The 57465-nt window shown below is 61.9% G+C and carries 53 protein-coding genes (2 of these 53 only partly in view); 12 read left to right on the top strand and 41 right to left on the bottom strand.

What is annotated here, in order from left to right:
* Positions 1–546 carry the 5' portion of a LexA family transcriptional regulator gene (locus AAZU54_RS04345; protein WP_186555405.1) on the bottom strand. 201 nt of this gene lie to the left of the window's left edge, so 546 of the gene's 747 nt are visible here — the first part of the coding sequence; the start codon lies at positions 544–546; its stop codon lies beyond the left edge, outside the window.
* A gap of 187 nt (positions 547–733) precedes the next feature.
* Here AAZU54_RS04345 and AAZU54_RS04350 point away from each other — a divergent pair, with 187 nt between their 5' ends.
* From AAZU54_RS04350 to fdxA, 3 genes are all read left to right on the top strand, one after another.
* Complete coding sequence (locus tag AAZU54_RS04350) at positions 734–874, top strand: hypothetical protein (RefSeq protein ID WP_186555406.1); 141 nt, start codon at positions 734–736, stop codon at positions 872–874.
* A 111-nt stretch (positions 875–985) separates the two neighbouring features.
* Positions 986–3559, top strand: a complete 2574-nt coding sequence (gene mutS, locus AAZU54_RS04355) for a DNA mismatch repair protein MutS (protein WP_434726649.1) — start codon at positions 986–988, stop codon at positions 3557–3559.
* Between the two features lie 141 nt (positions 3560–3700).
* Positions 3701–4024 carry a ferredoxin FdxA gene (gene fdxA, locus AAZU54_RS04360; protein WP_186555408.1) on the top strand — a complete coding sequence of 108 codons (324 nt, stop codon included), beginning with the start codon at positions 3701–3703 and terminating at the stop codon, positions 4022–4024.
* A gap of 1442 nt (positions 4025–5466) precedes the next feature.
* Here fdxA and rpoS read toward each other — a convergent pair.
* The 8 genes from rpoS to AAZU54_RS04400 form a co-directional block, all read right to left on the bottom strand.
* Positions 5467–6474, bottom strand: a complete 1008-nt coding sequence (gene rpoS, locus AAZU54_RS04365) for an RNA polymerase sigma factor RpoS (RefSeq protein ID WP_186555409.1) — start codon at positions 6472–6474, stop codon at positions 5467–5469.
* Positions 6475–6582: 108 nt separating this feature from the next.
* Positions 6583–7440: a peptidoglycan DD-metalloendopeptidase family protein gene (locus tag AAZU54_RS04370; RefSeq protein ID WP_186555410.1), complete on the bottom strand. Its 858-nt coding sequence runs from the start codon at positions 7438–7440 to the stop codon at positions 6583–6585.
* 193 nt (positions 7441–7633) lie between these two features.
* Positions 7634–8272 (bottom strand): protein-L-isoaspartate(D-aspartate) O-methyltransferase, encoded by a 639-nt coding sequence (locus AAZU54_RS04375; RefSeq protein ID WP_186555484.1) that lies wholly within the window; start codon positions 8270–8272, stop codon positions 7634–7636.
* Positions 8273–8310: 38 nt separating this feature from the next.
* On the bottom strand, positions 8311–9060 hold the full coding sequence (gene surE, locus AAZU54_RS04380) for a 5'/3'-nucleotidase SurE (protein WP_186555411.1): 750 nt from the start codon (positions 9058–9060) through the stop codon (positions 8311–8313).
* On the bottom strand, positions 9048–10106 hold the full coding sequence (gene truD, locus AAZU54_RS04385) for a tRNA pseudouridine(13) synthase TruD (RefSeq protein WP_392465878.1): 1059 nt from the start codon (positions 10104–10106) through the stop codon (positions 9048–9050). The genes surE and truD overlap by 13 nt, the downstream gene beginning before the upstream one ends.
* Positions 10103–10576, bottom strand: coding sequence for a 2-C-methyl-D-erythritol 2,4-cyclodiphosphate synthase (ispF, locus tag AAZU54_RS04390; RefSeq protein WP_186555413.1), 474 nt, complete (start codon positions 10574–10576; stop codon positions 10103–10105). Before ispF ends, truD begins: the two co-directional genes overlap by 4 nt.
* A gap of 95 nt (positions 10577–10671) precedes the next feature.
* Complete coding sequence (fghA, locus tag AAZU54_RS04395) at positions 10672–11526, bottom strand: S-formylglutathione hydrolase (RefSeq protein WP_434726650.1); 855 nt, start codon at positions 11524–11526, stop codon at positions 10672–10674.
* Between the two features lie 8 nt (positions 11527–11534).
* Positions 11535–12647, bottom strand: a complete 1113-nt coding sequence (locus tag AAZU54_RS04400) for an S-(hydroxymethyl)glutathione dehydrogenase/class III alcohol dehydrogenase (RefSeq protein WP_186555415.1) — start codon at positions 12645–12647, stop codon at positions 11535–11537.
* 107 nt (positions 12648–12754) lie between these two features.
* Between AAZU54_RS04400 and AAZU54_RS04405 the strand changes: the two genes are divergently transcribed.
* The gene (locus AAZU54_RS04405; protein WP_186555416.1) at positions 12755–13651 is read left to right on the top strand and encodes a LysR substrate-binding domain-containing protein; all 897 of its coding nucleotides are present in this window, start codon (positions 12755–12757) and stop codon (positions 13649–13651) included.
* A 52-nt stretch (positions 13652–13703) separates the two neighbouring features.
* Here the strand turns inward: AAZU54_RS04405 and ispD are convergent, their stop codons facing one another.
* The 23 genes from ispD to rpsB form a co-directional block, all read right to left on the bottom strand.
* Positions 13704–14411 carry a 2-C-methyl-D-erythritol 4-phosphate cytidylyltransferase gene (gene ispD, locus AAZU54_RS04410; RefSeq protein ID WP_434726651.1) on the bottom strand — a complete coding sequence of 236 codons (708 nt, stop codon included), beginning with the start codon at positions 14409–14411 and terminating at the stop codon, positions 13704–13706.
* Positions 14408–14689, bottom strand: a complete 282-nt coding sequence (ftsB, locus tag AAZU54_RS04415; protein ID WP_186555418.1) for a cell division protein FtsB — start codon at positions 14687–14689, stop codon at positions 14408–14410. Before ftsB ends, ispD begins: the two co-directional genes overlap by 4 nt.
* Positions 14690–14848: 159 nt before the next feature.
* Complete coding sequence (eno, locus tag AAZU54_RS04420) at positions 14849–16138, bottom strand: phosphopyruvate hydratase (RefSeq protein WP_186555419.1); 1290 nt, start codon at positions 16136–16138, stop codon at positions 14849–14851.
* Between the two features lie 155 nt (positions 16139–16293).
* Positions 16294–17139, bottom strand: a complete 846-nt coding sequence (kdsA, locus tag AAZU54_RS04425) for a 3-deoxy-8-phosphooctulonate synthase (protein ID WP_186555420.1) — start codon at positions 17137–17139, stop codon at positions 16294–16296.
* Between the two features lie 3 nt (positions 17140–17142).
* Positions 17143–18771 carry a CTP synthase gene (locus AAZU54_RS04430; RefSeq protein ID WP_186555421.1) on the bottom strand — a complete coding sequence of 543 codons (1629 nt, stop codon included), beginning with the start codon at positions 18769–18771 and terminating at the stop codon, positions 17143–17145.
* Between the two features lie 270 nt (positions 18772–19041).
* A complete protein-coding gene (gene tilS / locus AAZU54_RS04435; RefSeq protein WP_434726652.1) occupies positions 19042–20337 on the bottom strand; it encodes a tRNA lysidine(34) synthetase TilS in 1296 nt (431 codons plus the stop codon).
* A gap of 126 nt (positions 20338–20463) precedes the next feature.
* Complete coding sequence (locus AAZU54_RS04440) at positions 20464–21411, bottom strand: acetyl-CoA carboxylase carboxyl transferase subunit alpha (RefSeq protein ID WP_186555423.1); 948 nt, start codon at positions 21409–21411, stop codon at positions 20464–20466.
* A gap of 105 nt (positions 21412–21516) precedes the next feature.
* Positions 21517–25041 carry a DNA polymerase III subunit alpha gene (gene dnaE, locus AAZU54_RS04445; RefSeq protein ID WP_405130226.1) on the bottom strand — a complete coding sequence of 1175 codons (3525 nt, stop codon included), beginning with the start codon at positions 25039–25041 and terminating at the stop codon, positions 21517–21519.
* Between the two features lie 111 nt (positions 25042–25152).
* Positions 25153–25776 carry a ribonuclease HII gene (rnhB, locus tag AAZU54_RS04450; RefSeq protein ID WP_186555425.1) on the bottom strand — a complete coding sequence of 208 codons (624 nt, stop codon included), beginning with the start codon at positions 25774–25776 and terminating at the stop codon, positions 25153–25155.
* Positions 25777–26904, bottom strand: a complete 1128-nt coding sequence (lpxB, locus tag AAZU54_RS04455; protein WP_186555426.1) for a lipid-A-disaccharide synthase — start codon at positions 26902–26904, stop codon at positions 25777–25779. It abuts the gene before it with no gap.
* 1 nt (position 26905) lies between these two features.
* A complete protein-coding gene (gene lpxA, locus AAZU54_RS04460) occupies positions 26906–27682 on the bottom strand; it encodes an acyl-ACP--UDP-N-acetylglucosamine O-acyltransferase (protein WP_186555427.1) in 777 nt (258 codons plus the stop codon).
* Entirely contained in the window at positions 27679–28119 is a 441-nt protein-coding gene (gene fabZ, locus AAZU54_RS04465) for a 3-hydroxyacyl-ACP dehydratase FabZ (protein WP_011535269.1), read from the bottom strand. Before fabZ ends, lpxA begins: the two co-directional genes overlap by 4 nt.
* Positions 28120–28232: 113 nt before the next feature.
* Positions 28233–29288, bottom strand: coding sequence for a UDP-3-O-(3-hydroxymyristoyl)glucosamine N-acyltransferase (gene lpxD, locus AAZU54_RS04470; RefSeq protein WP_186555428.1), 1056 nt, complete (start codon positions 29286–29288; stop codon positions 28233–28235).
* A gap of 1 nt (position 29289) precedes the next feature.
* Positions 29290–29793, bottom strand: coding sequence for an OmpH family outer membrane protein (locus AAZU54_RS04475; RefSeq protein ID WP_186555429.1), 504 nt, complete (start codon positions 29791–29793; stop codon positions 29290–29292).
* Positions 29794–29837: 44 nt separating this feature from the next.
* Entirely contained in the window at positions 29838–32198 is a 2361-nt protein-coding gene (bamA, locus tag AAZU54_RS04480) for an outer membrane protein assembly factor BamA (RefSeq protein WP_186555430.1), read from the bottom strand.
* 71 nt (positions 32199–32269) lie between these two features.
* Positions 32270–33622 (bottom strand): RIP metalloprotease RseP, encoded by a 1353-nt coding sequence (gene rseP, locus AAZU54_RS04485; RefSeq protein WP_312151574.1) that lies wholly within the window; start codon positions 33620–33622, stop codon positions 32270–32272.
* Positions 33623–33668: 46 nt separating this feature from the next.
* Positions 33669–34859 carry a 1-deoxy-D-xylulose-5-phosphate reductoisomerase gene (gene ispC, locus AAZU54_RS04490; RefSeq protein ID WP_186555432.1) on the bottom strand — a complete coding sequence of 397 codons (1191 nt, stop codon included), beginning with the start codon at positions 34857–34859 and terminating at the stop codon, positions 33669–33671.
* A complete protein-coding gene (locus tag AAZU54_RS04495; RefSeq protein WP_186555433.1) occupies positions 34856–35671 on the bottom strand; it encodes a phosphatidate cytidylyltransferase in 816 nt (271 codons plus the stop codon). Before AAZU54_RS04495 ends, ispC begins: the two co-directional genes overlap by 4 nt.
* Positions 35671–36426, bottom strand: coding sequence for a polyprenyl diphosphate synthase (gene uppS, locus AAZU54_RS04500; protein ID WP_186555434.1), 756 nt, complete (start codon positions 36424–36426; stop codon positions 35671–35673). The genes AAZU54_RS04495 and uppS overlap by 1 nt, the downstream gene beginning before the upstream one ends.
* A gap of 16 nt (positions 36427–36442) precedes the next feature.
* Positions 36443–37000 (bottom strand): ribosome recycling factor, encoded by a 558-nt coding sequence (gene frr, locus AAZU54_RS04505; RefSeq protein ID WP_186555435.1) that lies wholly within the window; start codon positions 36998–37000, stop codon positions 36443–36445.
* The gene (pyrH, locus tag AAZU54_RS04510) at positions 36997–37740 is read right to left on the bottom strand and encodes a UMP kinase (protein ID WP_084854362.1); all 744 of its coding nucleotides are present in this window, start codon (positions 37738–37740) and stop codon (positions 36997–36999) included. The genes frr and pyrH overlap by 4 nt, the downstream gene beginning before the upstream one ends.
* Before the next feature lie 181 nt (positions 37741–37921).
* A complete protein-coding gene (tsf, locus tag AAZU54_RS04515; RefSeq protein ID WP_186555436.1) occupies positions 37922–38785 on the bottom strand; it encodes a translation elongation factor Ts in 864 nt (287 codons plus the stop codon).
* Between the two features lie 186 nt (positions 38786–38971).
* Entirely contained in the window at positions 38972–39709 is a 738-nt protein-coding gene (gene rpsB / locus AAZU54_RS04520; RefSeq protein ID WP_186555437.1) for a 30S ribosomal protein S2, read from the bottom strand.
* Between the two features lie 346 nt (positions 39710–40055).
* Here rpsB and map point away from each other — a divergent pair, with 346 nt between their 5' ends.
* Genes map through dapC form a run of 3 tightly spaced genes read left to right on the top strand, consistent with a single transcriptional unit; the run spans position 40056 to position 44781 of the window.
* Entirely contained in the window at positions 40056–40838 is a 783-nt protein-coding gene (map, locus tag AAZU54_RS04525; protein ID WP_186555438.1) for a type I methionyl aminopeptidase, read from the top strand.
* 21 nt (positions 40839–40859) lie between these two features.
* Positions 40860–43562, top strand: a complete 2703-nt coding sequence (locus AAZU54_RS04530; protein WP_186555439.1) for a [protein-PII] uridylyltransferase — start codon at positions 40860–40862, stop codon at positions 43560–43562.
* Positions 43563–43584: 22 nt separating this feature from the next.
* Positions 43585–44781 (top strand): succinyldiaminopimelate transaminase, encoded by a 1197-nt coding sequence (gene dapC, locus AAZU54_RS04535; RefSeq protein ID WP_434726653.1) that lies wholly within the window; start codon positions 43585–43587, stop codon positions 44779–44781.
* 42 nt (positions 44782–44823) lie between these two features.
* Here the strand turns inward: dapC and AAZU54_RS04540 are convergent, their stop codons facing one another.
* Positions 44824–46470 (bottom strand): Na+/H+ antiporter, encoded by a 1647-nt coding sequence (locus AAZU54_RS04540; protein WP_186555441.1) that lies wholly within the window; start codon positions 46468–46470, stop codon positions 44824–44826.
* Between the two features lie 277 nt (positions 46471–46747).
* Between AAZU54_RS04540 and AAZU54_RS04545 the strand changes: the two genes are divergently transcribed.
* From AAZU54_RS04545 to AAZU54_RS04560, 4 genes are all read left to right on the top strand, one after another.
* Positions 46748–47095, top strand: coding sequence for an ArsC family reductase (locus tag AAZU54_RS04545; protein WP_186555442.1), 348 nt, complete (start codon positions 46748–46750; stop codon positions 47093–47095).
* 40 nt (positions 47096–47135) lie between these two features.
* Positions 47136–48170, top strand: coding sequence for a 2,3,4,5-tetrahydropyridine-2,6-dicarboxylate N-succinyltransferase (dapD, locus tag AAZU54_RS04550; protein ID WP_186555443.1), 1035 nt, complete (start codon positions 47136–47138; stop codon positions 48168–48170).
* A gap of 79 nt (positions 48171–48249) precedes the next feature.
* A complete protein-coding gene (locus AAZU54_RS04555) occupies positions 48250–49455 on the top strand; it encodes a cysteine desulfurase (RefSeq protein WP_186555444.1) in 1206 nt (401 codons plus the stop codon).
* Complete coding sequence (locus AAZU54_RS04560; protein WP_434726654.1) at positions 49452–49862, top strand: SufE family protein; 411 nt, start codon at positions 49452–49454, stop codon at positions 49860–49862. The genes AAZU54_RS04555 and AAZU54_RS04560 overlap by 4 nt, the downstream gene beginning before the upstream one ends.
* A 67-nt stretch (positions 49863–49929) precedes the next feature.
* Here AAZU54_RS04560 and AAZU54_RS04565 read toward each other — a convergent pair whose 3' ends face one another.
* Entirely contained in the window at positions 49930–50712 is a 783-nt protein-coding gene (locus AAZU54_RS04565; RefSeq protein ID WP_405130217.1) for a class I SAM-dependent methyltransferase, read from the bottom strand.
* Positions 50713–50806: 94 nt separating this feature from the next.
* Here AAZU54_RS04565 and AAZU54_RS04570 point away from each other — a divergent pair, with 94 nt between their 5' ends.
* Complete coding sequence (locus AAZU54_RS04570) at positions 50807–51427, top strand: energy transducer TonB (RefSeq protein ID WP_405130216.1); 621 nt, start codon at positions 50807–50809, stop codon at positions 51425–51427.
* 2 nt (positions 51428–51429) lie between these two features.
* Here AAZU54_RS04570 and AAZU54_RS04575 read toward each other — a convergent pair whose 3' ends face one another.
* From AAZU54_RS04575 to ppc, 7 genes are all read right to left on the bottom strand, one after another.
* Positions 51430–52119 (bottom strand): extensin-like domain-containing protein, encoded by a 690-nt coding sequence (locus AAZU54_RS04575; RefSeq protein ID WP_434726655.1) that lies wholly within the window; start codon positions 52117–52119, stop codon positions 51430–51432.
* Between the two features lie 6 nt (positions 52120–52125).
* Positions 52126–52956, bottom strand: coding sequence for an isocitrate lyase/PEP mutase family protein (locus AAZU54_RS04580; RefSeq protein WP_434726656.1), 831 nt, complete (start codon positions 52954–52956; stop codon positions 52126–52128).
* 29 nt (positions 52957–52985) lie between these two features.
* Positions 52986–53855, bottom strand: a complete 870-nt coding sequence (locus tag AAZU54_RS04585; protein WP_434726657.1) for a DUF72 domain-containing protein — start codon at positions 53853–53855, stop codon at positions 52986–52988.
* A gap of 3 nt (positions 53856–53858) precedes the next feature.
* Entirely contained in the window at positions 53859–54146 is a 288-nt protein-coding gene (locus tag AAZU54_RS04590; protein ID WP_186555451.1) for a hypothetical protein, read from the bottom strand.
* Between the two features lie 130 nt (positions 54147–54276).
* Positions 54277–54951: a tRNA (adenosine(37)-N6)-threonylcarbamoyltransferase complex dimerization subunit type 1 TsaB gene (gene tsaB / locus AAZU54_RS04595; protein WP_312152885.1), complete on the bottom strand. Its 675-nt coding sequence runs from the start codon at positions 54949–54951 to the stop codon at positions 54277–54279.
* Positions 54952–55039: 88 nt separating this feature from the next.
* Positions 55040–55690 carry an adenylate kinase gene (gene adk, locus AAZU54_RS04600; RefSeq protein WP_186555453.1) on the bottom strand — a complete coding sequence of 217 codons (651 nt, stop codon included), beginning with the start codon at positions 55688–55690 and terminating at the stop codon, positions 55040–55042.
* A 258-nt stretch (positions 55691–55948) separates the two neighbouring features.
* A protein-coding gene (gene ppc, locus AAZU54_RS04605; RefSeq protein WP_434726658.1) for a phosphoenolpyruvate carboxylase crosses the window boundary here: on the bottom strand, positions 55949–57465 show its 3' portion. The gene runs 1111 nt beyond the window's last position; the window shows 1517 of its 2628 coding nt (coding positions 1112–2628); its start codon lies beyond the right edge, outside the window; the stop codon is at positions 55949–55951.

Genomic DNA, 57465 nt, shown 5'->3' on the forward strand with positions numbered 1-57465 from the left:
GTCACCGATCGAGCACTTGCCAGTATTGACCCCCACCGTGGCGCCATCGCGAAGCACTGGCAGCATGCTGTTGCCGCGCACTGTCACGCACTTGGCATTGTCGAACTGCACGCCATTGTGGCGCAGGCTGCGCTTGCCGAAACGCAGGCGCGCGCGCTCGCTCTCCTCGATGACGAATCTTCCTGATCCTGCTGCCAATTCGACCTCACGAAGAAAAGGTACCGACACCTCGTCATCCTCGACGGGGGTTTCATCGTCCCACAGGCTGATGTCACTGAGCTCGGCATGCCCATGGGCCGGTTGCGCCGCTTCACGCGACTCGCCCAGCTCGACACGGCCACGCAACTGATCGGTGCTCACGCCAAAATACTCGGCGATCCTCGACACGTGCTTGTCCGAAGGATCGACGATCTTCTCGCTGAGGATCCGCGACAGGGTGGATTGGGGAACGCCCGTGCGCCGGTACAGCTCCGTCGGGGACAGGCCGTGGCGGTCGAGCAAGGTTCTGAGTACGGAGGCTACGTTGCGTTTTTGCATAACATGCATAATGCAGCCAGCGCAATTGAAATGCAATCGATGCTGATGGGCAAAAAACTTGCATCCCTCCCTCGCCACTCGCTAACGTCGCGTCCGAGCTGAAACGCAGACAGGGGCGCCCGCGTTGAACATGCATAAAGTGCATAGATGGCTAGGAACCGCCATCAAATTGATTCTGGTTACTCTGGTGTGCTGGATGATCAGCCCACAAGTTTTCGATGACTACTCATCGAACCATCCACGTCGGGTATTCAGCCCGGGATTCATCATGCTGTGCACGCTAGTGGTGGTGTTCGAACTGCTCCTGCTCCAGCACCTCTATGGCCATCGCAGCTAATCATTGCCTGCGCAGATTTGCCCTACCCCAACCTCCTGCAGCGCTGGAAAAAAGCCTGTACCATTGCCGGTTTGAAAATCGCCAACCGAATCACCCGCTGTAAGGCCCCGAATGTCTGATCTCTCCGCACACACCCCGATGATGCAGCAGTACTGGAAGCTGAAGAATCAGCATCCGGACCAGCTGATGTTCTACCGCATGGGCGATTTCTACGAGATCTTCTACGAAGACGCGAAGAAAGCCGCCAAACTGCTGGACATCACCCTGACCGCACGCGGTCAGTCGGCCGGCCAGTCGATTCCGATGTGCGGGATCCCATTCCATTCGGCGGAAGGTTACCTGGCCAAGCTGGTCAAGCTCGGCGAGTCGGTGGTGATCTGCGAGCAGATCGGCGATCCGGCTACCAGCAAAGGCCCAGTCGAGCGTCAGGTAGTGCGCATCATCACCCCGGGTACGGTGAGTGACGAAGCACTGCTCGACGAGCGCCGCGACAACCTGATCGCTGCCTTGCTCGGTGACGAGCGACTGTTCGGCCTGGCGGTGCTGGACATCACCAGCGGCAACTTCACCGTGCAGGAGATCAAAGGCTGGGAAAACCTGCTGGCCGAACTTGAGCGGATCAACCCGGTCGAGCTGCTGATCCCCGATGACTGGCCGCGCGATCTGCCGGCCGAGAAGCGCCCAGGCTGCCGCCGTCGTGCACCGTGGGACTTCGACCGTGATTCGGCACGCAAAAGCCTCTGCCAGCAGTTCGCGACCAAGGACCTCAAAGGCTTTGGCTGCGACAAGCTGACCCTGGCCATTGGCGCGGCTGGCTGCCTGCTGACCTACGCCAAGGAAACCCAGCGCACCACCCTGCCCCATCTGCGCAGCCTGCGCCACGAGCGCATGGACGACACGGTCGTGCTCGACGGTGCCAGCCGGCGTAACCTGGAACTGGACATCAACCTGGCCGGTGGTCGCGACAACACCCTGCAGTCGGTCATCGACCGCTGCCAGACCGCCATGGCCAGCCGTTTGCTGAGCCGCTGGCTGAACCGCCCGCTACGCGACCTGAAAGTGCTGCAGGCGCGTCAGGATTCGATCCGTTGCCTGCTCGATGGCTACCGCTACGAGAAACTGCAGCCGCAGCTCAAGGAAATCGGTGACCTGGAACGGATCCTCGCCCGGATCGGCCTGCGCAACGCGCGTCCTCGTGACCTTGCCCGCCTGCGCGATGCCCTTGGCGCCTTGCCCGAGCTGCAAAACGCCATGGCAGAGTTGGAGGCGCCGCACCTGGCCCGCCTGGCCGCGATTACTGGCACCTACCCGGAACTTGCCAGCCTGCTGGAACGAGCGATCGTCGACAATCCGCCAGCGGTGATCCGTGACGGTGGCGTGCTCAAGACCGGCTATGACAGCGAACTTGATGAGCTGTTGGCCATGAGCGAGAACGCCGGCCAGTTCCTGATCGACCTGGAAGCACGTGAGAAAGCCCGCACGGGCCTGGCCAACCTCAAGGTCGGCTACAACCGCGTGCACGGCTACTTCATCGAACTGCCGACCAAGCAGGCCGAGCAAGCCCCTGGGGACTACATTCGCCGCCAGACCCTCAAGGGCGCCGAGCGCTTCATCACCCCAGAGCTCAAAGCGTTTGAAGACAAGGCACTGTCGGCCAAGAGCCGTGCCCTGGCGCGCGAGAAGATGCTCTACGATGCGCTGATGGAAACCCTGATCGGCCACCTGGCGCCGTTGCAGGACAGCGCCGCGGCACTGGCCGAGCTGGACGTCTTGAGCAACCTGGCCGAGCGCGCCCTGACGCTGGACCTGAACTGCCCAAGCTTCGTCGACGAGCCATGCCTGCGCATCGAGCAAGGCCGCCACCCAGTGGTCGAGCAAGTCTTGACCACCCCGTTCGTGGCCAACGACCTGGGCCTGGACAATGGCACGCGGATGCTGATCATCACCGGCCCGAACATGGGCGGTAAATCGACCTACATGCGTCAGACCGCGCTGATCGTGCTGATGGCGCACATCGGCAGCTTCGTCCCGGCGGCGCGCTGCGAGCTGTCGCTGGTCGATCGCATCTTCACCCGTATCGGCTCCAGCGACGACCTGGCCGGCGGGCGCTCGACGTTCATGGTCGAAATGAGCGAAACCGCCAACATTCTGCATAACGCCACCGACCGCAGCCTGGTGCTGATGGATGAAGTCGGTCGCGGCACCAGTACCTTCGATGGCCTGTCGCTGGCCTGGGCCGCTGCCGAGCGCCTGGCGCAGCTGCGTGCCTATACGCTGTTCGCCACGCACTACTTCGAGCTGACCGTACTGCCGGAGAATGAGCCGCTGGTGGCCAACGTGCACCTGAACGCCACTGAGCACAATGAGCGCATCGTGTTCCTGCACCATGTGCTGCCTGGCCCTGCCAGCCAGAGCTACGGCCTGGCCGTGGCGCAGCTGGCCGGTGTCCCGGCGCCAGTGATCCAGCGTGCCCGCGAGCACCTGGGCCGCCTGGAAACGACCAGCCTGCCGCATGAGGCGCCGGTGACCAAGGCCGCCAAGGGCGAGCCGCAAGCGCCGCACCAAAGCGATCTGTTCGCCAGCCTGCCTCACCCAGTCATCGAGAAGCTGGGCAAGCTGGACTTGGACGACATGACGCCGCGCCAAGCTATCGAAATGCTATATCAACTGAAGAACCTGTTATAACGGCCGCCTGCGCAAGCTGGTAGAATCCCGCGCGGTTTGCTGGTGCTGCAGGTTATTAGCCTGGCCTGCAGCCACATACCTGTGAACCGCGCTGCCCTGCAAGGAAGGGCACGCTGCCGTTGCCTGAGGAGAAAATTAGAAATGACCTTCGTCGTCACCGACAACTGCATCAAGTGCAAGTACACCGACTGTGTTGAAGTCTGTCCGGTGGACTGCTTCTATGAAGGCCCGAACTTCCTGGTCATCCACCCGGACGAGTGCATCGACTGTGCACTGTGCGAGCCAGAGTGCCCGGCTCAAGCCATTTTCTCGGAAGACGAAGTGCCTGCGGGCATGGAGAACTTCATCGAGATCAACGCCGAACTGGCGGAGATCTGGCCGAACATCACCGAGAAGAAAGACGCGCTGCCGGATGCTGAAGAGTGGGATGGCAAGACCGGTAAGATTGCTGATCTGGAACGCTGATACGCTTGGCGTTTCGGTTCAAGGAAGGTGGCCTTAGGGCCGCCTTTTTTATTGCCTGGGATTTGATCAGCAACGAAAACGCCCAAGGCTGAGCTTGGGCGTTTTCTGGAAGCTGGGTGAGGATTGCTCTGGCACTGAACGGCAGGCAAAAAAAAGGGGCGGTTTGACCCGCCCACATTTTTTCCGTAGTCCCTGTTTGTCCCAAACATCGTCCTGATGAATCGCTTTCCTGCGATGTCCTTGGCCTTCTTCCTGAGGGCCTGTGCCTGTCCGTCGGCACAGTTCGAATACTAGCGATTTCATTTTGGGAGACAAGCGTGGCAGCTTTCAAAACGTTACTACGGAAACACTTCTTCATATTTAATAAATCATTAACTTTCAATTGGTTAGGAAACGGATAGGTTTGAAAAGGACAATGATTTACTGACCCGTAGGTCGATGACTTACAGCATGTGTGAGCAATTTCTTACACGGGATGCAACTGGGGTAGCAGTCGACACATTCCTTTACTTGCAAATGGGGATGCTTTGGGGGCTTTGGGCTTTGGTATTGCGGGCTTATCCATTGTTTGTGGCGATGCCACTGGCCCCTTCCGCCTTTACGGCGGCTTACTTTTCTCTTGGGAAAAGTAAGCAAAACCGCTCGCTCCTGCATCCGGCCCTACGCTGCGCTTCGGGTTCCCTCGCTGCGGGCTTGCTCCCGTGAGGACCGCGCTGTACGGCCCCTCCTGGGCCGCAGCGCTTGACGGCCATCCATGGCCGTCACCTCACTCCGCAAACCCTCCGCTCGGCCTCCTGACGTCGCGAATCTGTAGCGTCTGAACCTGCGCGCACTAAGATCAAAAGCAGGCGCATCGCTACGCTCTCGCAGAAACCAAAGCCAAAGCCAAAGCCAAAGCCAAGTATCGAATTTTTATTTTGTGTTGTTTGTTCAGGCCTCTTCGCGGGCAAGCCCGCTTCCACAGGCTCACCGCCAGCCGGGAGAACAGTGCGCTACCTGTGGGAGCGGGCTTGCCCGCGAAGAGGCCGGAGTATCCAGCGCAGATGCCACTATCGCCAGATAACGCCAGCCCAGGCGCCGCCACTAACATCGCGACGTCAGTAGGCCGAGCGGAGGGCTTGCGAAGGGAGGTGACGGCCATGGATGGCCGTCAAGCGCTGCGGCCCAGGAGGGGCCGTACAGCGCGGCCCTCCCGGGAGCAAGCCCGGAGTGAGGGGACCCGAAGCGCAGCGTAGGGCCGGATGCAGGAGCAGGCGGTTTTGCTTACTTTTCCCAAGAGAAAAGTAAGCCGCCGTAAAGGCGGAAGGGGCCAGTGGCGTCGCCACAAAGAATGGATAAGCTCCCGATTCAAGAACTCAAGAAACTCAAACTCCCCGCAAAACAAAACGCCCCGAGATTATCGGGGCGCTTAGCGAACAAACCGTAAAACCAAAAAACACTACTTACTGAAACAACGACTCACTAGACAGCCCATTCTTCTCAAGAATCTCACGCAGCCGCTTCAGGCCTTCGACCTGAATCTGCCGCACTCGCTCCCGAGTCAGGCCAATCTCCAAGCCCACATCCTCCAGCGTACTGCTCTCATGCCCCCGCAGCCCAAACCGACGTACCACAACCTCACGCTGCTTGTCGGTCAACTCTCCCAGCCACTGGTCAATGCTCTGCGACAGGTCATCATCCTGCAGCAACTCACACGGGTCGGTAGGTCGATCATCCGTCAGGGTATCGAGCAGCGTCTTATCCGAATCCGGCCCCAGTGAAACGTCCACCGACGACACCCGCTCGTTAAGCCCAAGCATACGCTTGACCTCAGCGACCGGCTTCTCCAGCAGGGTGGCGATTTCTTCCGGGGACGGCTCGTGATCGAGCTTTTGCGTCAGCTCCCGCGCAGCACGCAGGTAAACGTTGAGCTCCTTGACCACGTGGATTGGCAGGCGAATGGTGCGGGTCTGGTTCATGATCGCCCGTTCGATGGTCTGGCGGATCCACCAGGTCGCGTAGGTGGAGAAACGGAAACCACGTTCCGGATCGAATTTCTCCACGGCGCGAATCAAGCCCAGGTTGCCTTCCTCGATCAGGTCGAGCAACGACAAGCCACGATTCACATAACGGCGGGCGATTTTCACGACCAAGCGCAGGTTGCTCTCGATCATGCGTTTGCGACCGGCAGGGTCGCCTTTTTGCGAGAGGCGTGCGAAGTGCACTTCCTCTTCGGGGGAGAGCAGCGGCGAGAAGCCGATCTCGTTCAGGTACAGCTGGGTAGCATCAAGCGCCCGGCTGTAATCGATGTACTTGTGTTGCTTGAGCGACGAGGCCTGTTTGGCCTTGGTCCGAACCGAAGGTACAGCAGGTTCGTCTGACACCACATCCGTTTCCAAAACGATGCCCGTCTCCATCAGGAGGAGGTCATCGTCGATGTCAAACTCCGGCACTTCTTTACTGAGAGCCATTGTTATAGTCCTTTGCTGAGTTCGAACTCAGACTCTAGCGACACCTGATTCCCTGGCAGCGCTGGAGCCTGTCCCCTCTACATCCAAGGAACAGGCCGGGTACAACGATCAACGACGTGGCAAGAACTGGAGCGGATCGACGGGTTTGCCCTGGCGGCGAATTTCAAAATGCAGCTTAACCCGATCAGTGCCCGTAGACCCCATTTCAGCGATAGCCTGCCCTGCCTTGACCTGCTGCCCCTCCCGAACCAAAAGCCTGCGGTTATGACCGTAGGCACTGACGTAGGTATCGCTGTGCTTGATGATGATCAGTTCGCCGTAGCCCCTCAAGCCACTCCCGGCGTAGACCACTGCACCACCAGACGCAGCAAAAACAGGCTGTCCCAAATCACCGGCGATATCAATGCCTTTATTCAAACTACCGTTTGAAGCGAATTTTCCAATCAGCACGCCGTTGGCCGGCCAGGTCCAACCACCGGCTGTACGCTCTGCGGCAGGCACTGTGGTGACCACTGGTGTGGTGGTTGCCGGGGTTGTTACAACGGGTTTACCGCTGCTCGCGGGTGGCGTTGTGGTGGTCCCAACCGGGCGCCGGATGACCGTGGTCTTGCTCGACGAAGAAGGGCTGGAGACCACTGTGGTACTACCGGTCGAACCACTGCTGAAACGAATCGGTTGCCCCGGGCGGATGGTATACGGCGCACTGATATTGTTGCGTGCGGCCAGCTCCTTGTAGTCCCAACCGTAGCGGAAGGCGATCGAGAACAGCGTGTCGCCCGGTTTGACGATGTACTGCCCCGACGTCACGGTCGGGCGCTTGGGCGCCGCGTTGTTGCGGTCGACCACCCGCGCGCCGCTCGAGCCGGTGCTGGAACAGCCCGCCAGCAGGGTGCCCATGGCCAGTGCAACCAGCAGGAGCTTGAAACCCGACCGATCCTTGCGCTGCAGACTGATTGTGTGACCCACCCGCGCTCCCCTCATGGTGCCGAAAACCGATATGACGAAACGAAATGCAATATTGTTTCAATTATAACCGAGCCCACGGCCATTGGGTGGGCTGGAGAAAGATCCGACGCCGCTTCAGGACTTACGGACACCCCGCCAGATAGACACAGCCACGCGGCAAGAATTCGTCAGCGCGGTAAATATTCGTTGTGGATCAAGCAAGCGGGCCATTGAGCAGGGGCACGAAGCGCACCGCACCGAGCACCCGTCGGGAGAAGCCATGCTCCTCGCGCACGATCAGCATCAGTTGCTGGGTCTCCCCTGCCGGCCCCACCGGGATCACCAAGCGTCCACCGGGCGCCAGCTGATCGAGCAACGCCTGGGGTACCTCAGGTGCAACCGCGGTGACGATGATGCCGTTATACGGCGCCAGCGCCTGCCAGCCGTCGCAACCGTCGCCCCAGCGGAACACCACGTTGCGCAGGTTGAGCTCAAGCAGGCGCTCCTTGGCCCGGTCTTGCAGAACCTTGATCCGCTCCACCGAGAACACGCGCTCCACCAGCTGCGCCAGGATCGCGGTCTGGTAGCCCGAGCCAGTTCCGATCTCCAGCACCTTGTCCAGAGGCCCCGCCTCCAGCAGCAGCTCACTCATGTGCGCAACCATGAAGGGTTGGGAGATGGTCTGGTTATGCCCGATCGGCAGCGCGGTGTCCTCGTAGGCCCGATGGGCGAGCGCTTCATCGACGAACAAGTGACGCGGCGTACGGCGAATGGCCTCGAGCACCTTGGGGTTCGAGACGCCCTCCTCGCACAAGCGCTGGATCAACCGCTCCCGGGTACGCTGGGAGGTCATGCCGATACCGCGGCGCAGCAGATCGTCTTGTTCGCGCATCAGAGCACGCCCTCCAGCCAGCCATCGAGCTGCTCGAAGGCATCGTTGAAGGTGCGGTCAAGCTGCAATGGGGTGATCGACACATAGCCTTGCATCACCGCATGGAAGTCTGTCCCCGGCCCGCCGTCTTCGGCGTCACCGGCCACGGCTATCCAGTAGCCTTCCTTGCCGCGCGGATTGACCACCTTGGTCGGTGCCGCCGCCCGCGCTCGATGCCCGAGGCGGGTGAGCTGGATGCCACGGATGTGCTCCAGCGGCAAATTCGGGATATTGATATTGAGAACGGTGCGTGCTGGCAGTTGCAGACGCGACTGCGCCTCGACCAGGCGCCGGGCGATGTAGGCCGCAGTCGGCAGATTGTCTGGCGCGCGCGACAGCAGCGAGAACGCCAGCGAAGTGCCCCCCAGGAAGCGCCCCTCAAGGGCCGCAGCAACTGTACCTGAGTACAACACGTCATCGCCCAGGTTCGCGCCCAGGTTGATACCCGAGACGACCATGTCAGGCGTCTGCGGCAGCAGGCCGTTGAGCCCCAAGTGCACACAATCGGTCGGCGTGCCATTAAGGCTGATAAAACCGTTGGCCAGCACCTGTGGGTGCAGCGGGCGGTCCAGCGTCAGCGAACTGCTGGCGCCGCTTTTGTCTTGATCCGGGGCGATCACCACGCACTCGGCATAATCGGCCAGCGCAGCATGCAGCGCGGCAAGGCCGGGTGCGGTAACACCATCATCATTGGAAATCAGAATACGCATGGGCTGTCCGTCTGCCCTACCGGCACCAGATCGACAAGCTCGCGCACCACCACGGTGGCGAAGCATCCGGCCGGCAGGACGAATTCCAGTTGCAGGATATCAGGCTCGGGATAATGCCACGTCAGGCCGCCAATAGGGAGCCGCAGGATGCGCCGTTCGTGACTCATGCCCGCTCGTGCCAGCCAATTGCACAGATCGGCATGCCGTTCAGCGATGCTCGACTCCAGCTCGGCGGTCGCACCGCCGGCGGGCGAGGCGCCTTCGCCCCACATCGGGCCGGTCGGATGCAGGTCGAGAATGGCCAAGCGCGGATCGGAACATTCAGCCTCACCCGCAGGAAAGAAGCTACGACTGTCGGTGAAGGCCAGCAGATCGCCAACCTGTGCCTGCTGCCAGCTGCCATCGGCGACCCGCGCGGCCAGCACTTGGTTGAACAGGTAGCTACGCCCAGCTGAAAGCAGACGTGAGCGGACATTGCGCTGCTCAGGCAGGGCAGCACGCGCAGCCCACTGCTGCGCATCATGCACGTTGCCGCCCGCATGGCCGAAGCGTTGGCTGCCGAAGTAGTTGGGCACCCCTTGAGCCTTGAGCTGCTGCAGACGCACATCCAGCGCCGCGTGATCAGCTGCCAGGGCAGTCAGGCGCAGGGTAAAACCGTTGGCCGAGTGGGCGCCGCGTTGCAGTTTGCGCTGGTGGCGCACCTGCTTGAGGATACGCAGGGTGTCGTCTTCGGCGCGCGTCAGGTCGGGGTCGGCCTTGCCCGGCAGATGCAGGCTGAACCACTGGCGTGTCAGGGCCTGGCGATCCTTGAGACCGGCATAACTGATCGAACGTACTGGCACGCCAGCGGCGCGCGCCAGACGGCGAGCGGCTTCCTCGGTGTTCAGGTCACGCTTCTCGACCCACAGCCACAAGTGCTCACCCTGGCCAGACAACGGAATGTCGAGCACTTCGTCGACCTGGAAGTCTTCGGCCACGGCCTTGAGCACTGCGCTACCCAGCGCCGCACCAGAGGCCCGGGGGCCGAGCAGTTCGAGTTCGGTCATGCTGGCAGCAACAGGGCGACCGCGTGCACGGCGATACCCTCCTCACGGCCGGTGAAACCGAGCTTCTCGGTGGTCGTGGCCTTGACGTTGACCTGGTCGAGTTCAACCTGCAGGTCTTGGGCAATGAATTGGCGCATGGTTTCGATATGCGGGGCCATCTTCGGCGCCTGGGCGACGATGGTGGCATCGATGTTGCCGACCTTCCAACCCTTGGCCTGGACGATGCCAACGACATGGCGCAGCAGCACCCGGCTGTCGGCGCCCTTGAACTGCGGATCGGTATCGGGGAAGTGCTTGCCGATGTCGCCTAACGCTGCGGCACCGAGCAGTGCATCGCTCAAGGCGTGCAACACCACGTCGCCGTCGGAATGGGCCAACAGGCCGTATTTGTGAGGGATACGCACCCCACCCAAGGTAATGAAATCACCGTCGGTGAAACGGTGCACATCGTAGCCATGGCCAATACGCATAGAAAAACGCCCTGATTAAGTCAGGGCGCGATTCTACCTGCTTTGAACCACCTTGGGCGTATGCTTTTGGGACCGCAGCACAGCCCCAATTATTTTCAGACTTGGCCTAAAGCCACGGCATGATGGCGCAGATGCTCATCGATAAAGCTGGCGATGAAGTAGTAGCTATGGTCATACCCCGGCTGCAAGCGCAACACCAGCTCATGACCAGCCTTGCGCGCCGCCTGCTCCAAGGCCTCAGGCTTGAGCTGCTTCTCAAGAAAATCATCGCGATCGCCCTGGTCCACCAACAGCGGCGGACACTGTCCGGCCGGCGTTTCGGCCAGCAGCACACTGGCATCCCACTCCCGCCAGCGCGCACGATCTTCACCCAGATAACGCGAGAACGCCTTCTCGCCCCACGGGCAATCCATCGGATTGCTGATCGGCGAAAACGCCGATACCGAACGGTACCGCCCAGGGTTACGCAAGGCGCACACCAATGCACCATGACCGCCCATCGAATGGCCACTGATGCTGCGCTGATCGGAGGCAGGGAAATACGCCTCGACCAGGGCCGGCAGTTCCTCTACCACGTAGTCATGCATGCGGTAGTGCTGGGCCCAGGGCTGCTGGGTAGCATTGAGGTAAAAACCTGCCCCCAGGCCGAAGTCCCAGGCGCCGTCCGGGTCACCCGGCACCTGTTCGCCACGCGGGCTGGTATCGGGGGCGACGATGATCAAGCCCAGCTCAGCGGCCAGGCGCTGGGCGCCGGCCTTTTGCATGAAGTTCTCGTCGGTGCAGGTCAAGCCGCTGAGCCAGTACAGCACCGGCAGCTTGGCGCCCTGCTCTGCCTGCGGTGGCAGGTAGACAGCGAACACCATGTCGCAGCCCAGGACCTTGGAGTGATGCCGGTAACGCTTGTGCCAGCCGCCGAAGCTCTTCTGGCAAGAGATGTTTTCCAGGCTCATGGCTGACCTCAGAAGTGGATCACGCTACGGATGCTCTTACCTTCATGCATCAGGTCGAAGGCTTTGTTGATGTCCTCCAGGCCCATGGTGTGGGTGATGAAAGTATCCAGCGGGATCTCGCCCTTCTCGGACATTTCCACGTAGCTGGGCAGCTCGCTGCGTCCGCGCACGCCGCCGAACGCCGAACCACGCCAGACGCGACCGGTCACCAGTTGGAACGGACGGGTAGCGATTTCCTGGCCGGCTCCGGCGACACCAATGATCACCGATTCGCCCCAGCCCTTGTGGCAGCATTCAAGCGCCGCACGCATCAGCTGGACATTGCCCACGCATTCGAACGAGTAATCGACGCCGCCGTCGGTGAGGTCGACGATGACTTCCTGGATGGGACGGTCGTAGTCCTTGGGGTTGACGCAGTCGGTGGCGCCGAGCTGACGGGCGATCTCGAACTTGCTTGGGTTGATATCGACGGCAATGATCCGCGAAGCCTTGGCCTTCACCGCACCGATGATCGCCGACAGGCCGATACCGCCCAGGCCGAACACTGCCACCGTGTCACCGGGCTGGACCTTGGCGGTATTGAGCACGGCGCCAATGCCGGTGGTGACGCCACAGCCGAGCAAGCAGACCTTCTCCAGCGGTGCTTCTTTCTGGATCTTGGCCACGGAAATTTCCGGCAGCACGGTGTACTCGGAGAAGGTCGAGGTGCCCATGTAATGGAACAACTGCTGGCCTTTGTATGAGAAGCGGGTAGTGCCGTCCGGCATCAGGCCCTTGCCTTGGGTAGCGCGGATGGCCTGGCACAGGTTGGTCTTGCCGGAAAGGCAGAATTTGCACTTGCCGCACTCGGGGGTGTACAGCGGGATGACATGATCGCCGACTGCCAGCGAGGTGACGCCCTCGCCCACTGCCTCGACGATTGCCCCGCCCTCGTGGCCGAGAATCGACGGGAAGATGCCTTCCGGGTCGGCGCCAGACAAGGTGTAGGCATCGGTATGGCAGACACCGCTGGCGACCACGCGCAGCAGCACTTCACCGGCCTTGGGCATGGCCACGTCGACTTCGACGATTTCCAGGGGTTTCTTGGCCTCGAAGGCTACGGCAGCACGGGACTTGATCATCAGGGTCTCCAGACAGAGGGTCGATTCGATTCATCCAGTGTAATTCACCACTGTTTGATGAATAATCCAGGCAAAGACAAAACATTATTGCCATACAGGGATAATCGATGAGTAATCGCTGGGAAGGCATCGACGAATTCGTCGCGGTGGCCGAGTCGGGCCAGTTCACCGCAGCCGCCGAACGCCTGGGGATTTCCTCCTCTCATATCAGCCGGCAGATCGCCCGCCTGGAAGAACGCTTGCAGACCCGCCTGCTGTATCGCAGTACCCGCCGGGTCACCCTGAGCGAAGCCGGGCAGACGTTCCTGCAGCATTGCCAGCGCTTGCAAGATGGCCGTGAAGAAGCGCTGCGGGCCATGGGCGACCTGGCCAGCGAGCCCAAGGGCCTGCTGCGCATGACCTGCGCGGTGGCCTATGGCGAACGCTTCATCGTGCCACTGGTGACGCGCTTCATGGCGCTGTATCCGCAGCTACGGGTGGAAGTGGAACTGAGCAACCGCACCTTGGACTTGCTGCATGAGGGCATGGACCTGGCGATCCGCCTGGGCCGCTTGCAGGACTCAAGGTTGGTTGCCACCCGCTTGGCGCCGCGGCGGATGTTCCTGTGCGCCTCGCCGGGCTACCTGGAGCGGTATGGTCGACCGCACAGTTTGTCTGAGCTGGCGCGACACAATTGCCTGATCGGCAGTTCGGATATCTGGGCGCTGAAGCAGGACGGGCGCGAATTCAGCCAGCGAGTGCAAGGCAACTGGCGTTGCAACAGTGGCCAGGCGGTGCTGGATGCGGCGCTGCAGGGGATGGGCTTGTGTCAGCTGCCCGACTACTACGTGCTCGAGCACTTGAACAGTGGTGCGCTGGTGTCGTTGCTTGAGGCGCATCAGCCGCCCAACACGGCAGTGTGGGCGCTGTATCCGCAGCAGCGGCATCTGTCGCCGAAAGTGCGGCGGTTGGTGGATTATCTGAAGCAAGGGTTGGGGCAATTGCCGGAGTACGCCAGCCACTAAGCAAGCAGATGAAGCTCCCACGTTGCCAGGCGATGCCTCGCTCTGGGGGCAATCAGCGGCGAGAAGCCCAACGCTGGCGCAACCACTCCAGATCTTCCGGGCGGGTAACCTTGATGTTGTCACTGCGCCCCTCGATCAGGCGCGGTGCCAGCCCCGCCCATTCCATGGCCGAGGCCTCGTCAGTCACCGCCACATCAGACACCAGGCACTCGGCCAACGCCCGATGCAACGCGCCGAGCCGGAACATCTGCGGGGTAAATGCCTGCCAGATGGTGCTGCGATCAACCGTAGCGCTGACCCGGCCATCGCCATCGGCTCGCTTGAGCGTGTCGCGCGCCGGCACTGCCAGCAAGCCACCCACCGGATCATCCGCCAGCTCCGCCAGCAGCCGGTCCAGATCGCTACGGGCCAGGTTTGGCCGCGCAGCATCATGCACCAACACCCAGTCACCGTCCGCCGCCCCTTGGGCATGCAACAGCAACAAGGCATTGAGCACCGAGTCAGCCCTTTCGCGCCCGCCGCCAGCGCGCTGGATGCGCGCATCGCTGGCGCAAGGCAGGCCCGGCCAGTAAGGATCATCTTCAGCAATACTGACCACCACGCCCTTGAGCGCAGGATGGCCGAGGAAACAGTCGAGACTATGCTCGAGAATGGTCTGCCCACCCAATTGCAGATACTGCTTGGGCCGATCGGCAGCCATGCGGGCACCGACGCCCGCCGCGGGAATCACGGCCCAGAAAGCCGGTAGTAATGGGGTCATTTTTGCGGCAGCTGGTAGAGGGTTTCGCCCTCCTTGACCATCCCCAATTCATGACGGGCCCGTTCCTCCACGGTCTCCATACCTTTCTTCAACTCCAGGACTTCTGCATCGAGCACGCGATTACGCTCCAGCAGCCGCTCGTTCTCGGCATGCTGTTCGTCAATCTGCTGCTTGAGCTCGGTCACTTGCGCAAGGCTGCCGCTGCCGACCCAAAGGCGGTACTGCAGGCCACCGAGCAACAGGAGCAAGATGAGAAACAACCAATAAGGACTGCGCATCAAAGTATCCAGGGTTAAAAGGCCGCAGCCACGAGGCTCCCGATAGCACGAAGCCTGGCCAAGGCCAGGCTTCGTCGACAGAAACCCCGTAGGAGGTGTCTGAGGGTTCAGTACGAACGTTCAGACATCCTCGGCTGCTGCCTTTTTACCATCTCTTGCTTAGCCGCGAAACTCGGCACGACCACGGTATACCGCCTTGGCGCCCAGTTGCTCTTCGATGCGCAGCAGCTGGTTGTACTTGGAGACGCGGTCGGAACGGCACAGCGAACCGGTCTTGATCTGGCCAGCAGCGGTACCCACGGCCAGGTCAGCGATGGTCGAATCTTCGGTTTCGCCCGAACGGTGCGAGATGACCGCAGTGTAGCCAGCGGCCTTGGCCATCTGGATAGCTTCCAGGGTCTCGGTCAGCGAGCCGATCTGGTTGAACTTGATCAGGATCGAGTTACCGATGCCCTTCTCGATACCTTCCTTGAGGATCTTGGTGTTGGTCACGAACAGGTCGTCACCGACCAGCTGCACCTTCTCGCCGATCTTGTCGGTGAGGATCTTCCAGCCAGCCCAGTCGGACTCGTCCAGGCCATCTTCGATCGAGATGATCGGGAAACGCTCGGTCAGGCCTTTGAGGTAGTCAGCGAAACCTTCGGCGTCGAACGACTTGCCTTCGCCGGACAGGTTGTACTTGCCGTCTTCATAGAACTCAGAGGCGGCGCAGTCCAGGGCCAGGGTCACGTCGGTACCCAGCTTGTAGCCAGCGTTGGCGACAGCTTCGGCGATAGCGGCCAGGGCATCTTCGTTGGAGGTCAGGTTCGGCGCGAAACCGCCTTCGTCACCGACGGCAGTGTTCAGGCCACGGGCCTTGAGCACAGCTTTGAGGTGGTGGAAGATTTCGGTGCCCATGCGCAGGCCATCGGAGAAGGTCTTGGCGCCAACGGGCTGAACCATGAACTCTTGGATGTCGACGTTGTTATCGGCGTGCTCACCACCGTTGATGATGTTCATCATCGGAACAGGCATGGAGTACTGGCCAGGGGTGCCGTTGAGGTTGGCAATGTGCGCGTACAGCGGCAGGTCCTGGTCCTGGGCGGCGGCTTTGGCGGCAGCCAGGGACACAGCCAGGATAGCGTTGGCGCCCAGCTTGGCCTTGTTCTCGGTACCGTCCAGCTCGATCATGGCGCGGTCGAGGGCTTTCTGGTCGAGTGGATCCTTGCCCAGCAGCAGGTCGCGGATCGGGCCGTTGATGTTGGCAACGGCTTTCAGCACGCCCTTGCCCATGTAACGGCTCTTGTCGCCATCACGCAGCTCCAGCGCTTCGCGCGAGCCGGTGGAAGCACCGGACGGCGCGCAAGCGCTGCCGATGATGCCGTTGTCGAGCAGTACATCGGCTTCCACGGTGGGGTTGCCACGCGAATCGAGAACTTCACGACCTTTGATGTCGACGATCTTTGCCATTGTTGTAAGCACTCCAGAATTGACGAAAACAACGCAGCTTAGGGAATTCGAGCCTTTCACCAGGCGAATATGCAGAGGGCAGGCCTGGCGAAGGGGGAGCCCCTGACCGGAAGGTCAGGGGTAGAACGGGCGGTACTTTACCCGAGAAATGAGCTTTACGCGGTTTCTACCGTCGGAAAACTTTTCACCAGGTCGTCCAGCTGCTTGAGCTGAGCCAGGAACGGCTCCAGCTTGTCCAGACGCAGGGCACACGGGCCATCGCACTTGGCGTTGTCCGGATCCGGATGGGCTTCCAGGAACAAGCCCGCCAGGCCTTGGCTCATACCCGCCTTGGCCAGGTCGGTAACCTGCGCACGGCGACCACCGGCGGAGTCGGCGCGACCACCCGGGGTTTGCAGGGCGTGGGTCACGTCGAAGAACACCGGGTACTCGAACTGCTTCATGATGCCGAAGCCGAGCATGTCGACCACCAGGTTGTTGTAGCCGAAGCTCGAACCACGCTCGCAGAGGATCAGCTGGTCGTTACCCGCTTCGACGCACTTGTTGAGAATATGTTTCATCTCTTGCGGTGCGAGGAACTGGGCCTTCTTGATGTTGATCACCGCGCCGGTCTTGGCCATGGCCACCACCAGATCGGTCTGCCGCGAGAGGAAGGCAGGCAACTGGATGATGTCGCACACCTTGGCTACCGGCTCGCACTGGTACGGTTCGTGGACATCGGTGATCACCGGCACATTGAAGGTCTGCTTGATCTCTTCGAAGATCTTCAGCCCTTCTTCCATGCCAGGACCACGGTACGAGGTGACCGAGGAACGGTTAGCCTTGTCGAAGCTCGCCTTGAACACGTAGGGGATACCGAGCTTCTCGGTAACCCGCACGTACTCTTCGCAGACCTTCATGGCCAGGTCACGCGATTCCAGCACGTTCATGCCGCCGAACAGGACGAACGGCTTGTCGTTGGCGATCTCGATGTTACCGACGCGAATGATCTTCTGGGTCATGGATCAGGCCTTGTTCTTCTGCGCCAGGGCTGCCTTGACGAAACCACTGAACAGCGGGTGGCCGTCACGCGGGGTCGAGGTGAACTCTGGGTGGAACTGGCAAGCGACGAACCATGGATGATCCTTGGACTCGACCACTTCGACCAGCGCACCGTCGCCGGAACGACCGGAGATCACCAGACCAGCATCGACCAGCTGTGGCAGCAGGTTGTTGTTGACTTCGTAGCGGTGGCGGTGACGCTCGACGATCACATCCTTGCCGTAGCAGTCATGGACTTTCGAGTTGCCGCTGAGCTGGCATTCCTGTGCACCCAGACGCATGGTGCCGCCCAGGTCGGAGGCCTCGGTACGGGTTTCGACGGTACCGGTGTTGTCGGCCCACTCGGTGATCAGGCCAACCACCGGATGACCGCTGTTGCGATCGAACTCGGTGGAGTTGGCGTCGGTCCAGCCCATGACGTTACGGGCGAACTCGATCACGGCGACCTGCATGCCCAGGCAGATGCCCAGGTATGGCACTTTGTTTTCACGGGCGAACTGCACAGCCTTGATCTTGCCTTCGACGCCGCGCAGACCGAAACCACCCGGAACCAGGATGGCGTCAGCGCCTTCGAGCAGGCTGGTGCCTTGGTTCTCGATGTCTTCGGAGTCGATGTAGCGCAGGTTGACCTTGGTACGGTTCTGGATACCGGCGTGGCTCATCGCTTCGATCAGCGACTTGTAGGCATCGAGCAGTTCCATGTACTTGCCGACCATGGCGATGGTGACTTCCTGCTCTGGGTTGAGCTTGGCGTCTACCACCTTGTCCCACTCGGACAGGTCGGCACCGTTGCACTGCAGGCCGAAGCGCTCGACGACGAAGTCGTCCAGGCCCTGGGCATGCAGTACGCCTGGGATCTTGTAGATGGTGTCTACGTCTTCCAGGGAGATCACCGCACGCTCTTCAACGTTGGTGAACAGTGCAATCTTGCGGCGCGAGGAAGCGTCGACCGGGTGGTCGGAGCGGCAGATCAGCACGTCAGGCTGCAGGCCGATGGAGCGCAGCTCCTTGACCGAGTGCTGGGTCGGCTTGGTCTTGGTCTCGCCAGCGGTGGCGATGTACGGGACCAGGGTCAGGTGCATCAGCATGGCGCGCTTGGAGCCCACTTCGACGCGCAGCTGGCGGATGGCCTCGAGGAACGGCTGCGACTCGATGTCACCCACGGTACCGCCGATTTCCACCAGGGCCACGTCGGCATCGCCGGCGCCCTTGATGATGCGACGCTTGATCTCGTCGGTGATGTGCGGGATGACCTGGATGGTCGCGCCCAGGTAATCACCACGGCGCTCTTTGCGCAGCACGTGCTCGTAGATACGGCCGGTGGTGAAGTTGTTGTTCTGGGTCATCGTGGTGCGGATGAACCGCTCGTAGTGGCCCAGGTCAAGGTCGGTCTCGGCGCCGTCGTGGGTGACGAACACCTCACCGTGCTGGAACGGGCTCATGGTGCCCGGATCGACGTTGATGTACGGATCCAGCTTGAGCATGGTGACCTTCAGGCCCCGCGCTTCCAGGATGGCCGCCAGGGAAGCCGAGGCAATGCCTTTCCCCAATGAAGAAACAACACCGCCCGTGACGAATATGTAGCGCGTCATGAAAAACCCTAGAAGTCTGCGTTAAAGCGGCCAGCGCCGCCGGAGAAAGCGAAGGAAGGCCGAAGCCCCCGATCACCTGCGTCAATCACAGTGCATCTCGAAAAACTGCCGCGTCTGTACAGACCAGGGGTTTCCCCGGCATGGAGCTCGCTCGTCATTTTAAGAAATCAGCCCAGCAAAAAACTGCTTGGTAATCGGCAACTGCTGTGTTTTCGATGAAGCCACAGAAGTTGTATCAAGAAGGGAGGGTAGTCTACCGGAATGTACCCTTCAGCTCAAACCTTGCGCGTTCGTCGGCATCTGCCAATGCAACTGGCAGTCGCCCTGCCCCAGTGCAGGCAAATTGGCCACTGCCAGCAAACGCTCGCCCTGATACAGCAAAGGCAAGCGTGAACGCAGGAAATGCGGGACCTGCTGCTCGTTGAGCAGGCGCTTGAGATCGCGCCGGCCTCGCCCGGCCAGCTCCAGCACTTCACCGCCCTGGCGATAGGCGATATGCAGGTTTTGCAGGGGTGGAGCGCTGCACAGGCGCACGCTGCCATTGCCTGGCAGGTGCAGCGGTTTGCTGGGATCAGCCCATGGCTGGGTACCCTCAGGGGTTTGGAGCCAGTCGCCGCTCAGCCACCAGATGCGGCCATGGCTGCGCTGCAGCACACCGTCGGTCAGACGCCACACTGGTTGGGCATCGACAGCGGCATCACGCAGGGCCTCCCAGCCTACCCAGTGCCGTGCGTCGGGTAACCGCGTGCGCGCACTGAGCCAATACTGCAAAGCGTTGCGCTGACGAGTGACTGACAACGCCTGCAAGGCATCCAGGGCCAGTGAATCCAAGCCCTGCCATGGCGCCGAGGCACTTTGCTCGGCGCCAGCAAGGTCATCGCGAGCGAGCTCGTCGAGCAAGCCTAGCGCTTCGCTCAGGTGTTCGGCACTGCGCGCCAGGTTCTGCTCAGCCTGCGGCCAACGCTGATGTAGCAGTGGCAATACTTCCCTGCGCAGGTAGTTGCGCGCGAACGTGGTATCGCCATTACTGGGATCTTCGATCCAGGCCAGCCGGGCGTGTTCGGCATACGCTTGAAGCTGCCTGCGCGACAGGTTCAGCAGCGGCCTGACCAGCCGACCCTGCCCTACCGGCCGGGATGCGGGCATGCCGGCCAGACCGCGCAGCCCTGCCCCGCGCAACAAGCGAAACAGCAAGGTTTCAGCCTGGTCGTCGCGGTGCTGCCCGGTGAACAGCACATCGCCTGGGCCGAGGGTATCGATGAAGGCCTTGTAGCGCGCATTACGGGCTGCCTGTTCGAGGCTGGCGCCGGGAGCGACCTGGACGTGGATAACCTGCAGCTCGATAGCCAGGCTGTCGCAGATGGATTGGCAATGGGCGGGCCAGCCGTCGGCAGCAGGCTGCAGGCCGTGGTGGACATGGATGGCGCGCAAGGGCGGTGTGACGTGGGTGCTGGCGTAGTCAGCCAGAAGGTGCAGGAGGACGGTGGAGTCCAGGCCGCCGGAGAAGGCGACGTGCCAGGCGGGGGCTTTTAGCCACGGAGTCAGCGAGGAAGTGAGGTCGATCATCTAAAGCCCCACTTAAGACATCTCGTGGGAGCGGGCTTGCCCCGCGATGGCGTCCGATCAGGCCAGCATGATGGGCCGATTGACGCTATCGCGGGGCAAGCCCGCTCCCACGAAGAGTGCAGTACGTTAGAGACCGTAGCTCATCAGGCGATCATAACGGCGCTTGAGCAGGGCTTCGTTATCGAGCTTGCCGAGCATATCCAGCTGCTCGACCAGGTCGGCACGGATGCTTTCGGACATTTTCGCAGGGTCGCGGTGCGCGCCGCCCAGCGGCTCCTGGATGACCTTGTCGACGATGTTCAGGCTCTTCAAGCGCTCGGCAGTGATACCCATCGCTTCAGCGGCATCGGCAGCCTTGTCGGCGGTCTTCCACAGGATCGAGGCGCAACCTTCCGGCGAGATCACCGAGTAGGTGGAGTACTGCAGCATGTTCAGCTGGTCGCACACGCCAATGGCCAGTGCGCCGCCCGAACCACCTTCACCGATCACGGTAGCGATGATCGGCGTCTTCAGGCGAGCCATGACGCGCAGGTTCCAGGCAATCGCCTCGCTCTGGTTGCGCTCTTCGGCGTCGATACCTGGGTAGGCGCCCGGAGTATCGATGAAGGTCAGGATCGGCATCTTGAAGCGTTCGGCCATTTCCATCAGGCGGCAGGCCTTGCGGTAGCCTTCCGGACGCGGCATGCCGAAGTTGCGGCGCACCTTCTCACGGACTTCACGGCCCTTCTGGTGACCGATGACCATCACCGGCTTGCCATCCAGACGCGCAGTACCACCTACGATGGCGGCGTCATCGGAGAAGTGACGATCACCGTGCAGCTCTTCGAACTCGGTGAAGATGTGCTGCAGGTAGTCCAGGGTATAAGGACGACGCGGGTGACGTGCCAGGCGGGCGATCTGCCAGCTGGTCAGATTGCCGAAAATGCTTTCGGTGAGGGTGCTGCTCTTGTCTTGCAGACGGGCAATCTCATCGCTGATGTTCAGCGAGTTGTCGTTACCGACCAGGCGCAGCTCTTCGATCTTGGCTTGCAGGTCGGCAATCGGCTGTTCGAAATCGAGGAAATTCGGGTTCATAGGCATCCGTCTTGGGTCTACGGCCAGGCGGCCGGCCGGTTGATCCGTTTGGCGCCCTACCTTAAGGGATCAGGCGCGTTCAGGTCGAGATTAAAATTCGTCGCTTTAGCGGTATTGCAGGAAGACGTTCTCACGCCCGAACTGGTCACGCAGGGCCTGAATCAGGCCATCGGCTGGGTCAATTGACCATTCGTCGCCAAAGCGCAACATGGCTTTGGCATCACTGCCGGTATATTCCAGGGTGATCGGGCACCCCCCGCGATGGCGGGTGATCAATTCACCCAGCCAGCTCAGCCGATCGCCCTTGAGGGCGTCATGCGCCACTTTAAGGCGCAGGCTTTCGGCCAGCCGCGTGCGCGCATCTTCCATGGTCATCACTTGCTTGACCCGCAGGCGCAGGCCGCCGGAGAAGTCGTCGTTACTGACCTCGCCTTCGATCACTACCATCGCATCGGTCTGCAACAGCGCTTGCGCGGCCATGAAGGCGTCGGCGAACAGCGAGGCCTCGATCCGCCCAGAGCGGTCGTCGAGGGTGACGAAGCCCATCTTGTCGCCCTTCTTGTTCTTCATTACCCGCAGAGCAATGATCATGCCGGCCACCGTTTGCACTTCACGGGACGGCTTGAGGTCGATGATGCGCTGGCGGGCGAAGCGGCGGATTTCGCTTTCGTATTCGTCGATCGGGTGACCGGTGAGGTACAGGCCGAGGGTGTCTTTCTCGCCCTTCAAGCGCTCCTTGAGGGTCAGCTCACGGACCTTGTGGTGGTTGGCGTAGACGTCGACATCTTCTTCGACGAACAGCCCGCCAAACAGGTCGACGTGACCGCTGTCGGCCGTACGCGCGGTCTGTTCGGCCGATTTCACCGCTTCTTCCAGTGCCGACAGCAGCACGGCCCGGTTGCGGTCGATGTTGGCCTGGTAGGCCTTGATCTCGTCATGGAAGTGCGGGCCGAGACGGTCCAGCGCACCACTGCGGATCAACGCATCGAGGGTACGCTTGTTGACTCGCTTGAGGTCGATACGCTCGCAGAAATCGAACAAGTCCTTGAACGGCCCGCCCTTGGCCCGCGCCTCGACGATCGCTTCCACCGGCCCCTCCCCGACGCCCTTGATCGCGCCCAGGCCATAGATGATGCGGCCATCGTCGTTGACCGTAAACTTGAACTCGGACATGTTCACATCCGGCGCATCGAGGCGCAGCTTCATGCTGCGCACTTCCTCGATCAGCACCACCACCTTGTCGGTGTTGTGCATATCCGCCGACAGCACCGCAGCCATGAACGGCGCCGGGTAATGCGTCTTGAGCCAGGCGGTCTGATAGGAAACCAGACCATAGGCCGCCGAGTGCGACTTGTTGAAACCGTAGCCGGCGAACTTTTCGACCAGGTCGAAGATGTTCCCCGCCAAGTCGCCATCGATGCCGTTGTTGGCACAACCTTCGATGAAGCCCCCGCGCTGCTTGGCCATCTCTTCGGGCTTTTTCTTACCCATCGCTCGGCGCAGCATGTCGGCGCCACCGAGGGTATAGCCGGCCATGACCTGAGCGATCTGCATCACCTGTTCCTGATACAGGATGATGCCGTAGGTCGGTGCCAGCACCGGCTGCAGGCCTTCGTACTGGTAGTCCGGGTGCGGGTAGGCCAGCTCGGCGCGACCATGCTTACGGTTGATGAAGTCATCCACCATGCCCGACTGCAGCGGGCCTGGGCGGAACAGCGCCACCAGTGCGATGAGGTCTTCCAGGCAGTCGGGCTTGAGCTTTTTGATCAGCTCTTTCATGCCGCGCGATTCGAGCTGGAACACCGCCGTGGTTTCGGCCTTTTGCAGCAGCTCGTAGGTTTTCTTGTCGTCCAGTGGGATGAAGTCGATATTCAGGTCGGGCAGGCCGCTCTTGGCCTGCTCACGGTTGATCGTCTCCATCGCCCACTTGATGATGGTCAGGGTCCGCAGGCCGAGGAAGTCGAACTTCACCAGGCCAGCAGCCTCGACGTCATCCTTGTCGAACTGGGTTACCAGGCCGCCGCCTTCTTCGTCACAAGCAATGGGCGAGAAATCAGTGAGCTTGGTCGGTGCGATAACCACACCACCGGCGTGCTTGCCGGTACCCCGGGTAACCCCCTCGAGCTTGAGGGCCATGTCCCAGATCTCGCGGCCATCCTCGTCGCCCTTGAGGAAGTCACGCAGGATCTCTTCCTGCTCGTAGGCCTTCTCCAGGGTCATGCCGACTTCGAACGGAATCATCTTCGACAGACGGTCGGCCAGGCCATAGGACTTGCCTTGCACCCGCGCAACGTCGCGCACCACTGCCTTGGCCGCCATGGTGCCGAAGGTGATGATCTGGCTGACCGCGTTACGCCCGTAGGCATCGGCCACATACTCGATCACTCGGTCCCGACCGTCCATGCAGAAGTCGACGTCGAAGTCGGGCATCGATACCCGTTCGGGGTTGAGGAAACGTTCGAACAGCAGGTCGTAGGCCAGCGGGTCGAGGTCGGTAATTTTCAGTACATACGCAACCAGCGAGCCTGCACCCGAACCCCGGCCTGGACCTACTGGCACGCCGTTGTTCTTGGCCCACTTGATGAAGTCCATAACGATCAGGAAGTAACCGGGGAAGCCCATCTGGATGATGATATCCAGCTCGAACTTCAAGCGGTCGAGGTAGACCTGGCGCTTGGCCTCGTAATCTTCAGTGGTGTCCTTGGGCAGGATGACCGTCAGGCGCTCTTCCAGGCCTTCATGGGAAACATGGCGCAGATAGTCGTCGATACCCATGCCGTTGGGCGTGGGGAAGTCAGGCAGGAAGTGCTTGCCCAGCTGCACCTGGATGTTGCAGCGCTTGGCGATCTCGACGGTGTTGGCGATGGCATCCGGCAGATCGCTGAACAGCTCGGCCATCTCTTCCGGGCTTTTCAGGTACTGCTGGTCGCTGTACATGCGCGGACGACGTGGGTCGTCCAGGGTCCAGCCCTCGCCGATACAGACGCGCGTCTCGTGGGCATCGAAGTCGGTTTGCTTGATGAAGCGCACATCGTTGGTTGCCACCAGCGGCGCACCCAGCCGGTCGGCCAGGGCCACGGCAGCGTGCAGGTACTCTTCGTCGCCGGCACGATTGGTGCGCTGCACCTCGACATAGAAGCGCTCAGGGAACATCGCCATCCAGTCGCGCAGCAACGCCTCGGCGTCATCGGTGCGACCGCCAAGCAAGGCCATGCCGATATCACCCTCGCGGGCCGCAGACAGGGCAATCAGCCCTTCGCTGGCCGGCGCGATCCAGTCACGCTGGATGACCACCAGGCCATTGCGCTGACCATCGACCCAACCGCGCGAGATCAGCTCGGTGAGGTTGCGATAGCCCTTGGGGTTCATGGCCAAAAAGCAGATGCGCGACAGCGGTGCTTCCGGGTCTGCACCGGCCAGCCACAGGTCGGCGCCGCAGATCGGCTTGATCCCGGCGCCCATGGCGTTCTTGTAGAACTTCACCAGCGAGCACATGTTGCTCTGGTCGGTAATCGCCACCGCCGGCATGTTCATCCCGGCCAAGGCCTTGGCCAGCGGCTTGATCCGCACCAGGCCATCGACCAGGGAGAACTCGGAGTGCACGCGAAGGTGAACGAAGGAAACCGACATGGAGGGTCCTATAGCAGAGCAAGACAACAAGCGCGGGATTGTACCGCAACAGGCAAAGATTGAGTGGCGCGGTGAAACAATTGGGGCCGCTTCGCGGCCCCAATAAGCGGATCAGATCAGCGAGGTAGAGACGCCCTCACGCGCCTCCCAAGCCGCACGCACCGGCGCGAACGAGCGCCGGTGAATCGGCGTTGGCCCTAACCGTGCCAGCGCTTCCAGATGCACCGGAGTCGGATACCCCTTGTGCCCGCCCATCCCATAACCCGGATAGATCAGCTCGAACGCGCTCATCTCCCGATCACGGGTGACCTTGGCCAAAATCGACGCCGCAGCGATCGCCGGCACCTGGGCATCGCCCTGCACCACCGGCGCCGCTGGCACGGCCAGCTTGGGGCAACGATTGCCGTCGATCAGCGCCAGTTTCGGCGTGATGCTCAAGCCCTCCACCGCGCGCTGCATGGCCAGCATGGTCGCCTGGAGAATGTTCAGGCGGTCGATCTCTTCGACCTCGGCGCGAGCAATGCAAAAGGCCAGGGCCTTTTCACAGATTTCGTCAAACAGCGCCTCGCGCTTGGCCTCGGTGAGCTTCTTCGAGTCGTTCAGGCCCAGGATCGGCCGCTTGGGGTCAAGAATCACCGCAGCGGTGACCACCGCGCCGCACAGCGGGCCGCGACCGACTTCATCGACACCGGCGACCAGCTCTTCGACCAGGTTGAAATCCAGTCCCATCTGCATCTAGCGTTGCTCCAGCAAGGCAAGCACCGCCTCTGCCGCCTGGTTCGAGGCGTCACGACGCAAGGTGCGGTGAATCTGATCAAAGCTTTCGGTTTGCTGGCTGCCATCGGCCACCAGTGGGGCCAGGGTCTGCGCCAGGGCCTCGCTGGTCGCAGCGTCCTGCAGCAGTTCGGGCACCAACAGGCGCTGAGCCAGCAGGTTGGGCAATGACACGTACGGGCTCTTCACCAGGCGCTTTAGGATCCAGTAGGTCAACGGTGCCAGGCGATAGGCGACGACCATCGGCCGTTTGTACAGCATCGCCTCCAGCGTCGCCGTGCCCGAAGCGATCAACACCGCGTCGCAGGCTGCCAGCGCTTGGTGCGACTGACCGTCAAGCAAGGTCAACGGCAGGTCGCGGCCTTCGAGCATCTGCTCAACCTGGGCGCGACGCGCCTGATTGGCGCATGGCAGCACGAAGCGCACCCCCGGCACCAACTGGCGCAGGCGCTCGGCAGCATCCATGAACAACGCGCCCAAACGGCCGACTTCACCGCCGCGGCTGCCCGGCATCAGTGCGACCAGTGGCCCCGCGCTCAAACCAAGTTCAGCGCGCGCGGCTTGTCGATCAGCATCCAGCGGGATGGTATCGGCTAGCGGATGACCGACGAAGCGCACCGGTACGCCCTGCTCTTCGTAGAACCGCGCCTCGAATGGCAGCAGCGTCAGCATCAGGTCGCAACCTTCACGGATCTTCAGCACCCGCTTCTGCCGCCACGCCCACACCGAAGGGCTGACGTAGTGCACGGTCTTGATTCCGGCCTGACGCAGCTTGAGTTCGATATTGAGGGTGAAATCCGGCGCATCGATGCCGATGAACACATCCGGCTTCTCGGCGATCAGTGTCTGTATCAAGGCCTTGCGGCGCTTGAGCAGCTCGCGTAGGCGCCCCAGCACTTCCACCAGGCCCATCACCGCCAGGCGCTCCATGGGGAAGTACGACTGCATGCCTTCGGCTTCCATCAACGGACCGCCGACGCCGATGAACCGCACCTCGGGATGACGCGCCTTGAGCGCACGCATCAAGCCCGAGCCAAGAATGTCGCCGCTGGCCTCGCCCGCGACCAACGCTACACAGAGCTGGCCCATGTCAGCGGGTGATGCCGCGAGCGGAATTCACGATCGACTCACGGAACAGCGCAACCTCAGGGTGTTGGCTGGCGAGCTCTTCGAGCTCTTTGAGCGCGTCTTCAACCGTCAGGCCTTGGCGATAGACCGTCTTGTAGGCGCGTCGCAAGGCATGGATCACTTCATCGCTGAAACCACGACGACGCATACCCTCGAAGTTCATGCTGCGCGCTTCGGCAGGGCTGCCGAACACGGTGACGAAGGCTGGCACGTCTTTGCCGATCGCGGTGCCCATGCCAGAAAACGCATGCGCGCCAATATGGCAGTACTGATGCACCAGGGTGTAACCAGACAGGATCGCCCAGTCGCCAACGTGCACATGGCCCGCCAGGGCAGTGTTATTGACCAGGATGCAATGATTGCCGATCACGCTGTCGTGGCCGATGTGGGCATAGGCCATGATCAGGTTGTGATCGCCCAGGGTGGTTTCCGCGCGGTCCTGGATAGTGCCACGGTGGATGGTCACGCCTTCGCGAATGACATTGTGGTCGCCAATCACCAAGCGCGTGGCCTCACCCTTGTACTTGAGGTCAGGGGTGTCTTCACCAATCGAGGAAAACTGGTAGATGCGGTTGTGCTTGCCGATCCGGGTCGGCCCTTTGAGCACAACGTGCGGGCCGATGACGGTGCCCTCCCCGATTTCGACATCGGGCCCTACGATCGACCAGGGGCCCACCTCGACGCCATCGGCCAGCTTGGCCGAAGGGTCGATGATCGCCCGCGGATCAATCGAATTCATAGGGAACGTTCCGCGCAGGTAATTTCAGCCGAGCAGACTGGCTTGCCATCGACCAGGGCGCGGCACTCGAACTTCCAGATCATGCTCTTGCGGCTGAGGAACTTGGCTTCCAGCACCAGTTGATCGCCCGGCAGTACCGGCTGACGGAAACGCAGCTTGTCGGAGCCGACGAAATAGTAGAGCGTGCCATCGGCAGGCTTGGCGTCAAGCATCTTGAATCCGAGAATCCCGGCCGCCTGGGCCATCGCCTCGATGATCAGCACGCCCGGCATGATTGGATGCGCGGGGAAATGGCCATTGAAGAACGGCTCATTGATGCTGACATTCTTGTAGGCACGAATGCTCTGGGCCTCGAAGTCCAGCTCCGTCACACGGTCCACCAACAGGAACGGGTAACGGTGAGGCAGGTATTCGCGAATCTCGTTGATGTCCATCATTTCGGGGGGAAGCCTGTAATAAGAATAGGGAGCGCAGGTGCTGACCACACGCTCCTTTTGCAATCCAAAGAGGAGCCAGCTAGCGACGGTTCACTCTTGCTCAGGAAATGGTATCAGCCTTCTGATGTCGGCTGGCCACCTGAGGTCACGGTATCGACACGTTTTTCCAGTTGCTGGAGACGCTTGGCCATCTCGTCCAGCTGACGAATGCGCGCCGCGCTCTTGCGCCAATCGCCCAAGGTCTGCATGGCGGTACCCGAAGAATAGCCACCCGGCTCGGTGATCGAACGGGTAACCATGGTCATGCCGGAGACGAATACGTTGTCGCACACATCGATATGACCGACCATGCCGACGCCGCCGGCGATGGTGCAATGCTTGCCGATGCGGGTGCTGCCAGAAATGCCGACACAGGCCGCCATCGCGGTGTGGTCGCCAATCTGCACGTTGTGGGCGATCTGGATCTGGTTATCCAGCTTGACCCCGTCGCCAATGCGCGTGTCCGACAGCGCGCCGCGGTCGACCGCAGTGTTCACACCGATCTCGACATCGTCGCCAATGGTCACGCCGCCGATCTGGGCGATTTTGCGCCACACACCCTTCTCGTTGGCAAAGCCGAAGCCTTCACCGCCGATCACGGCGCCGGACTGAATGGTCACGCGCTGGCCGATGGTCACGTCGTGATACAACGTGACCCGCGGCGCCAACCAGCCACCTTCGCCAATCACGCAGCGAGCACCGATGAAGCAGTGCGCGCCGACGGTTACGTTGGCCGCGATCTGCGCACCACTCTCGATCACCGCGAACGGGCCGATGCTGGCGCTGGCGTCCACCTGGGCATCTTCGGCAACCACGGCGCTGGGATGAATACCCGCCACAGCCTTGGGCTTGGGATCGAACAGATGGGAGATGCGTGCATAGGCAAGGTAAGGATCAGCAACGATCAGCGCATTGCCCGCGTAACCTTCGGCATCCGCGGCCTTGAGCAGTACCGCCGCAGCCTGGGCGTTATCCAGGTACTTGCGGTACTGCGGATTGGCCAGGAAGCTCAACTGCCCGGGACCGGCCTCCTGCAAGGTGGCCAGGCCGGTGATTTGCAGCGACTCGGGCCCCTTGAGGGTGGCGCCGAGCGCCTCGGCCAGTTGGCCGAGCGTCATGGTCAGGGTCATATCAACGGGCTTGGTTCATGCGCTCGATGACTTGGCGAGTGATGTCGTACTGCGGTTTGACATCGATCACTGCGCCGCGCTCGAGCACCAGGTCAAAGCCACCCTTCTTGATCACTTCTTCCACAGCGCCGTCCAGCTTAGGCTTGAGCTGCTTGAGCATGTCGCGGTCGGCAACGGCCTTGGCTTCGTTGAGTTCCTTGGACTGGAACTGGAAGTCACGTGCTTTTTGCTTGAATTCGAGCTCCAGGCGCTCACGCTCTTGCTGCTGCATCTTGTCGCCGCCCTTGATCAGACGGTCCTGGATGCCCTTGGCGCTGCTTTCAAGGCTCTTGAGCTTGGTCAGTTGTGGGCCGAATTTCTTCTCCGCATCCACTGCGTACTTTTTCGCAGCGTCCGACTCGAGCAGTGCCATCTGGTAGTTCAGCACGGCAACTTTCATTTCGGCGAAAGCCGGGGTGGCGACCAGCGCCGCGGCCATAACGGCCATTTGAGTCAACTTACGCACGATGCACTCCTGAATAAACCGTTGTCGTTAAGCAAGGGCCGACCTTAGAAGGTCTGGCCCAGAGAGAATTGGAACACCTGGGTGTCGGCTTCGTCCGGCTTCTTGATCGGCATCGCCAGGCTGAAGCTCAGCGGGCCCAAGGCCGTAATCCAGGTCACGCCCAGGCCGACCGAGCTGGCCAGGCCAGACAGGCCGACTTTCTCGCAATCAGGCTTGGAGCCGCAATTGGTGTCGAACACGTTACCCACGTCCCAGAACACGGAAGTACGCAGCGAGCGCTGGTCCTTGACGAACGGCAGCGGGAACAGCAACTCGACCCCACCTTGGACGAGGACGTTACCACCGAATGGCAGCGGATCCTGATCCGGGTCGGCGACAGTGCCTTGGTTGCCGGTAACGCCCGCACCACGGCTTGGCGTACTACGTGGACCCAAGCTGCTGTCCTTGAAGCCACGCACCGAGTTGAAACCACCCGCGTAGTAGTTCTCGTAGAACGGCAGGCCGGAAGTGCCGCCGAAGCCGTCGCCGTAACCCAACTCAGTGTGCAGACGCAGGGTGTAGTCGTTGTTGATTGGCTTGAACAGCTGGCCGCGGTAGTCGAGCTTGTAGAACGACAGGTCGCTGCCCGGCACGGTTGTCTCCAGGGTCAGGCTTTGCGAATGACCACGGGTTGCCAGCACGCCTTTGTTCAGGGTCGACTCGGACCAACCGACCGACGCCTTGAAGTTGAGGAAGTTATCGCCTTCCTTCTCGACGAAGTCGAAGATCTCGTCAACGGTGTAACGGCCAGTCTTGAGTTTGTCCTGCTGTACGGTCAGGCCATAGGTCAGACGCGAGGTTTCGCTGATCGGGTAACCGATGCTGACACCGGCGCCCAGGCTGTCTACTGCGTAGCTGGCTACGTCGACGTCGAGGTCATCGTAGTCGGTGCTGCGGTAGAAGGCGTTGTAACCCAGGCTGACGCCATCGGCAGTCCAGTAGGGGTCAACGAAGCCGAAGTTGTAGCGGGTCTGGTATTCGCTTCGGGTCAGGCCGATCGACACCTTGTTACCGGTACCGAGGAAGTTGGTCTGGCTGATCGAACCACCGAGGATCAGGCCCGCGCTCTGGGCGAAACCGACGCTGGCGGTGATCGAGCCGGAAGCCTGCTCTTCAACGCTGTAGTTGACGTCGACCTGGTCGTCGGTGCCTGGCACTGGCGGGGTCTCGACGTTGACTTCCTTGAAGAAGCCCAGGCGCTCCAGACGGGTCTTGGACTGGTCGATCAGGTAGGTCGACGCCCAGCCGCCTTCCATCTGGCGCATTTCGCGACGCAGCACTTCGTCTTCGGTCTTGGTGTTACCGCGGTAGTTGATGCGGTTGACGTAGGCACGCTTGCCCGGGTCGACCACGAACATGATGTCGACGGTATGGTCTTCATCGTTCGGTTGCGGTACGCCGTTGACGTTGGCGAAGGTATAGCCTTCGTTACCCAGGCGACGGGTGATCAGGTCGGACGTGGTGGTCATCACCTTGCGCGAGAACACCTGGCCAGGCTGCACCAGCAGCAGCGACTTGACCTGGTCTTCCGGCACCTTGAGGTCGCCGGACAGCTTCACGTCACGAACGGTGTACTTCTCACCTTCGTTGATGTTGACGGTGATGTACACGTGCTTCTTGTCCGGGGTAATCGATACCTGGGTCGAAGCGATGTCCATGTTGATGTAGCCGCGGTCCAGGTAGTAGGAACGCAGGCGCTCCAGGTCACCGGAGAGTTTTTCGCGAGCATACTTGTCGTCGTTCTTGAAGAACGACAGCCAGTTGGTGGTCTTGAGCTCGAACAGCTGACCGAGTTCTTCATCATCGAACACGGTGTTGCCCACCACGTTGATGTGCTGGATGGCAGCGACCGTGCCTTCGTTGATCTTGATCTTCAGGCCAACGCGGTTGCGCGGCTGCGGCACCACCTCGGCGTCGACTTCAGCCGAGTAGCGGCCCTGGGCCACGTACTGGCGCTGCAGCTCGTTACGCACACCTTCAAGGGTGGCGCGCTGGAAGATTTCGCCTTCAGCCAGGCCCGACTGCTTGAGACCTTTCATCAGGTCTTCGGTGCTGATCGCCTTGTTGCCTTCGATCTCGATGCTCGACACCGACGGGCGCTCGACCACGTTGATGATCAGGACATTGCCGTCGCGGCTCAGCTGAATGTCCTGGAAGAAGCCGGTCTTGAACAGCGAGCGGGTGGAATCCACCAGGCGACGGTCGTCGGCCTGATCGCCCACGTTCAGGGGCAAGGCGCCGAACACGCTGCCGGCGGACACCCGCTGCAGGCCGTTGACACGAATATCGGAGATGGTGAAGGACTCGGCGTGAACTTCAGCGATCATCAGTGCGGAGAGGACCGCAGTTAGCAGCAGACGTTTCATGAAGTCCTTTTATTCCAACTGGCAATAAACAACCTGCCGCGAAAGGGCGGCAGGTTCGCAATGCGAAGCTTTTATAGTCGACCCAGATCGTTGATCAGGGCGAGCAACATCACCCCTATGACCAAACTGATACCGATCTGGACCCCCCAACCTTGCACCCGATCCGACAGCGGACGACCGCGCGCCAACTCGATCAGGTAGAACAGCAAATGCCCCCCATCCAGTACTGGAATGGGCAGCAGGTTAAGAACCCCCAGGCTTATGCTCAGGTAGGCCAGGAAATTCAGGAAATCCCCAACGCCCGACTGGGCTGAAGCGCCCGCCACTTTAGCAATGGTTATCGGTCCGCTCAAGTTTTTTACCGAGAGCTCCCCGAACAGCATTTTCTTCAGCGATTCAAGGGTCAGTATGCTCATGTTCCAGGTACGCGAGAGGCCCTCGCCCACCGCTTCGAGCGGCCCATAGCTGACTTCGCGGAGCATGTTGGCGGGCCATTCGCCACCTTTGACGCCAGCCCCGAGGTAGCCACCGGAGGCTTGACCTTCGCCTTTACGGGCCAAGGTCACCGGGATATCCAGCACCGCACCGTCACGCTCGACGCGCAATTGCACCTTGGCCTCGGGACGGGCACGGACACTGTCGACCACTTGTTGCCAGTCGTTCAGGGCAACGCCATCCAGGCTTAGCAGCTTGTCACCGGTCTTGAGCCCGGCAGCCGCAGCCGGCCCCTTCGGATCGACCTCGGCCAGCACCGGGCTGATCACTGGACGCCATGGGCGCAAGCCCAGCGACTGGATCGGGTCAGGCTCATCCGCGCCTTTGAGCCATTGATCGAGCTTGATCTCGTGCTGACGCTCGGCTGTGGCGCCTTCATCGAGAACGCCAACACGCAGCACACCGCTTTCGCCAAGACGCCGCACCAGCTGCAGATTGACCGCTGACCAACCATTGGTCGCCTTACCGTCAACCGAAACGATCTCTTGACCTGCGACCAAGCCAGCAGAAGCGGCCAGGCTCGCCGGCTCAACGGCACCAATCACCGGGCGCACCTGCTGGGTGCCGAGCATGGCCAGGGCCCAGAAGAACACGATGGCCAGGAGGAAGTTGGCAATAGGTCCGGCGGCAACGATGGCGATACGCTGCCCGACCGGTTTGCGATTGAACGATTGATCGACCAGCGCAGGCGGCACGTCGCCCTCGCGCTCGTCGAGCATCTTGACGTAGCCACCCAGCGGAATCGCCGCGACGACGAACTCGGTGCCATGGCGGTCATGCCAGCGCAGCAGCGGCGTGCCGAAACCGACCGAGAAGCGCAGCACCTTGACCCCACAACGGCGGGCCACCCAGAAGTGGCCGAACTCATGGAAAGTGACAAGTACACCCAGCGCCACCAGGGTGCCGATAATCATGTAGAGCGCAGTCATATCCATCTCCGAATGACGTTCAGCACAACTCTGGAGCCACTACGCATCAGCGAGCGTGACGCCGCAACCATTCACGGGACAGCTCCCGGGCACGCTGGTCGGCGGCAAACACCGCATCCAGCGAGGGCAATGACACCACCGGCTCCTGGTCGAGCACCTGTTCGATCATACCCGCGATCTCCGGGAAGCGGATACGCCGCTGGAGAAATGCCTCGACCGCCACTTCATTGGCCGCATTGAGTACCGCCGGGGCGCTATTACCCGCCTCCGCAGCCTGACGCGCCAAGCGCAGGCAAGGGAAGCGCTGCTCGTCGGGAGCCTGGAAGTCCAGGCGAGCTACCGCGAACAGATCCAGTGGGGCAACCCCGGAGTCGATCCTTTGCGGCCAGGCCAGGGCGTTGGCGATGGGGGTGCGCATGTCCGGGTTGCCCAACTGGGCCAGCACCGAGCCATCGACATAATCCACCAGCGAGTGGATCACGCTCTGGGGATGCACCACCACTTCCACCTGGGCTGGCGCCGCATCGAACAGCCAGCAGGCTTCGATCAGCTCCAGGCCTTTATTCATCATGCTCGCCGAATCGACGGAAATCTTGCGCCCCATCGACCAGTTGGGATGCGCGCACGCCTGCTCTGGAGTGACGTGCTCAAGCTCGGCTGCCGACGTCTCGCGGAACGGCCCACCAGAGGCGGTCAGCAGGATGCGTCGCACCCCCACAGCACTCAAGCCCTGGGCATAATTGCCCGGCAGGCACTGGAAGATGGCGTTGTGCTCGCTGTCGATGGGCAGCAATACCGCGCCGCTGCGCCGCACGGCGTCCATGAACAGCGCGCCGGACATCACCAGGGCTTCTTTATTAGCCAGCAAGACCTTCTTGCCCGCCTCGACCGCCGCCAGGGTTGGCCGCAGGCCGGCAGCGCCGACAATCGCCGCCATCACCGCATCCACGTCGCTCGCAGCGGCCACTTGGCACAGCCCTGCCTCGCCTTCCAATACTTCGGTGGCGCTACCCGCGGCACTTAGACCTGCACGCAAACGGCTAGCAGCCTCGGCACTCGGCACCACGGCGTAGACCGGGCGATGACGCAAGCACAGGGCCAGCAACTCATCCACCTGCGAGTAACCGCTCAGGGCGAACACCTGGTAACGCTCAGGATGACGGGCGATCACATCCAGCGTGCTAAGGCCAATCGAGCCGGTGGCACCCAGCACCGTAATGCGTTGCACTCGGCTCACATGACACCCCATTCAGCAGCCCAGAGCAGCACGGCGAACATCGGAATCGCGGCGGTCAGGCTGTCGATGCGATCGAGCACGCCGCCATGGCCAGGCAGCAGATTGCTGCTGTCCTTGATCCCTTCGCGGCGCTTGAACATGCTTTCGGTGAGGTCGCCGACCACCGAGGCCATGACTACCACCACGGCGCCCAGCAAGCCCAGCAGCAGCTGGCCGATGCTCCACTCGCGCACCAGGCCGACACCCAGCGCAATCAGCAGGCTGACGGTGAGGCCACCATAGACGCCCTCCCAGCTCTTGCCTGGACTGACCTGCGGGGCCAGCTTGCGCTTGCCAAAGGCACGACCGGAGAAATACGCGCCGATATCGGCGGCCCAGACCAGCACCATGACCGACAGGATCAGGCCGTTCCCCAGCGGCCAGTGCTTGAGCAGCACCAACCCCTGCCAAGCCGGCAGCAACACCAGCAGACCAATCAACAGACGGCAAGCGGCACTGCTCCACAGCTCGCTGCTACGCGGATACGTCAGTACCAGCCAGGTGGCCAACCCCCACCAGATCACCGAAGCGCCGAGCACCCAGGGCGCCAGGTCCGGCATCAGGTACAGCAGCATCAGCGCCCCGGCAACCACTGCGGCGTAGGCAATGCGCAGCGGCTGGGCCATCAGCCCAGCCAAGCGTGCCCATTCCCAGGCGCCAAGCGTTACTACGAAGCCGATGAAGAGGGCGAAATCCCCGCCATTGAGCAGGAAGAAGCCACCCAGCGCGATCGGCAGCAGGATCAGCGCGGTAATGATGCGTTGTTTAAGCATTAAGCACGAGCTCCAGCCTCGACCTGCTCGCTGGTCTTACCAAAGCGGCGCTGGCGCGAAGCGAAATCGGCCAGGGCGGTACGCATGGCCTCGTGTTTGAAGTCCGGCCAGAACAGGTCGGAGAAGTACAGCTCGGCATAGGCCAGCTGCCACAGCAGGAAATTGCTGATGCGGTGCTCGCCACCGGTACGGATACACAAGTCAGGCAACGGCAGATCACCCGTCGACAGGCAGGTCTGCAACAAGCCCGGGGTGATGTCGTCCGGGCGCAGATGACCGGCCTGGACCTCACGAGCCAACCGCTGGGCGGCCTGGGCGATATCCCACTGACCACCGTAGTTGGCGGCGACCTGGAGAATGAAGCGATTACTCCCCGCAGTCGCAGCCTCGGCCTCACGCATGGCTGCTTGCAGTTCCGGGTGGAAGCGCGAGCGATCACCAATGATGCGCAGGCTGATATTGTTCTCGTTGAGGCGCCGAGCCTCGCGGCGCAAGGCCGTGAAGAACAGCTCCATCAACGCGCCGACTTCTTCCGCCGGACGCTGCCAGTTTTCACTGGAGAAGGCGAACAGGGTCAGCACCTCGACCCCAGCCTCGGCACAGACCTCAATCACCGCACGCACGGCATCGACGCCTGCTTTGTGACCGGCAACGCCGGGCAGCAGACGCTTCTTCGCCCAGCGATTGTTGCCGTCCATGATGATCGCAACGTGGCGCGGCACCGAGGACGGTGCCGCTTGCTTGGTCTTATCCATGAAGAAAACCCTGGCCTCAGACGGCCATCAGGTCCTTCTCCTTGGCCTTCACGGCAACTTCGATCTCGGCCACGAACTTGTCGGTCAGCTTCTGGATGTCATCAGCGGCGCGACGCTCTTCGTCTTCGCTGATTTCCTTTTCCTTGACCAGGTCCTTGAGCTGGCTCAGGGCGTCACGACGGATGTTACGCACAGCGATACGACCGTCTTCTGCCGCATCACGCGCCTGCTTGGTGAAGCCCTTACGGGTTTCTTCGGTCAGCGGCGGCATGTTGATCAGCAGCAGTTCGCCAAGGTTGGTCGGGTTCAGGTTCAGACCTGCACTGGCAATCGCCTTGTCGACCGCGCCGAGCATGTTGCGCTCGAAAGCGACGACCTGCAGGGTGCGCGAATCCTTGACGGTGATGTTGGCCACTTGCTTGATAGGGGTGTCGGCGCCGTAGTAAGGCACCATCACACCTTCCAGAATGCTCGGGTGGGCGACACCGGTGCGGATACGGCTGAACGCGTGCTGGAGCGACTCCAGCGACTTGGTCATGCGTTCCTGAGCATCTTTCTTGATTTCGTTGATCATGCTTGGCCTTCCTCGATCAAAGTACCTTCAGCGCCACCCACCACGATGTTCAGCAGGGCGCCAGGTTTGTTCATGTTGAATACCCGCAATGGCATCTTGTGGTCGCGGCACAGGCAGATTGCGGTCAGGTCCATCACACCAAGCTTGCGATCCAAGACCTCATCATAGGTGAGGTGATCGAACTTCTCGGCATGCGGATCCTTGAATGGATCGGCAGTGTACACACCGTCGACCTTGGTCGCCTTCAGCACCACGTCAGCATCGATTTCGATGGCACGCAGGCAGGCTGCGGAGTCGGTGGTGAAGAACGGGTTGCCGGTACCGGCGGAGAAAATTACCACATCCCCGGAGTTGAGGTGGCGAATAGCTTTGCGACGATCGTAATGATCGGTGACGCCAACCATGGAAATGGCCGACATGACCAGGGCCGGGATGTTCGAACGCTCGAGGGCGTCGCGCATGGCCAGGGCGTTCATCACGGTGGCAAGCATGCCCATGTGGTCGCCAGTAACGCGATCCATGCCGGCTGCGCTGAGCGCTGCGCCGCGGAACAGGTTGCCGCCACCGATGACCAGGCCTACCTGGACACCGATACCGACCAACTGGCCCACTTCCAGGGCCATACGATCCAATACTTTCGGGTCGATCCCGAACTCTTCCGAGCCCATCAGGGCCTCGCCGCTAAGTTTGAGCAAAATGCGTTTATAGCGAGGTTGGCGACCACTCACCTGCTGAGCCATTGCGAGTCTCTCCTGCGGCGTCTTTAAGAAAATTCTGCGCGGGCTGGATACAGCCTGCTAACTGTAGCGTGGCGCTGCTTCAGCGCCAGCGGAGCCAGGTCGGATAAACCCGGCACCGGTTTGACAAAGAGGCTGCGCGCGTGAGCGGGCAGCCTCTTTGGGGCGACAGACGGAGTCTGTCTTACTGCTTGGCAGCAGCCAGCTGAGCGGCAACTTCTTCAGCGAAGTTGTCAACTGGCTTCTCGATGCCTTCGCCGACTTTGAAGTAGGTGAAGGAAACGATTTCAGCACCGGCTTTCTTGGCCAGTTCGCCGACCTTGATCTCCGGGTTCATGACGAAGGCTTGCTCTTTGAGCGAGGCTTCGGCTTTGAACTTGGTAATACGACCGTTGATCATGTTCTCAACGATGTTCTCAGGCTTGCCAGCGATTTTGTCGGCGTTCAGCTGCAGGAAGACAGCCTTCTCGCGCTCGATGGCCTCATCGGAGATTTCCGACGAATCCAGGAACTCTGGGTTCGACGCGGCAACGTGCATGGCGATTTCTTTGGCCAGCTGGACGTCGCCGCCCTTCAGGACCACTGCCACACCGATCTTGTTACCGTGCAGGTAGGTACCGACCACGTCGCCTTCGACGCGCACCAGGCGACGAATGTTGACGTTCTCACCAACCTTGGCAACCAGGGCTTCGCGAGCAGCTTCGCGGGAAGCGATCAGCGGCGCAGCGTCGGTCAGTTTCTCGGCAAAGGCTTGCTCAACGCTTTCAGCGACGAAGTTCTTGAAGTCGTCTTGCAGAGCCAGGAAGTCGGTCTGCGAGTTCACTTCCAGCAGGACTGCGGACTTGTCGTCAGCCTTGATGGCGATGGCGCCTTCAGCGGCAACGTTGCCAGCCTTTTTAGCTGCCTTGATGGCACCCGAGGCGCGCATGTCGTCGATGGCTTTTTCGATGTCGCCGCCGGCCTTGGTCAGGGCCTTTTTGCAATCCATCATGCCTTCGCCGGTACGCTCGCGCAGTTCTTTTACCAGCGCTGCAGTAATCTCTGCCATTTCAAAATCCTCTTGGAAAGTTTTTCAACCATTCCACCCGCTCGTCACGGGCGTTCAATTCTGTAAATCCACTGCCATCTCGCCTGCGAAACACATGATGCGGCGCTAATGCTGACAGGAGGATTTCAGGTGGCAAAAAGGGGGCCAAGCCCCCTTTTCGCGTGCTAAGTAGACGCCAGGCGTCAATTACTCAGCAGCTGGTGCCGCCGCTTCTTCAGCGTAGACTTCGGTGCCGCCAGCAACGTTGTTGCGGCCGCGGATGACAGCGTCAGCCATCGAAGTCATGTACAGCTCGATGGCGCGGATGGCGTCGTCGTTGCCTGGGATGATGTAATCAACACCTTCCGGGCTGCTGTTGGTATCGACAACGCCGATAACCGGGATGCCCAGCTTGTTAGCTTCGGTGATCGCGATGCGCTCGTGATCAACGTCGATAACGAACAGAGCGTCAGGCAGACCGCCCATATCCTTGATACCACCCAGGCTGCGGTCCAGCTTCTCCAAATCGCGCGAACGCATCAGAGCTTCTTTCTTGGTCAGCTTGGTGAAGGTACCATCTTCGGCCTGGGTTTCCAGGTCACGCAGACGCTTGATCGAAGCGCGGATGGTTTTGTAGTTGGTCAGCATGCCGCCCAACCAGCGGTGATCAACGTATGGCGAACCGCAACGAGCTGCTTGCTCGGCGACCAGTTTGCCGGCGGAACGCTTGGTGCCGACGAACAGGATCTTGTTCTTGCCCTGGGCCAGGCGTTCTACGAACGACAGAGCGTCGTTGAACATTGGCAGGGTTTTTTCCAGGTTGATGATGTGGATCTTGTTACGCGCGCCGAAAATGTATTTACCCATTTTCGGGTTCCAGTAACGGGTCTGGTGACCGAAGTGCACACCGGCCTTCAGCATATCGCGCATGTTGACTTGGGACATGATAGTTCCTTGATAAGTCGGGTTGGGCCTCCACGTATCCCAATGACCAACCCGCGAAGCCGAAGCGTTCGGGGCACCCAGGTCATCGTGTCGACACGTGTGTGGGTTTAAGCTTGCCGGGACCTCCCGGAAAGCGGCGCATTTTATACCACAGACCGCGCACGAACGGAACCCGAATACTGTCTCGTCCGTCAGCGGCTTTTGCAGCCAGCGGCCAATCGCGCCAAAATGCCTCCAATAGACCGCAGCAACAGCGCCTTTATCCCGACAGATCGACGCCCTGCTCTGCTAGAATCCGGCCTTTCCCGTTTGTTCGCGCCCCATGGGGCGCCGTAGAGAGCCTGTAATGACCGTTACCATCAAGACCGCAGAAGACATCGAGAAGATGCGCATCGCCGGCCGCCTGGCCGCTGAAGTGCTGGAAATGATCGAAGAACACGTCAAGCCCGGTGTCACCACCGAAGAGCTCGACCGCCTGTGCCATGACTATATCGTCAACGTCCAACAGGCCATCCCGGCGCCGCTCAACTACAAGGGCTACCCCAAGTCGATCTGCACCTCGATCAACCACGTGGTCTGCCATGGCATCCCCAATGACAAGCCCTTGAAGAACGGCGACACGTTGAACATCGACGTCACCGTGATCAAGGACGGCTACCACGGAGACACCAGCCGCATGTTCCATGTCGGTACGGTACCGGTTTGGGCCGAGCGCCTGTCGCAAGTCACCCAGGAATGCATGTACAAGGCCATCGAGCTGGTCAAGCCAGGCTGCCGCCTGGGTGACATTGGCGAAGTGATCCAGAAACACGCCGAGAAGAACGGTTTCTCGGTGGTACGCGAGTTCTGCGGCCACGGCATCGGCAAGGTGTTCCATGAAGAGCCGCAGATCCTGCACTACGGCCGCGCCGGTACCGGCATGGAGCTCAAGGAAGGCATGACCTTCACCATCGAGCCGATGATCAACCAGGGCAAGGCTGACACCAAGGTGCTGGGCGACGGCTGGACCGCCATCACCAAGGACCGCAAGCTCTCGGCGCAGTGGGAGCACACCCTGGTGGTGACGGCAACCGGTTACGAAATCTTCACCCTGCGCAAAGACGACACCATCCCCCGTACGTCGGCCTAATACCTTCAGGAAAGCGACTCGATGCCCCAGGTGGATCCCGAGCTGTTCGACCGCGGCCAGTTCCAGGCGGAACTGGCGCTCAAGGCAAGCCCCATCGCTGCCTTCAAGAAAGCCATCCGCCTGGCCCGCGAGGTGCTCGACAAGCGCTTTCGCGAAGGCCGCGAGATCCGCCGGCTGATCGAGGACCGCGCCTGGTTCGTCGACAACATCCTGCAGCAGGCCTGGAACCAGTTCCAATGGCATGACCCTAGCGGCATCGCCCTGATCGCCGTGGGCGGTTACGGACGCGGCGAACTGCACCCGTTCTCCGACATCGACCTGCTGATCCTGCTCGATGGCGCCGAACACGAGCAGTACCGCGAAGCCATCGAAGGTTTTCTGACCCTGCTCTGGGACATCGGCCTGGAAGTCGGCCAGAGCGTACGCAGCGTCGAGGAATGCGCCGAGCAGGCCCGCGCCGACCTGACGGTGATCACCAACCTGATGGAAAGCCGCACCATTGCCGGCCCCGAGCCCCTGCGCCAGCGCATGCTCGAGGTGACCAGCACCGCCACCATGTGGCCGAGCAAGGAGTTTTTCCTGGCCAAGCGCGCCGAGCTCAAGGCCCGCCACCACAAGTACAACGACACCGAGTACAACCTGGAGCCCAACGTCAAAGGCTCACCCGGCGGCCTGCGCGATATCCAGACCGTGCTCTGGGTCGCCCGTCGCCAGTACGGCACGCTCAACCTGCACGCCCTGGCTGGCGAAGGTTTCCTGCTGGAGAGCGAGAACGAACTGCTCGCCTCCTCCCAGGCCTTCCTCTGGCGGGTGCGCTACGCCCTGCACATGCTCGCCGGACGCGCCGAAGACCGCCTGCTGTTCGACCACCAGCGCAGCATCGCCGCGTTGCTTGGCTTCAGCGATGAAAACCCCAAGCGCGCCATCGAGCAGTTCATGCAGCAGTACTACCGGGTGGTGATGAGCATCAGCCAGCTGTGCGACCTGATCATCCAGCACTTCGAGGAAGTCATCCTCGCTGACGACGACAGTGGCACCACCCAACCGCTCAACGCTCGCTTTCGCCTGCACGATGGCTATATAGAAGCGGTCAGCCCCAACGTGTTCAAACGCACGCCGTTCGCCATGCTGGAGATCTTCGTGCTGATGGCCCAGCACCCGGAGATCAAGGGCGTGCGCGCCGATACCGTGCGCCTGTTGCGCGAGCATCGCCATCTGATCGATGACAACTTCCGCAACGATATCCGCAATACCAGCCTGTTCATCGAGCTGTTCAAGTGCGAGATCGGCATCCACCGCAACCTGCGCCGGATGAACCGCTACGGCATCCTCGGCCGCTACTTGCCGGAGTTCGGCCTGATCGTCGGGCAGATGCAGCATGACCTGTTCCACATCTATACGGTCGATGCGCACACCCTCAACCTGATCAAGCACCTGCGCAAGCTGCAGTACACCCCGGTGTCGGAGAAATTCCCGCTGGCCAGCAAGCTCATGGGCCGCCTGCCCAAACCCGAGCTGATCTACCTGGCCGGGCTCTACCATGACATCGGCAAGGGTCGTCAGGGCGATCATTCCGAACTCGGCGCGGTCGACGCCCAGGCCTTTGGCGAGCGCCACCAGCTGCCAACCTGGGATACCCGGCTGATCGTCTGGCTGGTACAGAACCACCTGGTGATGTCGACCACTGCCCAGCGCAAGGACCTGTCCGACCCGCAAGTGATCAACGACTTCGCCCTGCACGTGGGCGACGAGACGCGCCTGGACTACCTGTATGTGCTGACCGTGGCCGACATCAACGCCACCAACCCCAGCCTGTGGAACTCCTGGCGCGCCAGCCTGCTGCGTCAGCTCTATACCGAGACCAAGCGCGCGCTGCGCCGAGGCCTGGAAAACCCGCTGGACCGCGAAGAGCAGATCCGCCAGACGCAGAGCGCCGCGCTCGACATCCTGATCCGCGAAGGCACCGACCCGGACGACGTCGAGCAACTGTGGTCGCAACTGGGCGATGACTACTTTCTCAAGCACACCGCCGCCGACGTGGCCTGGCACAGCGATGCGATCCTGCAGCAGCCAGCCGATGGCGGCCCGTTGGTGCTGATCAAGGAAACCACCCAGCGTGAATTCGAAGGTGGCACGCAGATCTTCATCTATGCACCCGACCAGCACGACTTCTTCGCCGTGACCGTGGCGGCGATGTCCCAGCTCAACCTGAACATCCATGATGCGCGGATCATCACCTCGAGCAGCCAGTTCACCCTCGACACCTACATTGTCCTGGACAACGACGGCGGCTCGATCGGCGACAACCCGCAGCGGGTCAAGCAGATCCGCGAGGGCCTGACCGAGGCCCTGCGCAACCCCGAGGACTACCCGACCATCATCCAGCGCCGGGTGCCGCGCCAGCTCAAGCACTTCACCTTTGCCCCGCAGGTGACCATCCACAACGATGCCCAGCGTCCGGTGACCATCCTCGAGATCATCGCCCCTGATCGCCCAGGCCTGCTGGCGCGGATCGGGCGGATCTTCCTGGAGTTCGACCTGTCGCTGCAAAACGCCAAGATCGCCACCCTCGGCGAGCGCGTGGAAGACGTGTTCTTCATTACCGACGCCGACAACCAGCCGCTGTCCGATCCGCAGCTGTGCAGCCGCCTGCAGGAAGCGATCATCCAGCAGTTGCAAAAAGGCCAGGCCAGCGACGCCAGCCCTACCCGCGTGACCTTCTAACGATTGACGAGACCTTGCGCCGATGAACCATGCCTTGACCCAGCTTCAGCCCTACCCGTTCGAGAAACTCCGCGCCCTGCTGGGCAGCGTGCAGCCGGCGGCGGACAAACGTGCCATCGCCCTGTCGATCGGCGAGCCGAAGCACGAATCGCCGGCGTTCGTCGCCAAGGCCCTGGCCGACAACCTCGACAAGCTGGCGGTGTACCCCAGCACCCTCGGCCTGCCGGCGCTGCGCCAGGCGATTGGCCAGTGGTGCGAACAGCGCTTCGGCGTGCCAACCGGCTGGCTGGATGCCGACCGCCATATCCTGCCGGTCAACGGCACCCGGGAGGCGCTGTTCGCCTTCACCCAGGCAGTGGTCAACCGCGCCGATGACGGCCTGGTGATCAGCCCCAATCCGTTCTACCAGATCTACGAAGGCGCAGCCCTGCTTGCCGGTGCCACCCCGCACTACCTGCCGTGCCTGGAAGACAACGGCTTCAATCCGGACTTCGACGCAGTGCCGGCAGAGGTATGGCAGCGCTGCCAGATCCTGTTCCTGTGCTCCCCAGGCAACCCCACTGGCGCCCTGGTGCCGATGGACACCCTGAAAAAGCTGATCGCCCTGGCCGATGAGCACGACTTCGTGATTGCCGCCGACGAGTGCTACAGCGAGCTGTACTTCGACGAAGACGCGCCACCACCAGGCCTGCTGAGCGCCTGCGCCGAGCTTGGCCGTAGCGATTTCAAACGCTGCGTGGTGTTCCACAGCCTGTCCAAGCGCTCCAACCTGCCGGGCCTGCGCTCGGGCTTCGTCGCCGGTGACGCCGAGATCATCAAGCCATTCCTGCTGTACCGCACCTACCACGGCTGCGCCATGCCGGTGCAAACCCAGCTGGCCAGCGTCGCCGCCTGGCAGGATGAAGCCCACGTACGCGCCAACCGCGACCAATACCGGGCCAAGTACGACGCGGTGCTGGATATCCTCCAACCGGTAATGGACGTTCAGCGTCCGGACGGCAGCTTCTACCTGTGGGCCAAGGTGCCGGGCTGTGATGCCAAGTTCACCCGCGACCTGTTCCAAGCACAGCACGTGACCGTGGTGCCGGGTTCGTACCTGTCGCGAGAGGTGGATGGGGTCAACCCAGGTGCAGGCCGAGTGCGCATGGCGCTGGTTGCGCCGCTGGCCGAGTGCATCGAGGCGGCTGAGCGGATTCGGGACTTCCTGAGCAAGCGCTGACTTCAGCAGCGAGCAAGGGGCCGCTTTGCGGCCCCCTTCTCCCTATTTGACCTGCCCCAGGTTCGCCTCACTCATATCCAGCTCACCCAGCACCTGGCGCACCACCTCATCGCCTACCAGATGCTGACGGTGCAGGTTGTACAATTCCAGACGCTGCGCCCGTAGTGCTTTCACCCGCAGGCGACGCTCCAGCAGGTCCATCTGCTCAGCCAGCGCGCGCGCTTCGGCACTGTCGTTGTAGCTGTCCAGCTCATCCCGATACTCAGCCATCAAACGTGCCTTGAGCTCGGTGGCCAAAGTCGCCTGCGCGGCGTCCTGCGGCGCATTGGCGTCGATCACCTCTTCGGCTTCCAAGGCATGAATGGCCGCCGCGGCCGTGCGCCGCCAGGCTTCTTGTACTTCTTGCTGCAAACGCTCGTCCGGGCTTTTGGTCACACCGCGCAACAGGATCGGCAAAGCAATACAGGCGCCGATCAACGACAGCAGGATTACCCCCGCCGCAATGAAGATGAGCAGGTCTCGCTCAGGAAACGCCTGGCCCGCCCCCATCAGCAGCGGGACCGACATCACGCCCGCCAGGGTCACCGCGCCGCGCACGCCACCGATCGTCAGCAACCAACACGACCGAGCGGTGGGCATCAGCACCAGCTCGGGCTTACCGCGCCAGCGGCGCACCACGCCAATCGCGCGCCAGATGCTCTGTACCCAGATGAAGCGCAACAGGATCAGCGCGGCGAAGATCGCCAGTACGTCGAGGCAGCGATAGGCCAGGGTCGGCCAGATGGTCGCCTCATGGCTGACCACAGCCTTGATGATGTCCGGCAACTGCAGGCCCAGCAGCAAGAAGATCAGCCCATTGAAGGCGAACTCCAGCAGCGACCAGACGCTACGATTGAGCAGACGTGTGCTGGTCTGGCGTGGCAGCAGATCGAGCCAGCTTTGCATCATCCCCGCCGCCACCGCCGAAAGAATGCCCGAAACGCCCAGGCGCTCGGCCAGTACATAGGCAGCGAACGGCAGCAAAAGCATGAACACCACGTGGGTGGCAGGGTCATCCCAGCCACGGGCGATCATCCAGGCACGCAGGCGACCGATCAGCCAGCTCAGCGCAACCCCCACCGCGAGGCCTCCCAGCGCCACCAGCACGAATGTGAAACTGGCCTCGGCCAACGAGAAGGCACCGGTAATCGCCGCCACCAGGGCGAACTTGAAGGTCACCAGGCCCGTGGCATCGTTCATCAGCGCCTCGCCTTGAAGCATGTGCATCAACGGCGTAGGCAAACGGTCCTGGGTGATCGCCGAGACTGCCACGGCATCGGTAGGCGACAGCACGGCGGCCAAGGCGAAAGCCACCGGTAGCGGGATGCTCGGCAACAACCAGTGAATGAAGTAGCCAGCGCCGACCACGGTGAACAGCACCAAGCCCACCGCTAGCGCAACCACCGGGCCACGTATACGCCACAGCTCACGCTTGGGGATGCGCCAGCCATCGGCGAACAGCAGCGGCGGCAAGAACAGGAACAGGAACAACTCCGGCTCCAGCGCCACATGCAGGCCCAGGCTCGGCCAGGCCAGCAGTGCCCCGGCCGCGATCTGCACCAGCGGCAGAGGCAGCGGGATCATCCGCCCCACCAGTTTTGACACGCTTACCAGCGTCAGCAGGATAAGGACGGTATAGGCTGACTGCATCAGCAAGCTTCCTGTGTAATTCGAAAAACCCTGGCGGGGCAAAACATCGCCATTGAAACAATATGTTAGCGGCGTGCAGTAATAATGCACCGCTGCACCATAGTCGCAGGCGAGCGGAGAATATGTAACACAATGCTACCCGATATCAGGTGACACGCTTCGCCCCTGCGCGCTCGGCAGCCAGCCGTGGCGCCAGGCTCGTCGATGTCGCATAATCGCCCTCACCTTTTCTTCACGGAGTATCGGGACGCCTACCCCAAGGCGCCCCAGGCATTCAATGGCTTACACTCTCTATGGCATCAAAGCCTGCGACACCATGAAAAAAGCCCGTACCTGGCTCGAAGAAAAAGCCATCGGCTATCAATTTCACGACTACAAGACTCAAGGCATCGACCGCGACAGCCTGAATCGCTGGTGCGACGAGCACGGCTGGGAAGTCATCCTCAACCGTGCCGGCACCACCTTCCGCAAGCTCGACGATGCCAGCAAAGCCAACCTCGACCAGGCCAAGGCCGTCGAATTGATGCTGGCCCAGCCGTCGATGATCAAGCGCCCGGTGCTTGACCTCGGCGAGCGTACCCTGGTCGGCTTCAAGCCTGACCTGTACGCCGCAGCGCTGGCCTGAGTCCGCTCCGCTTCCACCCTATTTCGCAAGAGGTAATCGCATGTCCACTACTCTGTTCAGCCTGGCCTTCGGTGTCGGCACCCAGAACCGCCAGGGCACCTGGCTGGAAGTCTTCTACGCGCAACCACTGATCAACCCGAGTGCCGAGCTGGTCGCTGCGGTCGCGCCGATCCTCGGCTATGAAGGCGGCAACCAAGCCATCGCCTTCACCAACGCCCAGGCCGGCCAGCTGGCCGATGCCCTCAAGGCCGTCGATGCCACACAATACGCCCTGCTGACCCGCCTGGCTGAAAGCCACAAGCCGCTGGTCGCGACCCTGCTGGCCGAAGACAGCGCGCTGACTTCGACCCCAGAAGCCTATCTCAAGCTGCACCTGCTCTCGCACCGCCTGGTCAAGCCGCACGGCCTGAGCCTGGCTGGCGTGTTCCCGCTGCTGCCAAACGTTGCCTGGACCAACCAGGGCGCCGTCGACCTAGCCGAGCTTGCCGAACTGCAACTCGAAGCGCGCCTGAAGGGCGAGCTGCTGGAAGTGTTCTCGGTCGACAAGTTCCCGAAAATGACCGACTACGTGGTCCCGGCCGGCGTACGTATCGCCGATACCGCCCGTGTGCGCCTGGGCGCCTACATCGGCGAAGGCACCACCATCATGCACGAAGGCTTCGTCAACTTTAACGCCGGCACCGAAGGCCCAGGCATGATCGAAGGCCGCGTGTCCGCTGGCGTATTCGTCGGCAAGGGCTCGGACCTGGGCGGCGGTTGCTCGACCATGGGCACCCTCTCCGGTGGTGGCAACATCGTGATCAAGGTCGGCGAAGGCTGCCTGATCGGCGCCAACGCGGGTATCGGCATCCCGCTGGGCGATCGCAACACCGTTGAAGCTGGCCTGTATATCACTGCTGGCACCAAGGTGAACCTGCTCGACGAGAACAACCAACTGGTGAAAGTGGTCAAGGCCCGCGACCTGGCCGGCCAGACCGACCTGCTGTTCCGTCGCAACTCGCTCAACGGCGCGGTGGAGTGCAAGACCCACAAGTCGGCCATCGAGCTGAACGAGGCGCTGCACGCGCACAACTGAGAACCTCGCGGGGTTTGAAGTGATAAGATCGGGTCTGGCGTTAGCGCCAGGCCCGTTTTTATTTCCAGGTCCCTCGATCATGTTTCAGCCCTCCCCGTGGCGTGCCGACTTTCCCGCCATCGCCGCTCTAGAACGCCAGCACCAGACCTATCTGGACAGCGCCGCCACCACGCAAAAGCCCCAGGCCCTGCTCGATGCCTTGAGCCATTACTACGGCCATGGCGCGGCCAACGTTCATCGTGCCCAGCACCTGCCCGGTGCGCTGGCCACCCAAGCCTTCGAGACCAGCCGCGACAAGGTCGCCGCCTGGCTCAATGCCGCCGATTCGCGGCAGATCATCTTCACCCATGGCGCCACTTCAGCGCTGAACTTGCTGGCATATGGCCTGGAACATGGCTTCAACGAGGGCGACGAGATCGCCATCAGCGCCCTGGAGCACCACGCCAACCTGCTGCCGTGGCAGCAACTGGCGCGCCGGCGCAACTTGCGCCTGGTCATCCTGCCGCTGGATGAGCAGGGCCACATCGACCTCAATCAAGCGCTGCAACTGATCGGCCCGCGCACCCGCCTGCTGGCAGTCAGCCAACTGTCCAACGTACTGGGCACCTGGCAAGCACTGCCCGCCCTGCTCGCCCACGCCCGCGCCCAAGGCGCATTGACCGTGGTCGACGGCGCGCAGGGCGTGGTGCATGGCCGCCACGATGTGCAACAGCTCGAATGCGACTTCTACGTGTTCTCCAGCCATAAACTGTACGGACCTGAAGGCGTAGGCGTCCTGTATGGGCGCCCGCAGGCCTTGGAACAGCTGCTTCATTGGCAGTTTGGCGGAGAGATGGTGCAACTGGCCGACTATCACGGCGCCAGTTTTCGCCCGGCGCCGCTGGGCTTCGAGGCGGGGACGCCGCCCATTGCCGGGGTCATTGGCCTGGGTGCGACCCTCGACTACCTGGCCAGCCTCGACCCACACGCCGTCCAGGCCCATGAAACCAGCCTGCATCAGCACCTGCTACGCGGCCTGGCCGATCGTGATGGCGTGCGTATCCTCGGCATGCCGCAAAGCGCCCTGGTGAGCTTTGTCGTCGACGGCGTGCACAACGCCGATATCGCTCACCTGCTGACCGAGCAAGGCATTGCCGTACGCGCCGGGCATCACTGCGCGATGCCGCTGCTCAAGGGGTTGGGGCTGGAAGGGGCAATTCGGGTATCGCTAGGCCTGTACAACGACAGTGACGACTTGCAGCGCTTCTTCGACGCGCTGGATCAGGGCCTGGAGTTGTTACGATGAGCCTGTCGAGCGAGGCCAGCCAAGCGCTGCAGGCATTCCAGCAGGCTCGGGGGTGGGAACAACGAGCGCGCCTGCTGATGCAATGGGGCGACCGACTGGCGCCGCTCAACGAGCGCGAAAAGACCGAGGACAACCGTGTCCATGGCTGTGAGAGCCTGGTGTGGCTGGTCGCCAACCAGCAAGGCGGACAATGGCAGTTCAAGGCCGCTAGCGATGCACGCTTGCTGAGGGGGCTGCTGGCCTTACTGCTGGTCCGGGTCCAGGGGCTCAATAGCGCCGAGCTGGCGAAGCTTGAGCTGGGGGCCTGGTTCACCGAGCTTGGCCTTGAGCGCCAACTGTCGCCCTCGCGCAGCAATGGCCTGCATGCGGTACTGCAACGCATGGCTCAGTTGGCATCCGCCGCCTGAAGGTGTCTGGGCAACCGCCGACAAGGGCTGCAAGGCAGCCCCAGTGGCGGAATCTGCAAACGCTGCGCTAAGCCTTCAAGGCCTTCTTCGGATAGATGTCATAGCGACTCGATTTGCCCTCAAGGCTATGACTGGGCTTGGGCCCGTCGATAATCGGCGCCTTACGCGGCCGCTTGACCACGACCCGGTGCGAAGCCAACGCCAAGGCTGCCTCGAGCAACGCCGGCGCATCCAGGTCGTCACCGACCAAAGGCCGGAACACGCGCATTTCCTTCTTCACCAAGGCACTCTTGTCGCGGTGCGGGAACATCGGATCCAGGTAGATCACCTGTGGCGCCTCGCCCTGCCAGGTGCGCATGCGCTCGATGGCGTTGCCCACCAGCAAACGCATCCGCTCAACGATTGGCCCGACCTCGACATCCCCACGGCCGCGCACCAGGCCATCTTCAAGTAACGCGGCGATCAGCGGTTGGCGTTCGATCAAGGTCATCTCGCAACCCAGACTGGCCAATACGAAAGCATCTTTACCCAGCCCGGCAGTTGCATCCAGCACCTGCGGCCGCACGCCCTGAGCGATACCGACCGCCTTGGCGATCATCTGCCCATTGCCACCCCCGAACAAGCGCCGGTGCGCCGCCTGGCCCTCGACGAAGTCGACGCGCACCGGACCCGGTGCCTGCGGCCCCAGCTGCTGGATCTGCAAGCCGTCCACACCTACCTGCACGGCAAACTCCGCCGCCTCGTCAGCCAATGGCAACCCCAGCCGCTCAGCCCATACGGCCGCCTGCGCCTGGTACTCGGGCGCCAGCGCCTCGACCCTGATGCCTGTGCCCTGCTCTTGCTCTACCATCCGATCCCGCATCCAAAATAATTAATGAAACGCCGGCCACGGCCGATACACGCAGTATCCGCTATTCTGCCAGAGCACAACACGCGCGACTGCCATGTCAGATACCCTTCCCATCGGCTTGACCTACCTGTCGCCTGTCGGCAACTACGGTCGACAGAATACCCAGGCCCTCGGCGGCGTCAGCCACCTGTGGCAGGATTTCTTCGCCCAGGCGTTGGCCGACCAGCAAGGGCAAGAGGCCGACGCCGTCAGTCAAGCGCTGGTGCAGTACGACAACGAAAGCGGAGAACCGATCGGGGGCGCCCGTGCCCTGGCGTTGATCGATGCCCAACGTGCTTGCAGCGTGCAAGACACCGAGGTCAAGCCTCCCGAGCCGCTGTTCCTGCCCAAGGCCGAACTTGAAGCCAACCTGCTCGAGCCTGCCCCGGAACCGTTCAGCGCCGCCGAGTTGATCGAGCAACAACGCGATCTCGATCTGAGCAACAGCTGGCTGCGTCCGGTGGTCATGAGCCAGGGCCATGCGCAAGCTGAACCTGGCGCTGCGCCTTCGCCGCGCCCGCTGCACCTGCCGATCGCCGAATTTGAAATGGACCTGCTGGACCCGGCGCCAGAACCGTTCGATGAGCCGACCCTGGCCCAGCAGCAGAATGAGCTGGAGTTCGACATTCACTGGGCACGCCCTGTCGTGCTGAACAACGTGCGCGTCCACGCTTGAGCTCAGCGGCAGATCTGCCAGAGCCCCATGTCGAGATGAAAGTGGTTGTGGTGCGCCGCGTTGTAGTCAGGCCCTAATACCGTACTGAAACTCTCGCAGGCCGCTTGCCGCACCTGCCTGAGAAACTCCGCCTTCTGCCCCCCACCCTGCCAGTGCTGCGCCAACACGATGCGCTGGCCATCCTTGAGCCGAAAGGCGCTGATATCCAAGGCATTGGCCGTGGCATGCTGGCTCAGCCGACCTTGCTTGCGGTTGTAGACGTTGCGACAGGCGAAGCTGCCAAGGTGCTCAACCTGCACCACCGGCTGGCCAAACACCCGCTGCGCTGCCGGTTGCAAGCCATGCGCCTCGAACAGGGCATAGGCCACCGCCAGCGGGCAGGTGGCGAGAAAACTACTGCTCAAGCGCGCCTGACCGGCCTCCACCCGCCACACGTTCTGCAGCGGACATTGCGCCGTCGCTGCGCTGTCGGCCTGGGCTCGGTAGCGCAAGACCGAGGTTTGCAGCGCCTGCTGGCATAAGGCGGGGTCTGTGCGCAGACGCGACAGTTTATAAGGCGTGAGCAGGTTCGGCGGCTGGCGCACATCCAGCGCCGCCCACGGATTCCATTGCGCGGGTGGACGCCAGCCCAGGTACCAGGCCTGGCCCGCTGCGAGCAGCAGCACCAACAGCAGCCAGCCAAGCCAGCGCATCAGGGCTCAGCGTCGGAACAGATCGTTGAGCTGGGCGAACGGCAGCGCCTGCTCGGCGTAGCTGAAGGTGCCCTGATCGCGAATCTCCAGCGCCGCCCGCTGCAACGCGCCGAGTGCCGCCCGGGCCAGCGATGAGCCGACGCTGATACGTCGCACCCCCAAGTCTTGCAGTTGGTTGACGCTCAGCGGCACACCCGCCAAACCCATCAATACATTCACAGGTTTCGGAGCCAGCGCCTGGACCACCGCACGCACCTCATCGACACTGCGCAGCCCTGGGGCATACAGCACATCAGCGCCGGCTTCGGCATACGCCTGCAGGCGCAGGATGGTGTCATCCAGGTCCATGCGCCCATGCAGCAGGTTCTCGGCGCGGGCACACAGGGTGAACGCAAATGGCAGGCTACGCGCCGCCTGTACCGCTGCGCGCACGCGCTCCACGGCCAGGCCGAGGTCATAAATGGGCGCTTCGCGGCGACCGCTGGCGTCCTCGATCGAACCGCCGACCAAGCCCGCTTCAGCGGCGCGCAGAATGGTCTGGGCGCAATCTTCCGGCAGGTCGCCGAAACCATTTTCCAAATCCGCAGCCACCGGCAATGGTGTGGCATCGACAATCGAGCGGGCATTGGCCAGGGTTTCGTCCAGGCTCAGCTCAGCCTCGGCATCCGGCCGCCCCAGGCTGAAGGCCAACCCCGCACTGGTCGTGGCCAGCGCCTCGAAGCCCAGGCTGGCCAGCAGCCGGGCGGAGCCAGCATCCCAGGGGTTGGCAATGACAAAGGCGCCATCACGCTCATGCAGCGCCTTGAAGGCCTCCGCTCGCAGGGTTTGCACATCCATGGTTACAGCTCCGGCAGGTTGAGAAGTGGTCAGAGTAACCCTAGTTGTTCGACCTCAGGGGCACGTGGCAATTCAGCTAAAGGCGCAAGCCCCGGCAAGCGCTCGCTCAGCCGTTGATGAAAACGCTGGGCCAAGGCCGCTGCCAGGCGGTTATCCGAGGTATGCAGGAAAATGTACGGGCTACGCCCCTGTTCGATCCACTCAGCGACCTTGCCCACCCACGGCGTGAGGAAGTGCTCGTTCGCCTCAAGCTGCGGATGGCCAATGAACCGCACCTGTGGGTGCTGACTGAAGGCCGCAGGCCGCGCTGGCACGTTGGGTTTCTTCGACTGGGCATGCAGCACTGCCGGCTCGCGCGAGGTACAGCTGAACAGGGCCCGCGGATCCAGGCAGATGCGCTCCACCCCACGCCCATGCAGCAGGCGGTTCAGCGCCCGCTCCTCATCGCCACGGGCAAAGAACCGCGGATTACGCACCTCGACCGCCACCGGTACGCCAATGTGGTCAAGAAAGTGCGCAAGCTCAGCCAGGCGAGCAGGGCCGAACACCGCTGGCAGTTGCAGCCAATAGGGCGAAACCCGTGGACCAAGAGGTGCTAGCAGGCGAGTGAAGTCGAGCGCCGATTGCAGCTGCTCACGCAGGTCACCGGCATGGCTGACATCCCGCGGAAATTTGGCGGTAAAGCGAAAGTGCGCAGGCATGACCTGAGCCCAGCGCTCTACCGTGGAAGGCGCGGGACGGGCATAAAAGGTGGTATTGCCTTCGACCGCGTTGAATACCTGGCTATACAGGCATAGAAATTCAGTGGCGCGGGCGTCAGCGGGATACAGGTAATCGCGCCAGGCGTTTTCGCTCCAGGACGGACAACCGAGAAAGTAAGGCAGAGGCGATGGATTCATCCATCAAATGTACAGATCCAGCCCCAGCACTTCCATATCCCAATCGGTGAAGCCGGCAGTGGCCAGGTAGCTGGCCAGAGCGGTCGCGGTGCGTCGATCGCGCGCGCGCGGGAAGATCAGATCCTGCTGACGGGCCGGCAGCCCCGCGCCACCACGGCGGGTCCTGGCCTCCTGCGGGACTTCGCTGTCCTCGATCAGCTCGGCATCTTCGACAGACTCATCACGCACCTGCGCCTTGCGCGGTGCGCGCTTGATCGGGTAGGACTGGGAAGAGAAGCCGTCGATACGCATGGAATGAACACTCAGGATCAATGATGGCAATTTAGCAGCATCAGAGATCCATCGCTAATGCCATTGTGATAACTGGACCACAGTTCCCACGAAAGGTTTAGCGCGAATGTAAATAGCCGACGAACTGCGGTTAACGAGGCGCCTTGGGCGTGGCCACGTTATCGCGCAGATAGACTGGCTGAGCCTGGTCGGCGGCAATTGCCTCACCGCGCGCCCAAGCGTATCCGGCCAAGCTGAGGATATCCAAGGCGGTGGGCAGCAGGCTGGCATCACTGTCGCTCACCTGCGCAGCCAGGCGCGGCGCGTAACCCCAGCCAGTCCCCGCACCGAACCAATCACCGCCTGCCTCTGGCAAGGCCACACGCTCTGGCGGCAAGACGGCTTCGCGACCGAGCAGGCGCATCTCACCTTCGTTGGCCTGGTAGCAGCCCCAGTAGACCTCATCCATCCGCGCATCGATGGCCGCCGCAACGTGCTGCGTGCCACGCTCGCGCAAGGCCCGTTGCGCCAAGGCGGCCAGGTTCGATACCGGCAACACCGGGCGCTCCAAGGCGAAGGCCAGGCCCTGCACCACACCAATGGCGATGCGCACCCCGGTGAACGCACCTGGGCCACGACCAAAGGCGATGGCATCCAGATCGCTCAGCGCTACGCCAGATTCCGCCAGGATCTGCTTGATCATCGGCAACAGCTTCTGCGCGTGTTGGCGGGGGATCACCTCATGGTGGCTGGTCACCTTGCCGTCATGCAGCAGCGCAACGGAACAGGCTTCGGTGGCGGTATCCAGGGCCAGCAGGGTGGTCATCGAACGGGTTTCCAGGGGCAAAGAGAAAAGAGCGCCAGTATAAACGACAACGGCCCGCAAGCGGGCCGCTGTCATGCATAGGCGTGGATCAGCTCAAGGCCGCCAGGACCTTGGCGGTGATCGCCTCAACCGAGCCGACACCTTCGATGTGGCTGTACTTCGGCTTGCCAGCGTTGGCGGCCGAGAGCTTCTGGTAGAAGTCCACCAGCGGCTTGGTCTGGCTGTGGTAGACCGACAGGCGATGGCGCACGGTTTCTTCCTTGTCGTCATCACGCTGGATCAGCTCTTCGCCAGTGACATCGTCCTTGCCTTCCACTTTCGGCGGGTTGTACTGAATGTGGTAGGTGCGGCCCGAGGCCAGGTGCACGCGGCGACCGGCCATACGGCCAACGATTTCTTCGTCGTCCACGGCAATCTCGACCACAGCGTCGATATCGACACCGGCGGCAACCATGGCTTCAGCCTGAGGGATGGTCCGTGGGAAGCCGTCGAACAGGCAGCCCTTGGCGCAATCAGGCTGGGCGATACGCTCCTTGACCAGACTGATGATCAGGTCGTCGGAGACCAACTGACCGGCGTCCATGACTTTTTTCAGTTCCAGACCCAGTGGGGTGCCGGCCTTGACGGCAGCACGCAGCATGTCACCGGTGGAAATCTGTGGAATGCCGAACTTCTCGGTGATGAACTTTGCCTGAGTACCTTTACCGGCCCCGGGAGCTCCCAGCAGAATTACGCGCATCTTGTGCTCCTCATATTTTTTTATGCAAATCAATGGATTCGGCGTCAGGGCCAATTCCGGAAAATCGGGTATCGACCAGAAAATCGGTCAAAAGGCTGCTCAAGATACACAGCACCCGGCGACCAGACAAGCGTCCCAAAGTTGCAGCAAAGCGCCACTTGCGACCTGCCGCCGCAGGGGTTGCGCCCAGCGCAACCTCCCTCCTCGCCCCAGGCCTGACCCGGCACTGGGCCAGACCCGCGGCTGGCCAGGCGCCGCTTAACCGGTGTTGCGCAGGCCGGCGGCAATGCCCGCCACAGTGACCAGCAAGGCCTGCTCTAACGGGCTGTCCAGAGCGGCTTGGCGGCTGCGCGAGCGCGCCAGCAGCTCGGCCTGGAGCCGATGCAGCGGGTCCAGGTAGGTGTTGCGCAGGCTGATGAATTCCAGCGTCTCAGGGCTGTGCGCCAGTAGCACCGGCTGCCCGGTCAGACTCAGCACCGCCTGGCATGACTGCGACAATAGGTCGCGCAGCTGCGCACCCAACGGGAGCAAGTCGGGTTGCACTAGACGTTGGTCGTAGGCCTCGGCGATTTGTGCATCAGCCTTGGCCAGGACCATTTCCAGCATGTCGATCCGGGTGCGGAAGAACGGCCACTGCTCACGCATCTGCGCCAACAGTTCGCCCTGGCCACGGGCCAAGGCATTGCTCAGCGCGGTTTCCCAGCCTAGCCAGGCTGGCAGCATCAGCCGGGTTTGCGTCCAGCCGAAGATCCACGGAATGGCCCGCAGGCTTTCAATGCCACCCGCGCGGCGTTTGGCCGGGCGACTGCCCAATGGCAGGCGGCCCAGCTCCTGTTCAGGGGTCGACTGGCGGAAGTACTCGACGAAGTCGGGGTTCTCCCGCACCACCTCGCGGTAGGCCTTGACCCCATCAGCGGCAAGCTGGTCCATCACCTCGCGCCAGGCAGGTTCCGGCGGCGGCGGCGGTAACAGGGTCGCTTCGAGCACGGCCGCTAGATAAAGGTTGAGGTTTTGTTCGGCGATGCCCGGCAGGCCGAACTTGAAGCGAATCATCTCGCCCTGTTCGGTCGTACGGAAACGACCCGCCACCGAGCCCGGGGGTTGCGACAAGATGGCCGCGTGCGCCGGGCCGCCGCCACGGCCAACGGTGCCACCGCGGCCATGGAACAACAGCAGCTCGACCTGATGCTCGCGACAGATGCGCACCAGGTTCTCCTGAGCGCGGTACTGGGCCCAGGCCGCCGCCGTGGTGCCAGCGTCCTTGGCCGAATCGGAGTAACCGATCATCACCTCCTGGGGCCCACGCAGACCGGCGCGGTAACCCGGCAAACCGAGCAGGCGCTGCATCACCGGCCCCGCGTTATCGAGGTCGGCCAGGGTCTCGAACAGCGGTACCACGCGCATCGGCCGGGTCAGGCCGGCTTCTTTGAGCAGCAACTGCACCGCCAGTACATCCGACGCCGCGCCCGCCATGGAGATGACGTAAGAGCCGAGTGAGGCGGCAGGCGCCGCGGCGATTTCCCGGCAGGTGTTGAGCACCTCGGCAGTGTCTGCCTGGGGCTTGAAGTGAGCAGGCAACAACGGCCGACGGTTGTTCAGCTCGGCCTGGAGAAACTCGATACGCTGCTCTTCGTTCCAGTCGGCGTAGCGGCCAAGACCTAGGTAGTCGGTGATTTCCGACAGGGCATCACGATGACGGGCAGCATCCTGGCGCACATCCAGGCGCACCAGGAACAGGCCAAACGTCACTGCCCGACGCAGGCAGTCAAGCAGCG

Origin of the sequence: Pseudomonas sp. Je.1.5.c (assembly GCF_051129895.1) — a bacterium.
Taxonomy (GTDB): domain Bacteria; phylum Pseudomonadota; class Gammaproteobacteria; order Pseudomonadales; family Pseudomonadaceae; genus Aquipseudomonas; species Aquipseudomonas urmiensis.

Bases quoted from the DNA above. Each gene is read 5' to 3' on its own strand.
- AAZU54_RS04575 (WP_434726655.1), bottom strand. From the start codon at position 52,119: ATGCGCTGGCTTGGCTGGCTGCTGTTGGTGCTGCTGCTCGCAGCGGGC.
- AAZU54_RS04570 (WP_405130216.1), top strand. From the start codon at position 50,807: ATGTCAGATACCCTTCCCATCGGCTTGACCTACCTGTCGCCTGTCGGC.
- lpxA (WP_186555427.1), bottom strand. From the start codon at position 27,682: ATGAATTCGATTGATCCGCGGGCGATCATCGACCCTTCGGCCAAGCTG.
- uppS (WP_186555434.1), bottom strand. From the start codon at position 36,426: ATGGATAAGACCAAGCAAGCGGCACCGTCCTCGGTGCCGCGCCACGTT.
- fdxA (WP_186555408.1), top strand. From the start codon at position 3,701: ATGACCTTCGTCGTCACCGACAACTGCATCAAGTGCAAGTACACCGAC.
- AAZU54_RS04565 (WP_405130217.1), bottom strand. From the start codon at position 50,712: ATGGTAGAGCAAGAGCAGGGCACAGGCATCAGGGTCGAGGCGCTGGCG.
- mutS (WP_434726649.1), top strand. From the start codon at position 986: ATGTCTGATCTCTCCGCACACACCCCGATGATGCAGCAGTACTGGAAG.
- ispF (WP_186555413.1), bottom strand. From the start codon at position 10,576: ATGCGTATTGGCCATGGCTACGATGTGCACCGTTTCACCGACGGTGAT.
- AAZU54_RS04350 (WP_186555406.1), top strand. From the start codon at position 734: ATGATCAGCCCACAAGTTTTCGATGACTACTCATCGAACCATCCACGT.
- AAZU54_RS04530 (WP_186555439.1), top strand. From the start codon at position 40,860: ATGCCCCAGGTGGATCCCGAGCTGTTCGACCGCGGCCAGTTCCAGGCG.
- tilS (WP_434726652.1), bottom strand. From the start codon at position 20,337: ATGATCGACCTCACTTCCTCGCTGACTCCGTGGCTAAAAGCCCCCGCC.
- map (WP_186555438.1), top strand. From the start codon at position 40,056: ATGACCGTTACCATCAAGACCGCAGAAGACATCGAGAAGATGCGCATC.
- truD (WP_392465878.1), bottom strand. From the start codon at position 10,106: ATGACCGAACTCGAACTGCTCGGCCCCCGGGCCTCTGGTGCGGCGCTG.
- rseP (WP_312151574.1), bottom strand. From the start codon at position 33,622: ATGACTGCGCTCTACATGATTATCGGCACCCTGGTGGCGCTGGGTGTA.
- AAZU54_RS04440 (WP_186555423.1), bottom strand. From the start codon at position 21,411: ATGAACCCGAATTTCCTCGATTTCGAACAGCCGATTGCCGACCTGCAA.
- rnhB (WP_186555425.1), bottom strand. From the start codon at position 25,776: ATGCAGATGGGACTGGATTTCAACCTGGTCGAAGAGCTGGTCGCCGGT.
- AAZU54_RS04375 (WP_186555484.1), bottom strand. From the start codon at position 8,272: ATGACCTCCCAGCGTACCCGGGAGCGGTTGATCCAGCGCTTGTGCGAG.
- rpsB (WP_186555437.1), bottom strand. From the start codon at position 39,709: ATGTCCCAAGTCAACATGCGCGATATGCTGAAGGCCGGTGTGCACTTC.
- ftsB (WP_186555418.1), bottom strand. From the start codon at position 14,689: ATGCGCAGTCCTTATTGGTTGTTTCTCATCTTGCTCCTGTTGCTCGGT.
- dnaE (WP_405130226.1), bottom strand. From the start codon at position 25,041: ATGTCGGTTTCCTTCGTTCACCTTCGCGTGCACTCCGAGTTCTCCCTG.
- fabZ (WP_011535269.1), bottom strand. From the start codon at position 28,119: ATGATGGACATCAACGAGATTCGCGAATACCTGCCTCACCGTTACCCG.
- frr (WP_186555435.1), bottom strand. From the start codon at position 37,000: ATGATCAACGAAATCAAGAAAGATGCTCAGGAACGCATGACCAAGTCG.
- dapD (WP_186555443.1), top strand. From the start codon at position 47,136: ATGTCCACTACTCTGTTCAGCCTGGCCTTCGGTGTCGGCACCCAGAAC.
- surE (WP_186555411.1), bottom strand. From the start codon at position 9,060: ATGCGTATTCTGATTTCCAATGATGATGGTGTTACCGCACCCGGCCTT.
- kdsA (WP_186555420.1), bottom strand. From the start codon at position 17,139: ATGACCCAGAAGATCATTCGCGTCGGTAACATCGAGATCGCCAACGAC.
- AAZU54_RS04585 (WP_434726657.1), bottom strand. From the start codon at position 53,855: ATGAATCCATCGCCTCTGCCTTACTTTCTCGGTTGTCCGTCCTGGAGC.
- AAZU54_RS04555 (WP_186555444.1), top strand. From the start codon at position 48,250: ATGTTTCAGCCCTCCCCGTGGCGTGCCGACTTTCCCGCCATCGCCGCT.
- AAZU54_RS04590 (WP_186555451.1), bottom strand. From the start codon at position 54,146: ATGCGTATCGACGGCTTCTCTTCCCAGTCCTACCCGATCAAGCGCGCA.
- AAZU54_RS04400 (WP_186555415.1), bottom strand. From the start codon at position 12,647: ATGATCAAGTCCCGTGCTGCCGTAGCCTTCGAGGCCAAGAAACCCCTG.
- AAZU54_RS04540 (WP_186555441.1), bottom strand. From the start codon at position 46,470: ATGCAGTCAGCCTATACCGTCCTTATCCTGCTGACGCTGGTAAGCGTG.
- tsf (WP_186555436.1), bottom strand. From the start codon at position 38,785: ATGGCAGAGATTACTGCAGCGCTGGTAAAAGAACTGCGCGAGCGTACC.
- bamA (WP_186555430.1), bottom strand. From the start codon at position 32,198: ATGAAACGTCTGCTGCTAACTGCGGTCCTCTCCGCACTGATGATCGCT.
- tsaB (WP_312152885.1), bottom strand. From the start codon at position 54,951: ATGACCACCCTGCTGGCCCTGGATACCGCCACCGAAGCCTGTTCCGTT.
- pyrH (WP_084854362.1), bottom strand. From the start codon at position 37,740: ATGGCTCAGCAGGTGAGTGGTCGCCAACCTCGCTATAAACGCATTTTG.
- fghA (WP_434726650.1), bottom strand. From the start codon at position 11,526: ATGAGCCTGGAAAACATCTCTTGCCAGAAGAGCTTCGGCGGCTGGCAC.
- lpxD (WP_186555428.1), bottom strand. From the start codon at position 29,288: ATGACCCTGACCATGACGCTCGGCCAACTGGCCGAGGCGCTCGGCGCC.
- AAZU54_RS04495 (WP_186555433.1), bottom strand. From the start codon at position 35,671: ATGCTTAAACAACGCATCATTACCGCGCTGATCCTGCTGCCGATCGCG.
- ispD (WP_434726651.1), bottom strand. From the start codon at position 14,411: ATGACCCCATTACTACCGGCTTTCTGGGCCGTGATTCCCGCGGCGGGC.
- adk (WP_186555453.1), bottom strand. From the start codon at position 55,690: ATGCGCGTAATTCTGCTGGGAGCTCCCGGGGCCGGTAAAGGTACTCAG.
- dapC (WP_434726653.1), top strand. From the start codon at position 43,585: ATGAACCATGCCTTGACCCAGCTTCAGCCCTACCCGTTCGAGAAACTC.
- AAZU54_RS04560 (WP_434726654.1), top strand. From the start codon at position 49,452: ATGAGCCTGTCGAGCGAGGCCAGCCAAGCGCTGCAGGCATTCCAGCAG.
- lpxB (WP_186555426.1), bottom strand. From the start codon at position 26,904: ATGGGCCAGCTCTGTGTAGCGTTGGTCGCGGGCGAGGCCAGCGGCGAC.
- AAZU54_RS04580 (WP_434726656.1), bottom strand. From the start codon at position 52,956: ATGGATGTGCAAACCCTGCGAGCGGAGGCCTTCAAGGCGCTGCATGAG.
- AAZU54_RS04545 (WP_186555442.1), top strand. From the start codon at position 46,748: ATGGCTTACACTCTCTATGGCATCAAAGCCTGCGACACCATGAAAAAA.
- eno (WP_186555419.1), bottom strand. From the start codon at position 16,138: ATGGCAAAGATCGTCGACATCAAAGGTCGTGAAGTTCTCGATTCGCGT.
- rpoS (WP_186555409.1), bottom strand. From the start codon at position 6,474: ATGGCTCTCAGTAAAGAAGTGCCGGAGTTTGACATCGACGATGACCTC.
- AAZU54_RS04405 (WP_186555416.1), top strand. From the start codon at position 12,755: ATGAGTAATCGCTGGGAAGGCATCGACGAATTCGTCGCGGTGGCCGAG.
- AAZU54_RS04430 (WP_186555421.1), bottom strand. From the start codon at position 18,771: ATGACGCGCTACATATTCGTCACGGGCGGTGTTGTTTCTTCATTGGGG.